This window comes from Shewanella sp. 3_MG-2023 (assembly GCF_030548765.1).
Taxonomy (GTDB): Bacteria; Pseudomonadota; Gammaproteobacteria; order Enterobacterales; family Shewanellaceae; genus Shewanella.
Genome location: NZ_JAUOSH010000001.1, coordinates 230,686 through 274,345 on the forward strand (window position 1 = coordinate 230,686; position 43,660 = coordinate 274,345).

At 42.0% G+C, this 43,660-nt stretch carries 40 protein-coding genes, 5 tRNA genes and 1 pseudogene (1 of these 46 cut by a window edge); 27 read left to right on the top strand and 19 right to left on the bottom strand.

Annotation, left to right across the window (positions count from 1 at the left end; translation table 11 throughout):
• Positions 1–553, bottom strand: partial view of a DUF2804 domain-containing protein gene (locus Q4591_RS01050; protein WP_102532193.1) — the 5' portion only. 485 nt of this gene lie to the left of the window's left edge; 553 of the gene's 1,038 nt are visible here — the first part of the coding sequence; its start codon is at positions 551–553; its stop codon lies off the left edge, out of view.
• Positions 554–775: 222 nt separating this feature from the next.
• Here Q4591_RS01050 and Q4591_RS01055 point away from each other — a divergent pair, with 222 nt between their 5' ends.
• The 4 genes from Q4591_RS01055 to Q4591_RS01070 all read left to right on the top strand — a co-directional run bounded on the left by Q4591_RS01055 (position 776) and on the right by Q4591_RS01070 (position 4,235).
• Positions 776–1,342, top strand: a complete 567-nt coding sequence (locus tag Q4591_RS01055) for a YajG family lipoprotein (RefSeq protein WP_102438903.1) — start codon at positions 776–778, stop codon at positions 1,340–1,342.
• 14 nt (positions 1,343–1,356) lie between these two features.
• The gene (locus Q4591_RS01060) at positions 1,357–1,941 is read left to right on the top strand and encodes a peptidylprolyl isomerase (protein WP_102475580.1); all 585 of its coding nucleotides are present in this window, start codon (positions 1,357–1,359) and stop codon (positions 1,939–1,941) included.
• Positions 1,942–2,232: 291 nt separating this feature from the next.
• Positions 2,233–2,571: a hypothetical protein gene (locus Q4591_RS01065; RefSeq protein WP_102475590.1), complete on the top strand. Its 339-nt coding sequence runs from the start codon at positions 2,233–2,235 to the stop codon at positions 2,569–2,571.
• A 257-nt stretch (positions 2,572–2,828) separates the two neighbouring features.
• Positions 2,829–4,235, top strand: a complete 1,407-nt coding sequence (locus Q4591_RS01070) for an MFS transporter (RefSeq protein ID WP_303458912.1) — start codon at positions 2,829–2,831, stop codon at positions 4,233–4,235.
• 120 nt (positions 4,236–4,355) lie between these two features.
• Here Q4591_RS01070 and Q4591_RS01075 read toward each other — a convergent pair whose 3' ends face one another.
• Positions 4,356–4,841 (bottom strand): YajQ family cyclic di-GMP-binding protein, encoded by a 486-nt coding sequence (locus Q4591_RS01075; RefSeq protein WP_102438909.1) that lies wholly within the window; start codon positions 4,839–4,841, stop codon positions 4,356–4,358.
• Positions 4,842–5,010: 169 nt separating this feature from the next.
• Here Q4591_RS01075 and Q4591_RS01080 point away from each other — a divergent pair, with 169 nt between their 5' ends.
• The 4 genes and pseudogenes from Q4591_RS01080 to Q4591_RS01095 form a co-directional block, all read left to right on the top strand.
• Complete coding sequence (locus tag Q4591_RS01080) at positions 5,011–5,388, top strand: VanZ family protein (protein WP_102438911.1); 378 nt, start codon at positions 5,011–5,013, stop codon at positions 5,386–5,388.
• Positions 5,389–5,405: 17 nt separating this feature from the next.
• Positions 5,406–6,446 carry a ketopantoate reductase family protein gene (locus Q4591_RS01085; RefSeq protein WP_102475582.1) on the top strand — a complete coding sequence of 347 codons (1,041 nt, stop codon included), beginning with the start codon at positions 5,406–5,408 and terminating at the stop codon, positions 6,444–6,446.
• Positions 6,447–6,471: 25 nt separating this feature from the next.
• Positions 6,472–7,173, top strand: a complete 702-nt coding sequence (locus Q4591_RS01090; protein ID WP_303458914.1) for a phosphatase PAP2 family protein — start codon at positions 6,472–6,474, stop codon at positions 7,171–7,173.
• Positions 7,174–7,241: 68 nt separating this feature from the next.
• Positions 7,242–7,412, top strand: a pseudogene (locus Q4591_RS01095) (transposase); the annotation flags it as partial.
• A 231-nt stretch (positions 7,413–7,643) separates the two neighbouring features.
• Here Q4591_RS01095 and kdsA read toward each other — a convergent pair.
• The 7 genes from kdsA to hemA form a co-directional block, all read right to left on the bottom strand.
• The gene (gene kdsA, locus Q4591_RS01100) at positions 7,644–8,492 is read right to left on the bottom strand and encodes a 3-deoxy-8-phosphooctulonate synthase (RefSeq protein ID WP_102438923.1); all 849 of its coding nucleotides are present in this window, start codon (positions 8,490–8,492) and stop codon (positions 7,644–7,646) included.
• Positions 8,493–8,554: 62 nt separating this feature from the next.
• Positions 8,555–9,808, bottom strand: coding sequence for a DUF819 domain-containing protein (locus tag Q4591_RS01105; protein ID WP_076543123.1), 1,254 nt, complete (start codon positions 9,806–9,808; stop codon positions 8,555–8,557).
• A gap of 167 nt (positions 9,809–9,975) precedes the next feature.
• Positions 9,976–10,764 carry a SirB1 family protein gene (locus Q4591_RS01110; RefSeq protein ID WP_102438925.1) on the bottom strand — a complete coding sequence of 263 codons (789 nt, stop codon included), beginning with the start codon at positions 10,762–10,764 and terminating at the stop codon, positions 9,976–9,978.
• A 9-nt stretch (positions 10,765–10,773) separates the two neighbouring features.
• Positions 10,774–11,169: a SirB2 family protein gene (locus Q4591_RS01115; protein ID WP_076543121.1), complete on the bottom strand. Its 396-nt coding sequence runs from the start codon at positions 11,167–11,169 to the stop codon at positions 10,774–10,776.
• 202 nt (positions 11,170–11,371) lie between these two features.
• A complete protein-coding gene (gene prmC, locus Q4591_RS01120) occupies positions 11,372–12,229 on the bottom strand; it encodes a peptide chain release factor N(5)-glutamine methyltransferase (protein ID WP_102438929.1) in 858 nt (285 codons plus the stop codon).
• Positions 12,230–12,238: 9 nt separating this feature from the next.
• On the bottom strand, positions 12,239–13,324 hold the full coding sequence (gene prfA, locus Q4591_RS01125; protein WP_076543119.1) for a peptide chain release factor 1: 1,086 nt from the start codon (positions 13,322–13,324) through the stop codon (positions 12,239–12,241).
• Positions 13,325–13,338: 14 nt separating this feature from the next.
• The gene (gene hemA, locus Q4591_RS01130) at positions 13,339–14,589 is read right to left on the bottom strand and encodes a glutamyl-tRNA reductase (RefSeq protein WP_102438932.1); all 1,251 of its coding nucleotides are present in this window, start codon (positions 14,587–14,589) and stop codon (positions 13,339–13,341) included.
• Positions 14,590–14,904: 315 nt separating this feature from the next.
• Between hemA and lolB the strand changes: the two genes are divergently transcribed.
• From lolB to Q4591_RS01150, 4 genes are all read left to right on the top strand, one after another.
• Positions 14,905–15,540, top strand: coding sequence for a lipoprotein insertase outer membrane protein LolB (gene lolB, locus Q4591_RS01135; RefSeq protein ID WP_241900962.1), 636 nt, complete (start codon positions 14,905–14,907; stop codon positions 15,538–15,540).
• 98 nt (positions 15,541–15,638) lie between these two features.
• Positions 15,639–16,508, top strand: coding sequence for a 4-(cytidine 5'-diphospho)-2-C-methyl-D-erythritol kinase (gene ispE / locus Q4591_RS01140; RefSeq protein ID WP_303458918.1), 870 nt, complete (start codon positions 15,639–15,641; stop codon positions 16,506–16,508).
• A 97-nt stretch (positions 16,509–16,605) separates the two neighbouring features.
• Positions 16,606–17,553 carry a ribose-phosphate pyrophosphokinase gene (locus Q4591_RS01145; protein ID WP_076543115.1) on the top strand — a complete coding sequence of 316 codons (948 nt, stop codon included), beginning with the start codon at positions 16,606–16,608 and terminating at the stop codon, positions 17,551–17,553.
• A 205-nt stretch (positions 17,554–17,758) separates the two neighbouring features.
• A complete protein-coding gene (locus Q4591_RS01150) occupies positions 17,759–18,763 on the top strand; it encodes an FAD:protein FMN transferase (protein WP_303458922.1) in 1,005 nt (334 codons plus the stop codon).
• A 122-nt stretch (positions 18,764–18,885) separates the two neighbouring features.
• Here Q4591_RS01150 and Q4591_RS01155 read toward each other — a convergent pair whose 3' ends face one another.
• The 4 genes from Q4591_RS01155 to Q4591_RS01170 all read right to left on the bottom strand — a co-directional run bounded on the left by Q4591_RS01155 (position 18,886) and on the right by Q4591_RS01170 (position 25,462).
• Positions 18,886–19,728 (bottom strand): hypothetical protein, encoded by an 843-nt coding sequence (locus tag Q4591_RS01155; RefSeq protein ID WP_303413797.1) that lies wholly within the window; start codon positions 19,726–19,728, stop codon positions 18,886–18,888.
• Between the two features lie 321 nt (positions 19,729–20,049).
• Positions 20,050–21,627, bottom strand: a complete 1,578-nt coding sequence (locus tag Q4591_RS01160; RefSeq protein WP_303458925.1) for a general secretion pathway protein GspF — start codon at positions 21,625–21,627, stop codon at positions 20,050–20,052.
• 101 nt (positions 21,628–21,728) lie between these two features.
• Complete coding sequence (locus Q4591_RS01165; RefSeq protein ID WP_303458927.1) at positions 21,729–24,173, bottom strand: LamG domain-containing protein; 2,445 nt, start codon at positions 24,171–24,173, stop codon at positions 21,729–21,731.
• A 2-nt stretch (positions 24,174–24,175) separates the two neighbouring features.
• Positions 24,176–25,462, bottom strand: a complete 1,287-nt coding sequence (locus Q4591_RS01170; RefSeq protein WP_102477103.1) for a hypothetical protein — start codon at positions 25,460–25,462, stop codon at positions 24,176–24,178.
• 253 nt (positions 25,463–25,715) lie between these two features.
• Here Q4591_RS01170 and Q4591_RS01175 point away from each other — a divergent pair, with 253 nt between their 5' ends.
• From Q4591_RS01175 to Q4591_RS01245, 15 genes are all read left to right on the top strand, one after another.
• A complete protein-coding gene (locus Q4591_RS01175; RefSeq protein WP_303458930.1) occupies positions 25,716–28,478 on the top strand; it encodes a hypothetical protein in 2,763 nt (920 codons plus the stop codon).
• Positions 28,479–28,624: 146 nt separating this feature from the next.
• Positions 28,625–29,386 (top strand): SH3 domain-containing protein, encoded by a 762-nt coding sequence (locus Q4591_RS01180; protein ID WP_102477101.1) that lies wholly within the window; start codon positions 28,625–28,627, stop codon positions 29,384–29,386.
• A gap of 65 nt (positions 29,387–29,451) precedes the next feature.
• Positions 29,452–30,108 carry an outer membrane beta-barrel domain-containing protein gene (locus tag Q4591_RS01185; protein ID WP_241901126.1) on the top strand — a complete coding sequence of 219 codons (657 nt, stop codon included), beginning with the start codon at positions 29,452–29,454 and terminating at the stop codon, positions 30,106–30,108.
• Between the two features lie 76 nt (positions 30,109–30,184).
• Complete coding sequence (locus tag Q4591_RS01190; protein WP_303458932.1) at positions 30,185–30,688, top strand: TlpA disulfide reductase family protein; 504 nt, start codon at positions 30,185–30,187, stop codon at positions 30,686–30,688.
• A gap of 7 nt (positions 30,689–30,695) precedes the next feature.
• On the top strand, positions 30,696–30,941 hold the full coding sequence (locus Q4591_RS01195) for a DUF4266 domain-containing protein (protein ID WP_102439160.1): 246 nt from the start codon (positions 30,696–30,698) through the stop codon (positions 30,939–30,941).
• Complete coding sequence (locus Q4591_RS01200) at positions 30,886–32,082, top strand: DUF3570 domain-containing protein (RefSeq protein ID WP_241901125.1); 1,197 nt, start codon at positions 30,886–30,888, stop codon at positions 32,080–32,082. The genes Q4591_RS01195 and Q4591_RS01200 overlap by 56 nt, the downstream gene beginning before the upstream one ends.
• Before the next feature lie 47 nt (positions 32,083–32,129).
• Positions 32,130–32,789, top strand: coding sequence for an AraC family transcriptional regulator (locus Q4591_RS01205; protein ID WP_198590498.1), 660 nt, complete (start codon positions 32,130–32,132; stop codon positions 32,787–32,789).
• A gap of 5 nt (positions 32,790–32,794) precedes the next feature.
• Positions 32,795–34,996, top strand: a complete 2,202-nt coding sequence (locus Q4591_RS01210) for a CDC27 family protein (protein ID WP_303458935.1) — start codon at positions 32,795–32,797, stop codon at positions 34,994–34,996.
• Positions 34,996–38,253, top strand: coding sequence for a tetratricopeptide repeat protein (locus tag Q4591_RS01215; RefSeq protein WP_303458936.1), 3,258 nt, complete (start codon positions 34,996–34,998; stop codon positions 38,251–38,253). The genes Q4591_RS01210 and Q4591_RS01215 overlap by 1 nt, the downstream gene beginning before the upstream one ends.
• The gene (locus Q4591_RS01220; protein ID WP_102477097.1) at positions 38,228–39,109 is read left to right on the top strand and encodes a tetratricopeptide repeat protein; all 882 of its coding nucleotides are present in this window, start codon (positions 38,228–38,230) and stop codon (positions 39,107–39,109) included. The genes Q4591_RS01215 and Q4591_RS01220 overlap by 26 nt, the downstream gene beginning before the upstream one ends.
• 1 nt (position 39,110) lies before the next feature.
• The gene (locus tag Q4591_RS01225; RefSeq protein WP_102477096.1) at positions 39,111–39,449 is read left to right on the top strand and encodes a hypothetical protein; all 339 of its coding nucleotides are present in this window, start codon (positions 39,111–39,113) and stop codon (positions 39,447–39,449) included.
• A gap of 123 nt (positions 39,450–39,572) precedes the next feature.
• Positions 39,573–40,226: a MotA/TolQ/ExbB proton channel family protein gene (locus tag Q4591_RS01230; protein WP_102438963.1), complete on the top strand. Its 654-nt coding sequence runs from the start codon at positions 39,573–39,575 to the stop codon at positions 40,224–40,226.
• A 5-nt stretch (positions 40,227–40,231) separates the two neighbouring features.
• A complete protein-coding gene (locus Q4591_RS01235; protein ID WP_303445583.1) occupies positions 40,232–40,780 on the top strand; it encodes a biopolymer transporter ExbD in 549 nt (182 codons plus the stop codon).
• On the top strand, positions 40,777–41,307 hold the full coding sequence (locus Q4591_RS01240; RefSeq protein WP_102528072.1) for a biopolymer transporter ExbD: 531 nt from the start codon (positions 40,777–40,779) through the stop codon (positions 41,305–41,307). The genes Q4591_RS01235 and Q4591_RS01240 overlap by 4 nt, the downstream gene beginning before the upstream one ends.
• A gap of 1 nt (position 41,308) precedes the next feature.
• Complete coding sequence (locus Q4591_RS01245; RefSeq protein WP_102532057.1) at positions 41,309–42,304, top strand: AgmX/PglI C-terminal domain-containing protein; 996 nt, start codon at positions 41,309–41,311, stop codon at positions 42,302–42,304.
• A gap of 101 nt (positions 42,305–42,405) precedes the next feature.
• Here Q4591_RS01245 and Q4591_RS01250 read toward each other — a convergent pair whose 3' ends face one another.
• The 6 genes from Q4591_RS01250 to Q4591_RS01275 all read right to left on the bottom strand — a co-directional run bounded on the left by Q4591_RS01250 (position 42,406) and on the right by Q4591_RS01275 (position 43,659).
• On the bottom strand, positions 42,406–42,888 hold the full coding sequence (locus tag Q4591_RS01250; RefSeq protein WP_102477092.1) for a GNAT family N-acetyltransferase: 483 nt from the start codon (positions 42,886–42,888) through the stop codon (positions 42,406–42,408).
• 192 nt (positions 42,889–43,080) lie between these two features.
• Positions 43,081–43,155: transfer RNA gene (locus Q4591_RS01255), tRNA-Gln, on the bottom strand.
• A gap of 56 nt (positions 43,156–43,211) precedes the next feature.
• Positions 43,212–43,296 (bottom strand) — tRNA-Leu (locus Q4591_RS01260).
• Between the two features lie 106 nt (positions 43,297–43,402).
• Positions 43,403–43,479 (bottom strand) — tRNA-Met (locus Q4591_RS01265).
• Positions 43,480–43,484: 5 nt separating this feature from the next.
• Positions 43,485–43,559 (bottom strand) — tRNA-Gln (locus Q4591_RS01270).
• A 25-nt stretch (positions 43,560–43,584) separates the two neighbouring features.
• Positions 43,585–43,659: transfer RNA gene (locus tag Q4591_RS01275), tRNA-Gln, on the bottom strand.
• Position 43,660 lies beyond the last annotated feature (1 nt).

Here is a 43,660-nt window from a genome sequence, read left to right on the forward strand (position 1 = left end):
CATTGTGTTTTTGGGTATAGGTCCAACCGTTATAGCCGGTTGGCGTGCATAAACTCATAGGCAAACTTAACATGGGCGCTGTTAATGTAAGCTCAGCCTGAATATTGTCTGCGGCGATATATAACTGCCAGACACCGTCTTTAATAACAAATTCAATCTGAGATTGGCGATGCTTAATGCGCGACTGACCATTTTTAGGTGACTGAGACAGTGACATACCCAGCGCTAACGGTTTTAAGGTTTGCGTCTGTGTTAAGCGATTTTTTTCTATGTCATAGAGGTAACAAAAGCTGCTGCCAACATAGCGAATATCGGCAATAGCCACCCCAATGATATAACGAGGGGTAGTAATATTAATAAATTGAAATTGCTTAAAATCGACATGTTTTGCAAACCATGAACTGGGCTTATCCATGTCAGTAAAGTAACTAAATTGCTTAACACCAAGATCTGCGACAATGCCATCAAAATGCCCATATATAGGTTGGCCGTCATTTTTAATTAACGATTCTGGCGCTAATGCCGAAGTGGGTTGTCGATGATGTAAAGCCATTTAGCATCCAATGAATAATATGATTAGACTCTAACCTCTATACTTTCAGGGCTAAAGTCAATGGTTTGTTACCATGGGATATCACCACTAATCTCTCATCATCATGGCGAAATAATCCAGACTAATAAATGAACCAGTGAAACTGATTAACTCAGGTTATTGGGCTGGCAAGGCAGTAAAAATCTGTTATTCTGAGGCCATCATTTTTTACCGTTTTGTGACATGAAATCATTACCTTTGTTGTTATGCAGCTCGTTATTTCTTTCAGCTTGCGCCAGTTACACCCCGACCCATATTGCGCTTAACCCCAGTGTCCCCCAACCACTGAATCAAATCGACCAATATGCCACTGTTGCGGTAAACACCATTGATGTCCGCAAAGCTAACTTTATTGTTCGCTTTAATAAAGAAGGTGAAGCAGCAGAATTAATTAGCCCAAGTGAACCTATCAGGCAGCAACTGGACAATGTATTTAAGCAAGCCATGACCAAGGCGGGCTATCAAGTTGACCCTGCAGCGACCAATTCGGCTGAATTTCAATTAGATTATTTACTGACAGATGTCACCGAGTCGACTTTCGGTTTTGAGGCAAAGACGACATTAACCATCAATGTGGTCGCTAAAAATCAAACCCAAGAATTTACTAAGATATATAACGCTAAAGGTTTATTAAAGGGCCCATTTAGCCCAGATTACGCCACCCTTGAGCTGGATATGAATAAGCTCATCGATGAACTGACCAGCAAAATTATTAATGATGCTGAACTGCACCATTTCTTACAACAATAACCCAGGAAGAAGCCATGCTTAAGTGGATGTTAGCCAGCGTACTTGCATTATCAACCATGGTTGCTCAAGCAGCCGTGGATATTCAGCCCGATACGCTTTACCCAAAAGTTGAGTTTGATACCAGCATGGGCAAGGTCGTGGTTGAGCTAGATAGAACCCGTGCGCCACTCACTGTGGATAATTTTTTGACCTATGTGGTCAAAGGCGATTATGACAATACGATTTTTCATCGCGTCATTGCCGATTTTGTGGTTCAAGGTGGCGGATTAACCTCGGAGTTTGAAGAACTTCCATCGCTAGACCCTATCGTTAATGAATCCGGTAATGGTTTATCCAATGCTATGGGCACCATTGCTATGGCTCGCGATAACGACCCCCACTCTGCCACGCGTCAGTTTTACTTCAATGTAGGCGATAATAAAAACCTCAATCCTTCCAAGCGCCGTTGGGGTTATGCGGTATTTGGCGAAGTCGTAGAAGGAATGGCAGTACTGGAAGCCATGTCATATGTTCCAACTGGCCATAATGCCCAACTCAATTGGCCTGATGTGCCCGTTAAAGAAGTGAAATTGAATAAAGCGACACTACTGAAACGATAAACCTTATAAATTTCATGGTTATAGGTGACTCATTTACGTTACGTAAATTCATCAATTATTTAAAAAAGCGGCGTTAAATATACATTTAACGCCGCTTTTTTGTAGTTTTTTACAATGCCTAGCGATGATTATCTAGTCATAAATACTGAATTTCATTTTACTTTGTAAATCCGAGTGAATGTTCAAGATAACCAACTATACTTTAGTCTATCTTGTAACAAACCTTATTGGTCAATAAATGGAATTATAAGGACGCTTCTCATGCCAATTAAGATAACAACGCCAAAGACGATGACGCCCAATGATTTTATAGAAACCAAAGCCCCTCAACTGGCGTATTATGGAAAAGCCTTCTTAGATAACCAACTAGATCACCATGAAATCAAGCTCTACATGTGGGATGTATTGGAAGAGTGGCAAGCCGTCGACTTAGATAACCCTCCTGAAACTATGACTCCAACTGATACTGAAAAAGTATTTTGGCATTTATTGCACTGTTTTCATGAATGGCCAGCAATGGTTATCCGCGGTAATCAATATTTACGTCAACAAGTTCACGATTGCTGTGATTACATTAATAGCGGTGGTGAAGTGCCTCAAGGTTGTGTTGGCATTAGACCCACTATTTAGTGGGTCTTTTTAGTTACAACACAGCTTGTTATAAGCGCTATGCTAATTACTTTTTTATTATTTGAATCATCAATATAACCAATGCTCACTCATAGCAGCGTTGAGCTTAAACTCATGGTTTAACAAACCTGAGTATTACAAATACCCTTGTTTATTGACCAAGCTCAAATTGCTGTACTATTAATAACTTGATAATAACTTGAACCATCTAGCGAGCCCGCTTAAGCTAGAGCCATTCTCCTCTTATCTGTTGTCTTATGTCAGAATTATTTAGTCGAACTCGAGAAGCGCTGTCAGTTTATTATCATAAGCGCGTGGTTATTTTATTGTTACTCGGGTTCTCGGCTGGCCTGCCGTTAATGTTAGTATTTTCAACCTTAAGCTTTTGGTTAAGAGAAGCTGGCGTTGACCGCGCCGCCATTGGTTACTTTAGTTGGATAGCCCTCACCTACGCCTTCAAATGGGCCTGGTCACCACTGGTTGACCGCATGTCTTTGCCTATTTTTACCCGATTTTTTGGCCGCCGCCGTGGCTGGATGCTATTTGCGCAGTTATGTCTGGTGGGCGCCATTGCCGGCATGTCATTTAGCGATCCCTTAGTGAATTTAGAGCGGCTTGCCATTTGCGCTTTCTTACTCGCCTTAGCCTCAGCCACCCAAGACATTGTCATTGATGCATTTCGTATTGAATCTGCTCCAGAAAAAATGCAAGCAGCCTTAGCTGCGGCATATCAAGTAGGTTATCGCGGCGCAATGATTGTCGCCACAGCAGGGGCGTTAACCATTGCCGCTTGGGTTGACCCTGGCAATGATGGCTACAATCTTGAATCATGGCAAACCGCTTACTTTGTGATGGCGTTATTAATGTCAGTGGGTATTATTACCACTCTTTGCAGTAAAGAGCCTGAAGTTGACACCAAAAGCGCTGATGAACAAGAGTTACAACTTAAACAACGCTTTGCACAAAAGTATCCGCCTAAACTTGCAGCGCCATTGGCTTGGTTGTATAGCGCCAGCGTATTGCCCTTTATCGACTTTTTTAAGCGATATGGTAAAACCGCGATACTGATTTTATTACTTATATCTTGCTACCGCATCTCAGACATTGTTATGGGAATTATGGCCAATGTGTTCTATGTCGACATGGGCTTTAGTAAAGAGGAAATTGCTTTTGTTAGTAAAGTCTATGGTTTAATCATGACCTTAGTTGGCGCAGCATTTGGCGGAGTATTATTAGTGCGTTATGGCACCATGAAGATCCTTTTCTTAGGTGCATTATTAGTGGCCATTACTAACCTGTTATTTGCTTGGCAAGCTTACATTGGCTACAACATGCCATTTTTGACCTTTGCTATTTCAGTGGATAACTTCAGCGCTGGTATTGCTACTGCGGCATTTATTGCTTACTTATCAAGCCTAACTAGTAGCGGTTACAGCGCAACTCAATATGCCCTACTCTCCTCTATCATGTTGCTATTCCCTAAGTTTATCGCTGGGTTTTCTGGGGTTTATGTTGATGCCTTTGGCTATGTAAATTTCTTTATCGCCGCCAGTTTAATTGGCTTTCCGGTATTGATTTTAATTAGTTTATTACAACGCTATAGCTCGGTTAAACATCAACAAACTGATGAGCCTATACTGTCAGCTGAGGCCGATAAAAACTAATCTATTTAATTCATCACAAGATATTCAGCATAAAAAAAGCCCAATTACATTGGGCTTTTTTATATTAAGAGGCTTATCCGCAGCACAACTTAATGCAGCAGCATTTTACGCTTCAGAAATTTAATCTCTAAAGTTATTAAATTGGAACGGCTGGCCTAAGTCAGCTTCTTTAGTTAAACGCATGACCGCTTGTAAATCATCACGCTTTTTACCTGTCACTCGAACCGAGTCACCTTGAATCGCGGCTTGCACTTTAAGCTTGCTATCTTTAATCGCTTTGACTAATTTTTTGGCGATAAGTGTTTCAATGCCTTCTTTAAACTTCACTTTTAGACTGAAGGTTTTACCGCTATGTACCGTCTTGTCATCCACATCCATGGCTGATGGGTCAACATTACGCTTACTAAGCTGAATGCGTAAAATATCCACCAACTGCTGACATTGGAAATCATCTTCGGCTTTTAAAGTCACCACATGATCTTTGTATTCGATTTCAGCATCTTTACCGCGAAAATCAAATCGTCCCGCCAATTCACGGCGAGAGTTTTCAACGGCATTACGTAATTCAACTTCGTCAACTTCTGATACGACATCCATAGATGGCATAGTCATTCTCCAATAAATTATTTAGGGTTATTTTAACACTCTAAGCCTGTAGGCAAAGCCTAGACTAAAGAGAAAACAATTAATAGTTGGAATTTAATGACTTTGAACGCTGCTTTTTTTATTATTGATTTACTCAAACGACATTGCATCCAGCTAAGATATGTACAGCATGAAAATGAAATTGTTTTTTAGCGCCGCTTTTGCTTTCGCTGTCATCATCATCAGTTACTTGGTTTTCTCTAAACCTAACTATCCAATGACGTTTTCTAATATGGATAAAGTCGGCCATACCGTCAGTTTTTTGGGCTTAACGTTTTTAGCTTATTTTGCCTTCAAGCCTAAATGGTACTGGATGGGGCTGATAATGACTGCCTATGCGGTATTAATTGAACTGATACAATCGCAGATCCCCTATCGTAGCGCCTCTATTGCTGATGTAGTTGCAGATTTAATTGGGGTGGTATTATTTTACTTATTGCTATTTGTGTTTAGAAAATATCAAGCTGCAAAGTTATTCAAAAAGGGACCGCTCAAATCTGCCCTATAGCACTCAAGAGAAACCACATGCCACAGCGCACTAACAGCGACCGCAATATCCTTAACACTACCCAAAAGCCAGTTTTTGATGTTAACGACAACCATGTTAACGATAATCATGTGTACCAGACTGATATTGCGATTATTGGGGCTGGCGCTATTGGCAGCTTGCTGTACTGCCAGTTAGCAGCAATCAAGCAGCCATTACTACTCACACGCAGTCGCTCTGTAGGCGCTACAAGCCATGATGATTGCTCTACAATCACTCTTGAAACTCTTAACGGTGACAGTTTGCATCAGCCCTGTATCCAAGCGAACATAAATCAGCTTAACAAGGCTGCGTTAGCCAATATTAAATTAGTCATTGTCTGCGTAAAGGCTTATCAAGTGACTGATGCTATTGCTTCTATATTGGCGCTTATTCCACAGAGTTGTCATATTCTGCTGCTACACAATGGTATGGGGCCACATTTAGAGGTGTTAGCCCTTCTAAAGCAACACCCTCAACTTAAACTGGGGTTATCTTTAGGCACGACATCTCAAGCGGCGTTAAAACTGGCGCCGATGCAGGTGCGCCATACGGGTAAAGGTAAAAGCATTATTGGCCATTTATCTGGCCCAGTAATGCCTTTAGCAATACAAAACCAATTACTGGCTGCTGTTGAAGATATGTCGGTAGTCGATGATATCGTCACTAGTTTGTGGCAAAAGCTGCTGGTTAATTGCGCCATTAACCCACTGACGGCATTAGCCCAATGTGCTAATGGTGAATTGGCCCAGCCGCAATTTCAGCAGCAAATCGAGGCGATAACGCAAGAGTGCATCATGGTCGCCAAAGCTGATGGGGTTAACCTTTCGCTGCTTGATTCTGTTGCCATCATCAATCAGGTAATTAAACTCACAGCCAACAACTTTTCGTCTATGCATCAAGATATTCATCACAATCGCAAAACCGAGATACTGCAAATTAACGGTTACGTGGTCGCCCGCGCAGCCCATCACGGTTTAACAGCTGCGATAAATCAAAGCATGCTAACTGAAATAACCGCGCTAGAAAGTGCGCTATAAACCCAATAGATGAAAAACCATAGCTATGAAAAAACAAGCCGCTAAACTTATGTTATTGCAGCCCAAAGCCTTATTACAGCCTCAAGCTCTGCCGTTTAGTGCTCGAGTCGGTTTATTCTACCTTGTTGCCGTTATCGCCATACTGGTAAGCGTAAGCTACATTGATCGACCTTTGGCACAGCTTTTACATGATAGTAAGCAAAGCGACTTTGGATTAACCTCAGTATTTAAACTACTGGCAAATACCCCATTAGCCTTAGAAGTATTGGCAGGCGTGCTTGTTTTAACTGGCTTATTAGGTCGTAATAACGCATTCAGTCATTTAGTTAAGCCCATTGTCTTGGTCGCTATTAGCGCCACAATGGTCCGTTTTGGGGCTAAAATTATCAGCGGCCGCACCTGGCCAGAAACTTGGATTAATAATAACCCCTCTTGGGTTGAGCATGGCGTGGAGATGTTTGCGCCATTTTCACTGTCGCAAAGCTATCATTCGTTTCCTTCAGGGCATGCGCTATTTACCTTTGCCTTCGCCAGTTTATTTTGGCAATACAGCCCAAAGCTTTACTGGTTGTGGTTAACAGCCATGGTAAGCATTTTTATCGGCCAATTAGGGCAAAACTACCATTACTTAGGTGACTTACTGGCAGGGGCGGTACTAGGAGTATTGATAAGTCAGTTGGTGAGTCATTATTGCCTTGCCCCAATTGCGGGCACAAAAAATCCATAAATAACTGTCTTTGATTAAGTCATTTTTAACCGCTTAAATGTCGATACCAAAGCTAACCACAAATTGGTATTGAGGAAAAGATTAAATCTTGTGATAAGCAGGTACAACAAGAGGCAAAAAGTAGTCAAGTTTGTTGGCGTTTAGAAAGTATTCCAGGTATCGGGCCAGTCACAGTTACCGCATTTTATGCAGCTGCTGGGGAGGGTAAAGATTTTAATAATGGCAGACACTTTTCAGCATTTTTCGTTGGGCAGCTAGGTGTTCCAAGAGAGTATTGCTGTTGATACCCTTTTGGTCTGGTGTGGGCGAAGCACCACGACCTTGATCTTATTTCAAACTAAAACACTAATAAATCAATCAATTACTCATAATAAAAGCCATTAACTTAAAGTAATAAAATTTAAAACTGACCCCACAAAAAAGCCCTGAACTTAACAATAAAGTTCAGGGCTTTTAAAAGAATCTCTTATCTACTTACTGGTATCAATCGGCTCAAACGACTTAACCAAATCATCTACCGCTTTCATTTGGGTTAAGTAGTTTTCTAATTGATTAAGCGGCAATGCACATGGGCCATCACATTTGGCATTATCAGGATCTGGATGCGCTTCAATGAACAACCCCGCTAAACCTAATGCCATACCGCTACGTGCAAGTTCGGTTGCTTGAGCGCGGCGTCCGCCTGCACTATCAGTACGACCACCTGGGCGCTGCAGTGCATGAGTTGCATCAAAGATGACTGGGTAACCAGACTGCTTCATTTCATCCATACCCAGCATATCCACTACTAGGTTGTTATAGCCAAAGCTTGAACCACGTTCACACAGAATAATGTTGTCATTACCGGCTTCATTAAACTTCTTAATGATATGACGCATTTCATGGGGCGCTAAGAATTGCGGCTTTTTCACGTTAATGATTGAACCCGTTGCTGCCATAGCAACTACTAGGTCCGTTTGACGGGCTAAAAATGCTGGCAACTGAATAATATCAACCACATCAGCCACTGGCTGGCATTGATGAATTTCATGCACATCGGTGATAATAGGTACATTAAAGGTCGACTTAATCTCTTCGAAAATCTTTAAGCCTTCTTCCATACCTGGACCACGATATGAGTTCACAGATGAGCGATTTGCTTTATCAAATGACGCTTTAAATACGTAAGGAATACCCAGTTTTTGGGTTACTTCTACGTAATGCTCTGCAATTTTCATTGCTAGATCGCGAGACTCAAGCACATTCATGCCACCAAATAAAACAAACGGTTTATCATTCGCAATTTCTAGCTCATTTAAACCAATGATTTTATGATCCATAGTCATTTCTCTTTAATCAATACCATGGGATTAGCCGCTGCTAACCCCATTAAAAAATAATGTTATACCGCAAGTATCTGCAGTAACTGGCCACACATCCAAGCCATATATGTGCCTACAGCATAGCCCAATACCGCCAACAATACGCCAACTGGCGCAAGTGCTGGATGAAACGCTGCTGCAACCACAGGGGCTGACGCTGCGCCGCCAACGTTAGCCTGACTGCCCACCGCCATATAAAACAGCGGTGCTTTAATAATTTTAGCCACGATAAGCATAAAGCTTGCGTGTACCAGCATCCAAATAATACCAATGGCGAAATACCACAGGTTTTGCTCATCAGCGAGTTTGGATACATCCATATGCAAACCAATGGTCGCAACAAGGATATATAAAAATGCCGATGCCACTTTCGAGGCGCCCGCAGCTTCTATCTGCTTTACTGGACTAAAGGATAAAGCTAAACCAATAGTAGTGGCGATAACAACCAGCCAGAAGAACTTGGAGGTTAAGCTGTAGTCTTGAGTCCAAGGGTAATTAACTTCAAAAAATGGTCCTAAAAAGTCTGCCGCAAAATGCGCTAACCCGGTAACACCAAAACCTATGGCCACAATCAGCATTAAGTCACGCAGTGAAGGTATACGGGCATTTTCTGCATGGTACTTTTCAACTTTGGCTTTAAGGGCTTCAAGGGCGGTGGTGTCTGCGCCTGTTTTAGCATCAATCTCTTTAGCACGAGATGCCATCAGCAGTAATACTGCCATCCACAGGTTAGCGACAATTACATCTACAGTCACCATCACGGAAAAGATATCGCCGCCCACTTCATAAATTTCTTTCATTGAGGCTTGGTTAGCGCCGCCGCCAATCCAACTGCCCGCAAGAGTGGTCATTCCGCGCCATACTGCATCAGGGCCATTGCCGCCTAATACGTCAGGGTTAATGGCTGAGATAATCAATAACGCAATGGGACCGCCAATCACAATGCCCACGGTGCCGGTTAAAAACATCACAATGGCTTTAGGGCCTAAACTTAAAATCGCTTTTAAATCGACACTTAAAATCAATAACACCAAACAAGCAGGTAATAAGTAACGCGAGGCAACATAATATAATTTTGAGGTGTCACCATCGACGATACCAAAGGTATTCAGTAGTGATGGTAAGAAGTAACACAGCAATAAGGCTGGGATAAACTTATAGAATTTTTGCCAAAATGGGTGTGCTGACGAACTGGTATAGAAAACAAAGCCGAGAATGACGGCAAGTAATCCCAGTGCTGTTGCGTCATTGGTTACCATGGGTGTGGTGGTCATGAAAAAGCTCCCTTGCAAATGCATTTCATAGTGAATTTATTATTGTTATGAATGTACTTTAAAGTACTTATTATTTTAAATTGGCGAAGTTACTGACAGATTAACTGCTTTGCGATAAACAATTCAGGCTCATAAATGAGCCTGAATTTGAATATTATATTAACCACTTAGTGATAAGTCTGTGGTTGTTGACTTAACTCTTTCAGCTGGATTTTGACAATTTCCGTCACCGGGTCGTGTGGACTGCTGTCGATAAAGTGCTGTAAATCTGAAATGGCCACTTTAATGCACCCCAGTTGCTGGGCAATAAAAGCGCGCTCTCGATTTAAGCTCACATCATCAGGATGCCACTGCAGCAATAAATTGCAGCATTCCATCGCTTGTTCAAATTTCTGGGTTACGATGCAACCCGCTTTTAGCTCATGTAACATACGAGTTATTAAGCGTTTTAGGCTGGCTGTTTTTAAGTACTTAGGCTTAAGCATGGCCGAATTACCTAACTCACCACGCACCAGTATATGCAATTGGTGGCGGCTTAATTGCTGCCCCGTTAGCGGATCGATATAAATGACATTATCATTTATATGGCTTCTCACTACGGTGTGCCCCGGTAATAATACCGCTTCTAAGCTAATATCAAGCTGCTTAGCCAGTAAAATTAATACCGTGGCTAAGGTGGTGCTGTTACCTTGACGGGTCATAATGCAGCGACCAAGATCGGCAGCATCAACACTAAAGTAATCATCACGCACACAAAAGCCTAAATCATCATAAAACCAGTGCAATAAACCTTCAAAGCGCTGTTGCTGATCTTCGACATATAAGCTCATCACTGAGCCGGCAATTTCATACCAAGCCCAAAGCGCTTTCTTCTCTTGAGAAAAGCCAAGATGTTGTGTTATTTCAAATGCAGTTTCAGGGATCTTAACTGCATCTTTCATTTGATGTTTTGCCATTAAACTCTATTAACCCATTAATACAACTTGTTTAAAATGAGCCAGCCTGGCAGCTAATACGAGCCATCCGATAGCACCTAAAAAGGCGAAGATTTTGAATAAATTGTTACGGTTACCTTTAAGTGCCATAACGCCCAATCCAATGTAGGCTAAAACTGCAATTAATTTTTCAGTCATCCACTCATCGACAAATGGATATTGTTTGATCATGAAGCACAAGATTAGCCCTGATAACAATAAGAAGGTATCAATGACATGAGGGGCAACTTTAACAAACTTTTTATCCATGATTGGCGACTTGCGCATGTGTAGTACAAAGCGAGTGACAAAAAAGACCACACTTAAAAAGATGAAGGTTAAGTGCGTGTGTTTAACAGCTGGATATAAACTGTAAAAGGTTTCCATTATTGTTTTTCTCTTTGAGCTACCGATAAAATGGCCGCTAGTTTACTCGATCTGGCGGCTTATTAGCAATGTTGTGAAAATCGCCCCATTAGGCCAGTCACTACATGAGTAAATCAGCAACTAACTCAGTATTAACTGGGCAATTAACGCGATGGATCACTGCCAATGATTAACGAACGAAAAAATGGCGGTTGCAAGTGGCTTAAACCTTGTTCCATTGACCTAAGGTGCAACGGTCATTACTGCCAAAGTCTCGCACGGTTGCGACATTGTCATAACCAAGTTCAATGAGCTTTTGTCTTACGACCAGCGCCTGTTCAAAGCCGTGCTCCAGCAGTAAATAGCCACCTTCAGATAAGTAAGCCCGCGCATAGGTTGCGATATGAAATAAATCAGCAAAACCTGCGTCACCTGCGGTCAATGCACTTGATGGTTCAAAGCGCACATCACCCATGGCTAAATGCTCATCGGCTTCGTCAATATAAGGAGGGTTTGAGACAATTAATTGAAATTGCCGGCCTTCAATTGCACTAAACCAATCTGATTGTAAAATTTCAACTTGAGTGAGATTTAAGTTTTGCCGGTTGGCTTTAGCAAGTTCTACCGCATCAGTGACTTTATCAACGGCTGTGACTTGCCATTGTGGTCGCTCAGATGCCAATGACAATGCTATCGCGCCTGTTCCCGTACCTAAATCCAGTACCTTAGCCGTTTCCGCTACAGGCAAATTTAACGCGGTTTCTACTAAAATTTCAGTATCAGGACGCGGGATCAAGGTGGTGGCGTTAACAATAAATGGCAATGACCAAAATTCACGTTCACCAATAATATGTGCCACAGGCACACCTTGCTGGCGCTTTTCGACCATGGCTTTATAAGCTTTGAATTGATCTGTGGTGAGGACTTTTTCAGGCCAAGTATAAATGAAGCTACGCTGCTTATTGATGCAATGCAGAAGCAAGGCTTCTGCATCGATATTGGCCGATTCAGATGAATCAACCAATAAACTGTAAGCCCATTGCAAAGACTCCGCAATGGTAGAGAAAGAAGACTGTGACAAGGTTACTCCTTAGTCGTCAGCTAATGCAGCAAGCAAGTCCGCTTGTTCCTCTTGCATTAATGGCTCAATAATAGCGTTTAAGTCGCCTTCCATGATTTCATTTAAGCGGTATAGCGTTAAATTAATTCGGTGCTCACTCATACGACCTTGTGGGAAGTTGTAAGTTCGAATACGTTCAGAACGGTCACCACTTGCCACTAGATTACGGCGGGTTGATTCTTCTTCGCTACGACGCTTTTCATCTTCAACCGCTTGTAAGCGCGCTGAAAGCACACTCATGGCTTGGGCACGGTTTTTATGTTGCGAGCGTTGATCCTGACATTCCACCACAATACCTGACGGTACGTGAGTAATACGAATGGCTGAATCGGTTTTGTTGACGTGCTGACCACCTGCGCCAGATGCGCGGAAGGTATCGACTTTTAAATCTGCTGGATTAATTGAAATCTGCTCTGCTTCTGGCACTTCTGGTAATACAACCACGGTAACGGCTGAGGTATGTACACGACCTTGGGATTCAGTTTCTGGTACACGTTGAACACGGTGTCCGCCAGATTCAAATTTCAATTTACCGTAAACGCCTTCACCAGTTACGTGAACGATTAATTCTTTAAAGCCACCATGCTCACCTTCGTTGGCGTTCATGATTTCCATTTGCCACTTATTCGACTCACAAAAACGTGAATACATGCGGAATAAGTCACCCGCGAATATAGCGGCTTCATCACCACCGGCGCCGGCACGGATTTCTACGAAGGCATTACGGTCGTCATTTGGATCTTTTGGAAGCAATAAGATTTGTAATTCATCTTCAAGTTCTGCAATGGCTTTTTTGGCTGCTTTAATTTCTTCTTGAGCCATTTCACGCATTTCTGCGTCATCTTCAGTAAGCATTTCTTGCGCTGACTCAAGATCGGCTTGAGCCTCTTGAAACGCTTTAAAGCTTTTTACAATATCTTCTAACTGAGAATATTCTTTTGATAAGCCGCGAAAGCGGTCTTGATCCGCAATAACTTGTGCATCACTCAGTAATGCCAATACTTCTTCATTACGTTCAAGCAAGCCTTCCAGCTTGCGAATAACCGACTCTTTCATTTAGCTTTATTACCTTAATTTTTATCCAAACCAAGCGTGACACGTAATTGGCCTAAGGTATTCAAGTCCCCTTGACGACTAGCAGAAGTTAACGCTTGTGTCGGTGCATGGATTAAGCGATTGGTTAGCCTATTGGCTAGCTCTAAAATCACTTGTTCATTGTCACCACCTTGAGTTAATTTGTTCAAGGCGCGCTCTACTAATTCATCTTTAATTGCCAAACTTTGGCTTCGGTATTCTCGAATACTGTCTACAGACTCTAACGAACGCACCCATTCCATAAAGATATGAGATTGTTCATCGGCAATTACTTCTGCCTGCTCGGCGGCTTCTTTACGTGAAGCCATGTTCTGTTCAATGATGCTGTGTAAATCGTCCACAGTATAAAGGAAAGCATCGTCTAATTCGCCAACTTCTGCTTCTATATCACGAGGAACTGCAATATCAACCAATAGCATGGGTTGATGACGACGTTGTTTCAGTGCCTTTTCGACCATGCCCTTACCTAATATAGGCAATGGACTGGCGGTAGAGGATATCACGATATCGGCTTTAGGTAGATAGTCTGGTATTTGTTGCAGCGTAATTGCCGTTGCATCAAACTCTTCACACATCGCCTGTGCACGCTCAACCGTTCGGTTAGCCACCACAATACCGGCAACCTCATTGTCTTTTAAATGCTTGGCAACTAATTCAATGGTTTCTCCAGCGCCAATCAATAATACATTGGTGGTACTTAGTGATGAGAAAATATGTTTGGCCATGCTGACAGCGGCAAACGCCACTGACACCGCGGCGGCGCCAATTTCGGTTTCAGTACGCACTTTTTTAGCCACTGAAAAGGTGTTTTGAAACAAACGGTCAATAGTAACTGCCGTTGTGCCTGCCTCTTTAGCTTTCGCAAAGGCTTGTTTAACTTGCCCAAGAATTTGTGGCTCACCTAATACTAGAGAATCTAGACCTGAAGACACGCGCATTAAGTGTTTAACGCATTCCTGATCCTCATAGCTATAAATACAAGGCATGAGATCATCATGACTAAGATTGTGATAATCCTCTAGCCATTCGATGATGTCTTCTTTAGTGCCGTTGTTGCAATAAAGTTCTGTACGGTTACAGGTTGACACGATCACGGATTCACCCGAGCTAGTTCGACTAGCTAGACTCTTCATCGCATCGTGAATCTTATCCGGTGAAAAGGCGACTTTCTCTCGAAGATCGACCGTGGCGGTTTTATGATTTATTCCGATTGCTACTAGGCTCATGTGACTCGTTTTAAGTTCTTCGCAGGATCATTAATTAGGTCATTCTACTTAATTGGTAAAACTAAAAACACAATTGGCTTAACAAAACGGAATAATTATCTATTTTTTTTCTAATAATTCTATCTTGTTAACAAAATCATCCATCATTTGACAAAATACACCAAGAAAAACAGGGCTATGTATATCTACATTAGCTAATATTGTCTAGTATAGGAGTAATAATTAATCAAATCAGTTTTATTTATAAAAGCATTTTTACAATCAGCTTATTGCCCAGTATCATGCCTTATCGCTTTTTTATCCCAGTGAGTCCCTTTGCGAATTTTAACAACTTACCTAAAACACTTACTGTTAATGAGCTGTTTATTGTTAACGGCTTGTTCTATTCGTCCGCCGCACACGCTTTCAGAAACACAGGTAAAGCACCCCAGTGACGCCCAAGCATGGGAATTACAAGGTAAACTGGCTTTTCGTTCTAGCAGCGATAAATTTAGCACCAACTTATTTTGGTTGCACGATCAAAGCAGCCAATATGATCGCGATGAATTGACCCTTACCACCATGATTGGCACAACTGTATTGTCACTTAAGTCTGAAAATGGCCTAGCCAGTTTAGACATTCAAGATAAAACTTACACAGACAACAACCCTGAGCGGCTAATCTACCGCGTCAGCGGCATGACCATTCCCATTAATAAATTACCGCTTTGGATCACAGGTCAAGTCGCCCCTGATGATGAAGTGCTAGAATATAATCCAGATGGCAGCATCAAACGTTTTAGCAGTGCTGATAATGGCGGGGATTGGCTGGTAAGCTTTATGAGTTATCAGCAACAAAGCGGTGCTAAGCTGCCCAGATTACTGCAAATCAATCGCGCTGATGTACAAATAAAAATACAGATAAATCAATGGCAAGCTCTAACAACCAATCTAGCACAAACCAATAACTAATCGATATTGGTTTATCGGCTATTGATGATGCGCTGTTATATAAGTACTTATATAGGCACTTCGACTCAAAATGACAAAACCACTTGAATGGCTTTTACATGACAACAAATAAAGACAATTTGGCAATCTCCACTGAATGGCCAGCTCCTGCAAAGCTCAATTTATTTTTGCATATTACCGGCCAACGAGCCGATGGTTACCACGAACTGCAAACCCTGTTTCAGTTTATTGACCAATGTGACTATTTAGATTTTCAGACGACTGAGTCGAAACAAATAAGCTTGCATTCAGAATTATCAAAAGTTGTCGCAGAAAAAGATAACTTAATTCTAAAGGCCGCAAAATCTTTACAAGAATATTGCAATTATCAGGGCGGCGCACAAATTTGGTTACGTAAAAACTTGCCTATGGGTGGCGGTTTAGGTGGTGGTTCATCTGATGCGGCCACCACATTAGTGGCATTAAATAAGTTGTGGGGGCTTGATTTACCCCATGCAACCCTAGTAAAAATCGGCCTAGAACTTGGCGCGGATGTCCCTGTTTTTATTAATGGTTTTGCTGCTTTCGCTGAAGGTGTTGGTGAACAGCTTATTGCAGTGCAACCAGCAGAGTTGTACTACCTAGTCATAGTGCCTGAAGTCCATGTGTCAACCCAAGCAATTTTCCAAGCGCCAGACTTAACTCGCGATACACCTAAATTAGCAATCGATACTTTAATGCAGCAAAATTGGTCAAATGATTGCCAAAAACTTGTCACAGAAAAGCACCCCCAAGTTGCCAATGCCTTAAGCTGGCTGGTAGAATATGCGCCGTCAAGAATGACCGGAACTGGCGCATGCGTCTTCGGTGAATTCGAACAGCAACAATCGGCGCTAGACGCGTTGGCACACCTGCCAACGACCATGAGCGGCTTTGTTGCTAAAGGCTTAAACCTGTCACCTTTGATGACACGCTTAAACCAAGATTAACAAATACCTTCTAGAAATGTTTTTTGCTTATTGATGACAACATCCTTAAGTCACATTTTTAGCCACTAACTTAAAGCCAACACCTGAGGTTCATAAAGTGCCCGATATCAAGCTCTTTGCTGGTAACGCTACCCCTAAACTAGCCAAAAAAATAGCCGACCGTTTATTTTGCAAACTTGGCGATGCAGTAGTAGGCCGTTTCAGCGACGGTGAAATCAGTGTTCAAATCAATGAGAACGTACGTGGTGCTGATGTATTCATCATCCAATCGACTTGTGCACCGACCAACGACAACCTAATGGAACTTATCGTTATGGTTGATGCGCTTCGCCGTGCATCTGCTGGTCGTATTACCGCAGTAATTCCATACTTCGGTTACGCTCGTCAAGATCGTCGTGTTCGTAGTGCTCGTGTACCTATTACTGCTAAAGTTGTTGCAGACTTCTTATCAAGTGTTGGGGTTGACCGCGTATTAACTTGCGATCTTCACGCTGAGCAAATTCAAGGTTTCTTTGATGTGCCTGTTGATAACGTTTTCGGTAGCCCAGTACTGCTAGAAGATATGTTAGGCAAGCAACTTGATAACCCAGTTGTTGTTTCTCCAGACATTGGTGGTGTAGTACGTGCTCGCGCTGTAGCTAAACTACTTGATGATTCTGACTTAGCAATTATCGATAAGCGTCGCCCACAAGCGAACGTAGCTCAAGTAATGCATATCATTGGTGATGTTCAAGGCCGTGACTGTATTATTGTTGATGACATGATCGATACTGGTGGTACTTTATGTAAAGCGGCAGAAGCGTTAAAAGAACATGGTGCTAACCGTGTATTCGCTTATGCAACTCACCCGGTATTTTCTGGCAATGCTGCGAAAAATATCGCTGAATCAGTTATCGATGAAGTTATCGTTACCGATACTGTGCCATTAAGCCCTGAGATCGCTAAACTTGAAAAGGTAACTCAGCTAACAATGTCAGCAGTACTTGCTGAAGCGATCCGTCGTGTTAGCAATGAAGAGTCTATTTCTGCGATGTTCCGTCACTAATCAATTATTTGAATTAGTCGCTGACTTAAGCTATCTGGCTTAGGTCTTTGAGTTAGGTCTTCGACTTAGCACCGACATCGAAAAAGCGCACTCAATCGAGTGCGTTTTTTATTGGCTGTTATTTGGCATAAATCAATCTAGATTAATAACCCATAACTCAGTACCCTATTGGCTATAAAAATAATTCAACAATAAGTCATTACCCATGTTTAAGCCTTTCTCATTAATCTCACTGTGTTTTGTTGGCCTAATCTTATCCACTCAAGTCACTGCGCAGTGGCATCAAAAGAGCTTTGAAGTCATGGGGACCCAAGCTCATGTTGAATTTTGGCTTTCAGAAGCAGAGAAGAATACAGAGTCAAATGAAAAGCAAACTGCAGATAACCTCATCATCGCTGTCGAACAAGAAATGCATCGCATCGACCGATTAATGAGTCCTTATAAAGCAGACAGCGAATTAAGCAAAATCAACCAACTGGCAGGGAAAGAGGCAGTTGTCATTAATCAAGAACTGTTTGATTTGCTGCTTGATTCACACAAGATTGCTGAGCTGACAAACGGTACATTTGATATCACTTACGCCTCAATTGGTTATCAATACGATTACCGCCAAGGACAAAAGCCAGCGAAACCCGAGATAAACCAAGCCCTCGAAGCTATAGATTACCGCGCAGTAACCTTAGACAAATCACAATCTAGTGTTCGTTTTAAAAACCAAGATGTACGGATTGATTTAGGCGGAATAGCTAAAGGACATGCCGTTAAGCAATGCTTAGCCATTTTACAAGCTGCAGGTATTAAGCACGCCTTAGTCAGCGCAGGTGGTGATACAGGACTGCTCGGTGACAGACGCGGCCGCCCATGGTTTGTCGGTATTAAGCACCCTAGAGCCGCTGAAAAAACAGCGGTGCAATTACCACTGGTTAACGAGTCAATTTCAACATCAGGTGATTACGAGCGTTACTTCATCGAAGATGGCGTGCGCTACCACCACATCATTAATCCTAAAACCGGCGACTCGGCCAGAAAAGTGGTCAGCGTATCCATCATTGGTAAAAACTCAACTTACGTTGATGCCCTATCAACAGCCGTATTTGTAAAAGGCTTACAAGAAGGCATGGCGCTAATTAACCAACTACCAGAATATGAAGCGATTATTATTGATAATCAACAGACGTTACATGTATCAGAGGGACTGCAACAGGACTAGATAAGTAATGGATTAATGGTAGGTGCTGGGGGAGCGTTATAAGGATCCACTTATTTTCTCTCACCCAACATATTTTCAGCACCTACTTATTTTATTTTCTTATTCAAAAAATATCAGTCAGGTTATTTGCGACTTAATAGATCTTTTGTTACAACGAGAACCGTCGACTGCACCATTACACCATTATTTTCATGAGAGACAACCACATAATCATCAAGCTCATTTAGCAAAACAACTTTCAAAGGTTTTTCAGAATAAGGGAATTTTAGATATACATATTTACGTAATTTCTTATCAGAATAATCTTTATGATTACCAAATAAATCAAAAGAAGCTGAGTTAATTAATTTTTCAAGAGCAAATTGGGAGTAGTTAATCAGATTGGACGCATTATCCGATGACCAGCTATTCTCACCTGATATAGGGAGTGATTTGCCATTAAAAAAATAATAATCTTTAGTCGATTGAATATCCGATATTGGATCAATAATTCTAACTGTAAGTCTAAATTCAATTTGAGCTAAATTATCAGAATCTAAGATAAGCTTAGCTGATGGTAACAGAATTAAATTTGGTGACTCTGTATCATTTACAATCTTAAGTTCTCTATCAAAAACCTGATTTTGGATAATATCTGTTAATACTTCATCAAACTTTACACTCAATGTTTCATTTTCATTGTCAAATGAAACTGAATTACTTAATTGATCGACTAAGATTCCCAATATACCAAAATGGTTTGATAAATTACTTCTACCAGAAAGAAATACTTGGCTATCAGCTACTAAATAATCACCAGCGGGTATTTCCGTGGTTGTAGATATAGTAGCCGAAGAAGATTGGATTTTTACAGAGCCAGAATATTCAGGGACAATAATAGGCTCATAATGTGTCGCACAGCCAGAAATCCAAAGAAAACAAATAAAGGCAAAAAACCTTTTTATAAACGTATAAATAATATTCATAATAACCTAATATTTGTATTGTGCGCATGCACATTTAATAAACCAAATACTTAAACTTTACTAAAGCAAAGCTATTGATTAGTAAGCACTCTATCAGAGTCCTGTTGGATAAACGAGTATCTATATTTGGAACTGATCAATTGTGATGAAGGTCTATATCATTGCTTCATCTACAAAGTTCTTTTGGATTAAGATTTTAAACCTAGAAAATACCGAATTAGTTGGCAGTTAAACAACCATCACAATGATTAAAAAACAAAAAAGCTCAGAGAATACCTCTGAGCTTTTCAATTTAACCAGCAAAATAAACCGATATTTTAATCAAACTATCGGTTGAAACGCTGTTAGCGAGTCTAACATCGCACTGTTGCCCAAACCTTGTCTTGGTGCCACCATATTGAACTGGCCTTGTTCACCATGCAGTGCCATGTAGTTAAGCAACACCGTATCCACCAGCAAGTTCACGTTATTTGCCGATGGCGCCGATGCGGTATCCACTGAGGCATCAGAGCGCATAAAGCCGATTTGTTGGTTTTGCGCCATTTGATCAGCACTTGCGCCCATCAATTGTGGCTTACCCGCTGGGTTATACACCAAGAAGAAAGATGCACCTGTAGATGAGTTATCTCCCGTCCATTCGCCCTTGCCTCGTCCTTCCATTGAGTCATCGATGCGGCCATTACTGGCAACCGAGCCATCACTGAATACATACATCATCAAAGGTTGATTGCGACGAGCGGCATATTCCAAACATGCGCCCATACAACGCCCTGCGCGTAAATCTCGTAACTCACCGGTACCACGCTCACCAGTGTGATAGTCAAAACCACCCATAGTGACAGTGCCAGCACCAGAGAATCCATTAACCACCAGTTTCATAATAGAAGCGGTTTTTTGGAACTCTGATTCTGAATCAAATTCATTAATGGTAAAAATACCGCTTGGGCCCACAATGTCAGGATCTAACACAGGGTTAAGTGTCGAAGGATCACCAAAACGATCGGCTAAATCAGCACTTTTCACATAACCACAATTGACTAAGTCTTTAATCACATCATCACGAGTTACTTTAGTGTTCACCGAAGCCATTTTCTGGGCGCTAATGCGCTGGATGCTTTCCATTACGGTTACGGCATCGCGCTGAGATAACAAGTTAAACAAATCACCCACATCCACAAGCCCAGTCACATCAGACGGTCGATCGATTTTAGTTGGTCGCATGCTCAAATCGACAAAATTAGCCGCTGCCATTGAGTTGCCACCAGAGTCAGTGCTGCGCGAGCCAATGAGTGGCATCAGCGAGCCGTTAGCACCAGCCGCCGCAATAGCATACATAGGATTATGTGGGTTATTACCTGTATCGTTATCAGAACGACAAGGGATCACCGCACCATTAATCCGTGATGCGGTATCGGCTGAAACCTTTTCCAATATGCCACGTAAAAACGCTGAATCAGAGTGGAACGCGAGCCCTAAATCAGTGTTAATAAAATCAGACATACCAACATCAGGGTTTGCAATCGATGGTGCCATATCACCAGGTAAACCCAGCTTGTTATAGCCAGCTGTCGATAAGAAATCTTGCTGACCACCTGCGCCACCAACCAGCACATTTGAGCCAGCAATATTGGCGCCGCCCGCTAAATCGAAACTAATAAACGGAATTTTACCCGCCCCTTGTACGCTAATACCGCATGAGTCTCGCAGTGCTTCTAGGTCAGAAGACAACGCAGCATTGGCTTGGTTTGGGTTAGCAAACATGCTCATTAATGATAAACCCGCGACCGCTTGGCCACCTTTTGCCAGGCCCGTTGAGATAAACTCACGCCGAGTCATGGGTTTACGATGATCGGAAAACAATAAAGGACTGTCAGGGTGAAGATGAGTACGTTTAGTCATGTTGAAGTCCTTTTAAACTCTTTTTTGCCGCCGCTTGATTGTCGATATTCAATATTGGAAACGTGGTGATCTGTGTGGGTATTTTTATCATCATTACGCTCCTATTGAATCAACATCACAGCACTTGCCAACACTGCTGCACATGAGGCTTTAGCAATAGTTTGGGTTCGCTCTGCATTACAGTTTGTGCCACACACAGACAAATTACTGACTAGTGAATCCAGCTCGTTATAAACCACGTTAGCATCAGGCTGACTCGATAAATTCAGCGGCATAAGTTGACCAATTAACGGGTTGAGCAAGTTAGGTCTTTCTGCGCTGCTTAATGCCACGTTTGGCTCTTGCGTGAAGTCAATATCAGGGAACCAAGCGCTGCGTAAGCTATCGTCATCAATGGCGACATCGCAATAGGCAATTGCCAGTTGCGTCACCCCCATTTGCTGTGCAGAAATAAAGGTATCGATATTTTCGACACTCGGCAGTTGGCTTTTTACTAGCCCATAGGTATCAAACACTTTGGTTGTTTGCTGAGGTACACCAGTTAACTCACTCATTGAGTGGTTAATTTCAGCAAAGTTTCTTAAGCCTATTTGCGCGGTTTCGGTATTTGCTGGTAACTCATCAGGTGTGATTATCACGCCAGGCACAACCACATTTTCATGTTCACCGATTTGCTCAAAAGTGAGGAAAAACTCATCCTGACTGGCACCTTTTTCGAGACCAATAATAGTGCCTAATGCAGACAGCGACATAGGTTCAGCTAACGCCTGACCGCTTTCAATGGCTAAATCGACGTTGGAATAAGCTTGTCCTTGGGCACTTTCTTTACCATTAATCCCGATACGAACTGAACGCATATCAAATGCTTCAGCCACTGGCGTACCATCGATATTCACCAATGAAGCGCCAGTAAATAAATAGCTGTAATTATCAAATTGGCTGACTTCAAACATCACATAGGTATTGGGTAAATCAATTAAATGACTTACCGAGAACAGCAAGAAGAATTTCTCACCTACACCAACATCATAGTTCTGGCTGATTTGTTCTTGCTCTAGGACGCGGTTATAAATCGCCAACAAACGAATATCACCCTGCCAGACATGTTGGTTTGAAGCCTCTCGTCCTAAAATCAACGCAAAGCTGTCATCCCAAGATGCCAACGGCGCAATATCTTCATCAGCCACTTCAATTAAGTTGCCATTGACGTAAATTTTTCGCCCTTCTGTAGCGTTATAAGTTAATACCACATGCTGCAGTGTCGCTTGCAACACTTCATCGGCATTTGGCGTACTTAAGGCTGGTTCGCCATTGGTGCTTGAAGCTTCAGTGCGCAGCATAAAGTCATAGTTATATTGGCTCTGGCCTAATGTGAAGTTACGTGCATCATCACCTGCTGAATAAGTGACGATTCTTGCAGGCCCTTCTTGGGTGACATTATTTGGTGTTACCCAAGCTTCAACTGAAAACTCACCAGTAGAGGTGATTAAATCATGGAGTTTCTTACTGTTGGCGGTACTGGCCTGCGCTTTACCATTAGTAAAAGATAAGCCCCAACTGCCGAGCCATTCAACATCACCCGTCAGCGATAAATTCGCTTCTGGCGCGATACCAGAGGTATCGTATGCAGTAGAACCCTCGCCAGTTTTGAACTGGTATAAGGCAATGACATCCGTTTCAAATCGACCACCACTTGAAGCGGTAATACCATCCGTTAACCGTAGTGATTTAGACACCACCATTTCTGGTGAAATTTCATCGACAGCAATTGCATCACTCATCGCTGTCACTGCAGCAAGCATTTCATTGCTATTTTCTTGGCAATTTGTCCAACAGTTATGAAACTCACTACCTAAACGAACCACTAATCTAGACTGAGATGGCTCATCGATGTTGATGACATTTTTAGCCGACTCGTAAGCTTGAGTTATATCGTTACTTGCAAAGAAAGGTGACTGAGCAAAAGTCGCTCCTTCGTTATGACAATCAACGCAGTACTGACTAACAATGGGGTAAACATGTTGGCTAAATAGCGCACTGTCATCTGGGAAACTTTTGCTTGAACCTGGCTCTCGAATGACTGGCGCAGTTAACTCAATTGTATTGGCGCTACTGACCCGTTCATCTGACCACAATTTGATCCACGAAGTCATGGTTTCACCACAGGCACTATCGCTGTCTAGCCAACAATTATGGCCACCAGCCACTTTTTCAACTAAGCGAGATGAAGCTGGATCAGTTAAATCAACCAGCGGATTAGTCGCAGCATACGCGTCGTTAACGTCTTCTCGACTGGCAAAATATGGCGCTTGATTACCTTCAGTATGACAGGCTCCACAGCGATTTTGAGTTGAGATATTGTCCCACAATGAGACTTTATATTTTTGAATGTCTTCAGTGGCAGGTGCAGGACCGGTATACACGCCAGAGTCTGGTTCTTGCTGTTGAGGCGGATTACTTTCTACGTCACCGCCGCCACATGCCGTGAGGGTTAAACATAAACTCAGCACCGAGAGGCTAGATAAGGTTTTTTGAGATAATTTCACCGTTACTCTCCCATGCAGTAGTTGCCAACTTCAGCGAATACACGCTTAAGTTGATATGAGTTTTGTTGAAAAGACTCAGTGGTCGCCGCAATTTGGTTAATATCCTCATTGGACTCTGCATCTCGTAAGCACACGGTTTTAAATACTTTCTTTACTTGGCATTGAGCGAAAGCTTGGCTATTAGCAAACTCCTCACCTAATGACTTAGCACCAAAGCCTTTACCTTCAAGGGTTTCATCCCAGCCAAGCTTTTGGTTAACCCCCTCACGCCAATAGTTATGCCATTCATCATCTTCAGTGACATAACCGTAAGGGAAACTGGTCGAGTTAATATGGTATTTACCTTGCACCCTGGTGCCTGTATCGGGATCAACTTGGCCACTTTGGTTGTAAGCAATAGCCCCATTATCACCAACCGGATCGGCTTCAAGGTTAAAATCATATTGATAAAATGCAAACGCTTGAGCTAATGGATCCATGCCACTGTGGCAACCTAAACAGTTATTGATAAATAAGCGACTATCGCCACCAGGGCTGCGGCTAACATCTTGGCGGATTCTATCGGGTGAACGGGTATTATCTTTTAGGGGCTCTAAATCAGTGCACAAATGATTCATTAAGGTAAAACGCACCATGGCTCTGTTTGTACCTAAATAAAAGAATGCTTTGGCAGCCGCTCTACTGGTTAGAACGCCTGCTGTAGCATCACTTGGCAAACCATTTAAGCTAGACTGACTGGTTCGCTCCAAGCCATCTTTTAAATCAATAAACTGATCTTCTAATGATTGGTAATGTTGGTTATTACTGGTGCTATAGGCTGGTAAATTAAGGCTGTTCTTCCCCACATACACCATATCGGCTTGCAGTACCTGCCTGAAATCAACGTCATCTCGTACCGCACCAATTACAGTTGCACTGTAATCATTTAGTGGTGCAAAACTGTCTTGATCGATATTAGTCCAGGGGGTGGCGAACAATTTTAAAGTCGTGGAATAAAAAGCTGGGGTTTCCATTGCTAAATAAGCCGCTTCTATCGGTTTACTATCGTCGAGTAATTGCGCTATATCATTGAGGGTTTGTTCAGATGCGGGAACACCGGCGATACGATCATGTAACTGCTTTGCTTGCTCTAACGTCCCAGCATGAGACAAAGGAGCAAAAACAATTATTGAACCTAGTGTTAATTTATGCAAAAAGGCTCGGGTTTTATTCAGTCTTAATTGCGTTCTTAGCACATTGAATTTATTTGAAAATCGTTGACTTTTCACCGTACAAAGTTGCCTCTTCATACTGTCTCCTTGTCGTTATTTCAGCCAACAAACGCCTTAAGCGGCAGAGTTATAAAAACGCAGACAATGATAAGTATTTCGGGAATCATAAAGCTTGTTGTTTTTATTTTTGTTAACTTTATTTTTACTTGGCAAAATAATTTTTATTAAAAAGTATTGAAACACTGAGACTAGGCGGCAATAATGTCAAGAGTTATTACATTTTAACTATGTAACGATAACAATAATAACAATTATATATTAAGGGTAATAAATGAAGCCATTTTTCGGCTTAAAGGGATTAGGCCGTAAAACTTTTGACAATAAAGTTTTAGGCTATAAAGCTTCTAGTTATCAAGCATTAATGGCGTTTCTTCTTGTTAGCGGTTGTAACACGGATACCGCGCTTAAGGATGAACAGCCTGATCCTGTTTTAGTTGAATACCCTGTGGTTTACATTCAGCGCGATCTCATTACCCAGCCCAGTGATGACAACCCAGAATCCGCTAGTTTTCAAAGTAGAAACCCAAGCCAATTTAATCCTGGCGCACAATTATTTGTAAAACGAAATGCGTTTACTGACTCACCCGTTACCAATATCACCGCCGAACTTTTTGCCGATTTAATCACCGAAGATCCTGACACTATCCAACGCATAGATATTCGTGATTTATCAGTCTCTGATGATGGTCAACAATTTTTAGTCTCTATTCGCGCGCCAGAAATTGCTGATGCCGACGAAGATGAACAACCAAGTTGGAATATATGGCGTTACCAATTATCTGACCAATCACTGACCCGATTAATAGACAGTGATACGACTGCCGAACAAGGTGATGACTTGATGGCATCCTTTCTCCCTGATGGACGGATTATATTTGCCTCAACCCGCCAGCGCTTATCACGAGCCATTTTACTCGATGAAGGTAAACCGCAATACACCGCTCTCGACGAAAGCCGCGATAACGAAACGTTCAACATCCATTTAATGAACGATGATGGTAGCGGTATTGAGCAACTGACCTTCAATCTTAGTCATGATTTCTACCCACTGGTATTGCAAGATGGACAAATCCTCTATAGCCGTTGGGATGACATGGGTGGCGACCATGGTATTAACCTCTACAAAATGAATCCAGATGGCACCGAGAATGAATTAATGTTCGGCTGGCATTCTCATCAGATGACTCTCGATGAGCAAGATGAACAAATTGAGTTTGTTAAACCGCAGCAATTACCAAATGGCAATATACTAATGCTGCTGTCATCACAGGATGAAATGAGTTATCAAAAAAGGCCTGTGACAATCAATATCGATGAGTATATTGATAACCAGCAAGCCACTGCGGTATCGGGCGAAACCGACAACACAACTAACAATGCCATAAGCGATTTACCGCTCAGTTTTGATTTTAAATTTAACTTCGCAGACGCGCTATCTCCTTCTGGGCGCTTAACTCATTTATATCCATTACCTGATAACAGCCAACGTTATTTATTGAGTTGGGATCTTTGTCGGGTTGTTGTTGAAGAACAAATCCGTGCATGTGGTCAATTAACTGATGAACAGTTACTGGATCAAACCTTAACACTTGCCGATCCCTTATATGAGCTTTGGCTACTTAACGATGCCGACGGTACTCAGCAGTTAGTCGCCAATAGCGAAGAAGGTAAAGTGATTACTGAAGCGTTAGTGATGCAGCCTTCATCGCAACCTAAAGCCTTTATCGCCGATCAAGTGGTTGGTAATGAACTTGATCCACAGTTGCACCAAGAACTCGCTGCGGCAATTCACATTCGCAGCGTATATGATTTTGATGGTCAAGACAGCAGCAGTAATCAAGGCGGTATTAGTCGATTAAGCGATCCTTCATTAACCCCAGCCAGTGAATTACCAGCGCGCTTTTTAAAAGTCGTCCGCGGCGTACCTATGCCACCTGATGAAGTTCGAGATATTGCCAATACCGATTTTGGCCGCAGCCGAAATCAATTAATGCGCGAAGTTATTGGCTACACCCCAATTCAGCCAGACGGCTCAGTGAAAATTAAAGTCCCTGCAAATGTGCCATTGGCCATCAGTGTCTTAGATAGCAACGGCCAACGCATTGGTGGTCGCCACAGCCAATGGATAAGTTTACAAGCCGGTGAAACCCTGCAATGTATGGGTTGTCACACGGCTAACAGCCAATTACCTCATGGCCGTTATGATGCCCAAGCAGACAGCATTAACACAGGGGCGATTGGTGGCTCTGCATACCCTAATGCCAGCAGCAATATTATTCCAATACAAGGTCAAACCATGGCGCAGGCCGATGCTATGGTCAATGGCATTGCAGAGCTATCGGCGAGCCTACGTTACGATGATATTTGGACTAATCCAGCTATCTCAGCGCCAAACCCGAGTATGAATCTGAGTTATGAAAACTTAACAACCCCTGCACCAAATGGCAGTGAATGTTTTAATAATTGGACCCCATATTGCCGCATTCAAATCAACTATGAAGAACATATTCAGCCCCTTTGGGATTTACCTCGTTTAGCCATAGACGAAGACACCTTAGAGGTCCTTGCGGATAACACTTGCACCGTGTGCCATAGCAATGTCGATGATAATAACCTTGCCCAGGTGCCAGCTGGTCAGCTTGAATTGATTGCAGCTCCATCAATAGATCAAATCGCTCACCTAACGAGTTATCGTGAGTTATTTTTTAATGATGTCGAACAAGAAGAAGTGGATGGGATCGTTATCGACAAACTAGTCGAAGTGCTAGATGCCGATGGTAACGTGGTTTATCAACTGGATGCCGATGGTGAATTGATACTCGATGCCGAAGGTAATCCAATTCCTGTATTAACCACAGTGAATGTACCAGCAATTATCTCGACTAATGGTGCCAGAGCCAGTAGCAGGTTTTTTAATACCATGAATGATGAAACCCATCAAAATATGCTGACAGCCGACGAACTTAAATTATTAAGCGAATGGATAGATATTGGGGCTCAGTATTACAACACCCCTTTTTACGCTCAAGATTAGTCGAAAAGACTTTTGATAACAGCCGCCATAATAAGAGCAACCTTGGTAAGAGACGGCTTGATAAGAAAAACCTTGATAACAACAAAGTTAAAAGCCAAATAAAAACAACAATAAACAAGGACTGATGATGTTACAAAAAGGAAACTATGTTTAATTTCGCCTGCCCATTCAAATTCATGTTGGCAGGTACATTACTCTGTTTAACGTTATTGAACTCCAACCTTGCTCACGCTGAATCCTCGGCGGCGCAGTTAACCATTGATGTTCCCTTTGTTGAGCTTCATTCAGGCCCAAGTGCAGGCTATCCCGTCGTACATGTTGTTGAGCAACATGAACAGGTCAGTGTACTACTCAAACGAACATCTTGGCTCAAAGTCCGTGATAAGCGTGGCATTGAAGGTTGGTTTCATGAAGATGACTTACGCGGACTCAGCCAACATGGTGAAGCGGTTAACCAGCATGTCATTGGCACTGAAGCCTTTATGCAAAGAGACTGGGAATCGGGCGTAATGTATGGCGACCTTGAAGGCGCTAACTTTTATAACGTGCACTTAGGCTATGTTTTCACCCCTGTTTTTAGTGCTGAAATATCTGCAGGTAAAGCCTTAGGTAGCATTTCTGATAGTGACTTATTTGAAGCCATGCTTTACAGCCATCCTTTTCCTGAATTTACCTTGGTCCCTTACATTGGCATAGGTGGCGGCATTATCAACACTAAGCCTCACAGTGTTATCGCGGATTCTGAATCACGTCAAAGCACCTTAATGAGTGCAGCGGCTGGGGTTAAATACCATCTCGCACGTAACTTTATCTTACGCGCCGAATATAAACTCTCGTTGGCCTTAACCGACAGAGATGAAAATGAACAACTTCAATCTTGGAAAGTCGGCTTTAGCGTCTTTTTCTAATGGGCATGGGAATAATGAAGGCAATGATGAAAACAGCGATAACAACAAAAATAAGCATTAATACCATGGTAAAAAACGCAATTAAATCTTGTTTAACCCTAAGTATCGTCACTTTAGGCATGGGCTATAGCGCCATTGCACTTTCAGCTGAAGCTAGCCAATCAAATACCGTCGGAGTTAAAGCCGATGTTGAGCGCCGCGAAGTACTCGATGATGTATTGGATACCGAAAATTTCGAGGTCGGTATTCAAGGTGGCTTGATGTCAATTGAGGACTTTGAAAATAGCCCTTGGATTAGTGCACATCTGGGGTATCACATTAGTGAACACTTTTATGTCAAAGGCAGATATGCAGTCGCTGAAGGCGGATATACCAGTTTTGAGAAGCTTGCTAATACCGCGCCTTTACTGACAGATGAAGAGCGCGAAATGACCTACTACGGCCTCAATATTGGTTATAACCTTCTGCCTGGTGAAATATTTTTCAGTGAAGATTTAGTCTTTAACAGTGTGTTCTCCATTGAAGTCGGTGGTGGTAACACTGAGTTTGCCGGTGATGAACAATTTACGGTGAACTTAACCGCTAACTACCGTGTTTTTCTCAATGACTGGGTTGCATGGGATCTGGCGATGAGTGACTACATCTTTGACACTCAAATAACAGGCTCATCAAAAACGACGCACAATTTAACCTTTTCTACCGGTATTGCTGTTTATTTTTAATCTATAGCCGTTGGTCACAACCTAGCTCGAAAAAGAGTTAAACAAAAATTAAATAGTAAGAAAAAAAGGATTATCAATGATGTTATTTAAGCGTGGGTTCATTGCCCTGTTTACCCTATTTACTTTAAGTGTATCGATTCAAGCCAATGCGTTATCAGAAGGCGATATGGCACCAGATTTCACCTTAAAAAACATGCAAGGTGAGAACCTTAAACTCTCTGAGCAGCGCGGCAATATCATCCTGATTAACTTCTGGGCATCTTGGTGTGGACCTTGTAGAAAAGAGATGCCAGTACTGCAAAAGCTTGAAGACAAATATCGAGATTTAGGCGTTGCCGTTTGGGGCGTCAATGTTGAGCAAGAAAACCAAGCAGGTAAAGACTTTCTAGCCGATCTTAATTTAAGTTTTGACATCTTTTTTGACGAAACAAACAGCCTATCTGAGACCTACGATGTAAAAGCCATGCCAACGACTGTGATTGTCGATCGCGACGGCAAAGTGCGATATGTGTTCTTAGGTTATCAAGAAGGTTACGAGAAAAAATACGCCGCTGCGATTAAAAAGCTGATCAGAGAGTAACCCTATGATGAATCCAATCAAAAAAATGCTCATGCTCATAACGGCCCTGTCGTCACTATTCATAATATCGGGCTGCTCAAGTTTAGACATAGAACCTTGGGTAAAACCTTATGAACGCCAAAACCTTGCCGATCCTATTATGCGATTTGGTAGGCACCCCATTGCCAATATGCACGTAGCGCATGTATTGGAGGCCCGTGAGTCTGCTCGCGGAGCAGAAGGAACTGGAGGCGGTGGCTGTGGTTGTAACTAAGATGCTCAAGTGCTTATTAAAGACAGCCACACTGACAGGATTAATTCTCTGCTCGCCACTCAGCCTAGCAGCAGTGCTAGAGCCTGATCGCGCTGATGTGCTTTATCACAGCTATGAAGGCGGCGGGATGAAAATTGACGGTCCTTCGGTATTGCTTCGAAAAAAGACCTCAGAATCATTGGCGTTTACTGGCTACTACTACCTCGATAGCATTTCTTCGGCCTCTGTAGATGTGCTCAGTACAGCAAGTCCATATAGCGAAAAGCGCCATGAAGGCCAAATTGGGGTCGAATACCTCAACGATAAGACCTTAATGACCTTTAATGCCCGCCAGAGTGATGAAGACGATTACCTCGCACAATCCTTTAGTGTTAATGTATCTCAAGATACCTTTGGCGATTTAACCAATTTAAGTCTTGGTGTGTCATATGGTGATAATGAAATACGCCGCAATGGCGATGACCAATTTGAAGAACAAAGCCAGCAGTACCGTATTCGCGCAGGCATAAGTCAAATTTTAACTCGCAACTTAACCGCGCAACTTAACTTTGAAGCCATTGCTGACGAAGGTTACCTCAATAACCCATACCGTACGGTACGCTACATAGATACAACTAACCCATCCGGTGTTGGCTATCAGTCAGAAATCTATCCAGAGACTCGTAACTCGTTTTCAACCAAATTATCGGCAAGCTACTTTCTGCCCTATCGCGCGGCGTTATTTTTTCATTATCGCTACTTCAACGACAGCTGGGAAATTGATGCTAATGATGTCGAACTCGGATACCGCCACCCTATTGGTGACTTCTTAGAACTTGAATTTAAAGTGCGTTACTACCAGCAAACTCAAGCTGAATTTTATAGTGACTTATTCCCTTATCAAGATGCACAAAACTACCTAGCCCGCGATAAAGAGTTAAGTGACTTTAATGACTTAACCTTAGGCCTAGGTGTCACTTATTTAATGCCTGAAAGCTTATCTTTTGGAGATACTCGTTCAGAAGCCAGTATTCAATGGGACTACATCACCTTCGACTACAACAACTTTAGAGATCCCACTGCTGATGGTGGCGTAGGTAACGAACCGTTTTACAATTTTTCAGCTAACGTCATCCGCGCTTTTTATAGCGTTTACTTTTAATCATTTTGCGTAATGTTAGCGATTTAGCCCATTTTCAAGGTAGGAATATGAACAACACAGATCAAGGTACTGGACAAGGTACAGCGCAGGGTAACACTGTTAAGTCATCTACAAATTTTAAAATATGGCTCACTTTGGGGCTATTTATAACCGTGTTCTGGAGCGCGATGCAGCCAAGTGCCGCGTTAGCCAATACTAATAGTGACGCGAGTGCTAATGCAATGACTAATGGTAATGGTAATGGTAGCGCTGATAGTCAGAGTCAGGTAGCAAGCGATCTTGAAAACATCAAAAGCCAAGTCATTAAATTAAATCGTGATTTATTCATTCTTGAAGAAGACTTATTGTTCCCCGCAAGCACTCAAATAGCTGTATTTGTGTCAGTGGATATTGGACGTTTTTTTACCCTAGACAGTGTCGAGCTAAAAATTAATCAGCAAAATGTAGCCGGTTTTTTATATACCCAACGCCAACGTCGTGCACTGGAAAAAGGCGGCATTCAAAAAGTCTATATGGGAAATTTGAAAATGGGACAGCATCAGCTTACCGCTATTTTTACCGGTGTTGATGCAGAAGGTCGCACCGTACAAAGAGCAGTGACTCATCAATTTGAAAAGACAGATGAAACCGTGATGGTGGAATTGAAACTTGAAGATAATGAATCCAGTTATCGTGCAGATGTGAAAGTTGAAGAGTGGGTTTTATAACGGTTATGCCAGTTAATATGAACCAAGCTTTCCCTGACTTTAGCCGCTATGCAGTAGCAACGCCTCAGCTAAAAGCGATATTACTGCTTATCGTTAGCGGCTGTTTTTCAACTGCAGCTATCAGTGCTGATATGCCCACCGATGTCTCAACTGATGAACTAAATAAGCAACCAACTGAAGTTGCTAATGCAACGACTGCAACTAATTTAACCCTTGCTCAGCAAGCTAACCTGCGCAATAAACTTTATCGCCAAGCCTTATACTTTTATTTTGAAGGTGATTACAACGCCGCATTAAGCCAAGTTAGCCTAAACAGACAGCGCTTTGATGCTGATACCGCAAAAAGCCATTTGTTTGAAGCTGGCTTACAGGTATCCATCGGTTTACATCATCAAGCTACAGAGACGTTGGCCACGTTCGAGCAAGCATTAATTCAACAACAAGCAGACGATAAGTTGGCAGGTATTGAGCCACCAACCGAAGATAAACAAGGCAATAAAACTGCCACCTCTGCTGATGAGCTAAAGCTTATCGCGCTACTACAGTTGTCAGAACAACAAATAGAGCAAGGTAAACACAGTGCTGCCCAGCAAACCCTCGCTAATATCACTCAACTGCCTGCTTCATATGCTGAGCAATATCAGATCCTACATCAATTGGCATATTGGCCTGCATCTGTGACTCCTTCAGCGAAAATACTTGATGAGTCAGCCGCGGGATCAAACCAAGCAGATACTGAATTAACTGCAAAGTCAGCATTATCTGCTTACGTCATGCTTAACCAAGCACTGCAATTGATGCAAGCAAAGGATTATCAACGCGCAGAAACACTGCTGGTACGCATTAAAAACATAAACTTAGCAGCAACTGAAACGAATTTCTGGCAAAGCTTATTTACCGAAAAGAGTCCACAACAACGAGCTCAAGTTTCTAGTAAAAATGTTAATAAAGAAATCACTGACATAAGCATAATGACAGCTGATGAATTAAAGGCAGACAAACAAATCCAGCAGCAAGCCATTAATGATTATGCTCAATTATTGTTAGCCCAACTGTATGTTAAACAAGGTCTATACCAAGCAGCATTCGATCAATTACAAGATTTTCCTGAGCACAGTCCTTACACTGAGTCTGCACTATTTCTATTTGCCTTCTCAGCTCAGCAGATCAAGCGATATGACACTTCACTGGCATTGCTTGATTTATTAAAACGTGACTATCAATACTCCCAGCTCGGTTGGCAATCAGCATTACTCATTTCTGCTCAAATCAAACAGCAAAACACACTTTCTGAGAGCCTATATAGCTATCAACAAGCCGAGCAACTCTATGTTGAACAATTAGCTGACTTAGCACGCTTTCATACCGATATTAAGCAAACAGAATTAACGCCATTATTGTTCAACAGTAATGTAAACGCTCAAACGGGAGCTAATAGTCAATGGCTGCAAAAAGCCTTAGAAAATCCAGAGCTGAAACACGATATCGATACCTTATCTGAGTTATCACTGTTAACGAGCAGTATTGACCGTCAGCAGCAAAAAAATGCCTGGATAAAAGAGAGCTTAACACTCAATAAACAGCGTCAAGCTCGCATCATCGAACAGCAAAGCCAAACCCAGTATCCTGAATTGATTCAGCAGTTAACCAATCAAAAGCAGCTGTTAGCACAAATGATTACTGAGGCTGAAGCACAAGAAAACGCGGATATTTTTGCCAATGACGCAGAGCAAGCATGGCTTAAACGCGTCAATGAAAGTGAAAACGTTATCAAGGCTATTAGTGGTCAGCGCAGCACTGAAGAGTATCAACAAAGACTAAACCGCGTTAAAGCAGTCCTTAACTGGGAGTTGCAACAGCAATTTCCTCAAAGGTTATGGCAACATAAAAAATTACTTAAACAAGTCGACCAACAACTCGTACTGGTAAGTCTGCAGCAACAACGCTTTGCTCAGTTAGCCAATTCTCAGCAACAAACCACTGCGTTTGAGCAGCGCCAAGCTCAAGCAGAAACGAGACTGGTTACAACAATTCAAAATATCGCAGCACTTGAATCCTCAACCAAAGCTCAAATTCAACAAAAAATCTCAGCCTTTGTTTCTGAGCAACAAATTCAGCTTGAACAGTTATTACTGGCCTCTCGCCATGAAATGGCGGCTGTATTAGAGCAAATGTCCCAACCTGTTATAAATGGGGAGAAATTATAATGACCCCATCAAAACCAACGCTATCTCTACTCGTTAGCTGCATGATCATTGCTGGCGTCAGCGGTTGTAAAAGCACCCTAGATACTCAAGCTAATAACAATCCCAAAAGAGCGACATTAACTGATTTAGCCAAACAACAACCCCAAGTTTCATTGGACTCACTTGCTCTGACAAAAGCGCAGCGAAGCCAAAAACTTGCGCAAATTTATCAGCAATTACTGACATTAGAACCCAACCCAGAAGTCAGAACACACGTTGAATATCGTCTGGTTCAAATTAAGACTGAAAATCTTGAAGAGCAAATGTTTGGTGAGCTTGAAACCACAGTTCTTGATGAAGATACAGGGGTTAACCCGTTAGCTGCAGAGCAAAAAGCTTTGCAACAATTCAAGCAAAACGATCAACAGCTAGTAAAATTAATCGCTGAGTATCAAACACTATTACAGCGCTACCCTAATCGCGCTGATAACGAGCATCTGCAGTATCAACTGGCAAAAGCGCTAGATTTGCAAGGCCAGCTAGATGAAAGCTTAATCGAGATGGAATCGTTATTATCCCGCTACCCTAACACTCAATATTTAGCGGAGCTTAACTTTAGGCGCGGCGAAATCTATTACAACTTGCAAGATTACCCTGCTGCGATAAGCGCTTATAAACAGGTTCAATCAGCTGATAACAATGATAAATATTTACTCAACAGCATTTATATGTCTGGCTGGTCACTGTTTAAACTGAATCGCTTACCTGAGGCTGATAGTACCTTTTTAGCCGTGTTCGATACGATTTTAGCTAACCATAAACCAAAGCAAAATGAGTTAACCGCAACGGATTTCAGTTTTGCCAGTTTGAGCAGTCGCGAGCAAAACCTAGCAATTGATGCGCAGCGAGTTTTAAGTATTTCACTCAGTCAGCAGCAACAATCCGTATCCTTAGTTGCACTGGTGACATCAAAACAAGACACGCGTTACTTACCTATTTATCAACATGTTCTATTTGATAACTTAGCAAAATTCTTACTGAAACAAGAGCTGCAACATGATGCAGAGCTGGCCTATCAAGCCTATATCGATTTGGCACAAGATAACATTTGGTCTGCTCGTTACTCATTGGCTTTACTTGAGCTTTATCAGCGCCAAGGTAAATTTGCTTCAATGCATAAACTCAAAAATGATTATATTAACCAGTACGGGTTAAATAGCACTTTTTGGAGTCAAGCAAGTGCAAAGCATCAACAAGAGTTACTGCCTCATTTACTGGCATTTAGTGATGAGCATAGCCGCAGAGTTTACGCCAACGCGCAAAATCAGCCTGCAGGCATTGGCCGAGTAAGCGCTTTTAAAGCGGCTGCAAATGCATTAAGTACTTACTTACAACTCGCAAAATTGCCACAGGCAAGCAGCTTACTCAGCAAAGATATTCACACTGATGAATACCTGTTTGCTGATGCTAATTTTGAAGCCAAGCAATTTAGACAAGCACTTAACAGTTATAAAACTATCGCTTATGGTGAAATCAGTTCTATTGATGATTCGGTTCAAGCAGACCAGCCAAACCAACAAGCTGATCACTTAAGCCAACCAAATAAGCAGCTAAACCAAGAGCAGATAGCCCTCAAAAAGCAGGCTGCTTATGCAACCACAATCACAATTCGAGAAATCCTAACGCCGCTGCAAAATCAAGCTAATGCAAATTTGGATAGCACTCAGGTCGTTGTCCAAGAGAGGGTCGCCTTAGATAAACAGTTTATCGCCAACTATCCAGATGATAAACGCGCTCTAGAGCTTGCAACTCACGGCGCCCAATATTCATTTGCATCGAAAAATTACCTGGATTTAGCCCAGTTCAGCGAATTTGTATTAGTGACTCACGGTGTCATTAATCAACCCTCTGAGAAAAGTGCAGAACAAATAGCGGTAGTAGCGCGACAAACACCTGATGAATTAGCCAGTGTACAAAAACCTCAGGCTTATATCGCCCTAGATAAATCAAGTGTTATCAATCCAGTAGAGCACGGTAAACAGCTGCCTAAAACTCAATTAAAACAAGTACAACTTGTGACTCAGTTATATGCTCACGGGTTATATCAGCAAAGCCAATATGCCCTTGCTGAGCAATCTTATAATCTGGCGTTAAAATATTTAAGTGTCAGTCAAACACCGACAGCGCAGCAAGCGACATCACGAGTTGAAATGCGCGATTTATTAGCATCAAGCATTTACTTCCAAGCACAGGCTAACAAGAACGACAATCCGCAACTTGCTGTTGTCGATTTATTACGGATTAGCAAAGCTGTGCCTGAATCAAAATATGCAGTCAGTGGCGAGTTTGAAGCGGCGAATATCTTGCTTTCGCAACAGCAATGGCAACAAGCTATTACGGTATTGGTGCCATTTCAAAAGCGTTACCCTAAACATCAATTCAGTGCATCAATCCCAGCAAAACTTGCTCAGTCATATGAAGCATTAGAACAATGGGAATTGGCTGCTGAGCAACTGTTGATTATTGTTGCCAATGAACCCAAAGGAGCGCTAAAGCGTGAGGCGCAATATACTGCTGCGGAGTACTACCTCAAAGCAGGCGAAACCGAAAAAGCCCGCTTAACCTATCGAACATACGCTAAAGATTACCCTGAGCCTTTTGATGTAGCACAAGAAGTACGCCTTAAAATGAGCGAGTTTTATCAAGTTTCTAACGAGCCCAACAAGGAATATTACTGGTATCGCCAGATATTAACCTTCCACGCCAAGCAGCAAGCTAAAGCGAATACCTTTGCTGGGCGAGAAATTGAAATTGCCTCTATTGCAGCTTCTGAATTAGCCCAAGCACACCAGCAAACATTTATCGCGATTAAGCTAACCGCGCCATTAAATAAAACCTTGAAGCGTAAACAAGACGCGATGAAACAAGCTATTGGTTATTACCAGCAAGTGTTGGACTTTCAACGAGCACAATATGTGCCGCAAGCAACCTTTAACTTAGCTGAAATGTATCGCCAGTTAGCGGCTGATGTTATGGACTCTGAGCGCCCTAGTGACCTAGATGAATTAGCGCTGGAAGAGTACGAAATATTGCTTGAAGAGCTCGCCTATCCATTTGAGGAAAAGGCTATTGAAATTCATATCAGTAACACTGAGCGAGCTTGGCAAAATATCTATGACCAATGGATTGGCAAAAGTTTCACAACCTTAACTGAACTGTCACCTGCGTTATATAACAAACAGGAGGTGACACATGATGTCGTTGAATCAATTCACTAAACCTTTAAGTAAGAGAGTAAACAGTCGGGTGAATAATAAAGTGAATAACACACTTTCCTCAGCTCATGTCACCATCAAGTTATTAATGGGTTTCAGCCTAATGATCTTGTCTGCATGCTCAACGATGACTAATGATCAAGCGAGTGAAAACGCCGAAGCTAACGGTATTGATGCCCTAGATAGCAGTATGGTGGATATGGTTAACACAGATGATGGCAATGCTAGCTCTGTGGCAAATGGCTCTGTAGGGAACAGCTCGAACAAGCAAACGGCAAGTAATGGCGCTTTAAATGACATAACAGCCAACAATTACAACTTATATGCTGAGCAAGCACAGCAACGTTTAGCCAATGTACCCAGTACGGTGTTAACTCAGTATCAAGATGCGCTTGCTCTGATGAAACAACAGCAATTTGATCAAGCTGATGTATTATTCGATCAAGTACTCTTGGCGCAGCCAACCCTATCAGGTGCATTAGTAAACAAAGCCTTAATCGCCATTAATAAAAGTGACTTTAGTCAGGCTGAATCTTTGTTAAATCAAGCCATTGCCGTTAACCATAAAAACCCTTACGCCTTTCAGTTGAAGGCCCTTGTAGCAAGAAAGCAAGGTCAATTTGAACAGGCAGAAAAAGATTATTTAACCGCATTATCTATTTGGCCTAATTATCCAGAAGCACAAGTTAACCTGGCTATTTTGCTCGAGCTATACCGAGGAAAACTATTAGATTCGAGACGTTATTATCAATCCTATTTATTGCTAAAACCTGATGATGTTCAAGCCCAGCGATGGTTGGCTGGCGTTGAAATAAAAATTCAGCGCGCTGGGCTCAATTTGCAAGAAGGAGAAGGATAAGATGGTTAGTTCATTAACCCCGATGACAACATACCGTGTAAACGCAGCGGTTATTGCTGTTATGACACTCTTGCTGCTATCAGTCATTAGCATTGGCCAGCTTAATGCCGCTGAAACCGTCAGCACAGCAAACAAACCCGTATTAATTGAAAGTAAAGTGACCGGCACGCAAGAGCAACCCAAAGTGCTTTACATCATGCCTTGGCAAGGAATTACCAACCCTGTAGCAATACAAGATAACAATATGCAAATCATCTTGCCGCAATTCAAACCGATTAACCCTAAAAAGTTCCAACAAGAGGTACGTGATTTCAGTGTGAATACTTCATCAAAACAATAAAGGGTGTATTCACCAAGATAAAAGTTTAACCCAAAGCAGTAACAAAAAAGCAGTAACAAAAAATAACTACATTTAGGACGAGTCAAAAACAACTTCGTTCGACTCTATAAAAAGGAAAATATCATGAGTTTTACCGACCATATTATTGCATTTTTACAAAATGGTGGCCCGTTCATATACCCTATCGCCCTAGTATTAGTCGTCGGTTTGGCCATCACTATCGAACGCTGGTTATATCTCAGTTCAGCTCATCGCACTAACCAAAAAGCATTCTCGTTAATCAAAGAAGCACTTAAAAGCGGTGATGTCGCGACAATCAGTCAACATGCGCAAAATAATAAAGCCCCTGTATTTGATGTATTGCAATCTGGTATCGTCAGAATTTCACAAGCTAATCGCCGTGAAGATGTGGAATACGCCATGGAAGAAACCATCATGGAGTACATGTTGAGACTTGAAAAGCGCACGCCATTTATTGCTACCTTAGCCAATATTGCTACGTTACTTGGTCTACTGGGTACCATTATGGGGCTGATTGCAGCGTTCTCTGCGGTAGCCAGTGCAGATCCAGCTGAAAAAGCTAACCTGCTGTCTTCCAGTATTTCTGTTGCAATGAACACCACTGCATTTGGTCTTATTACCGCTATTCCGCTAATTCTATTTCACTCAACACTGCAAACTAAAACTGCGACTATTGTTGATTCAATTGAAATGGCTGGCATTAAATTACTTAATTCACTGTCATTTTCTAAGCAAGCGGATTCGGACCGAGGCTAATAATTATGAGACGCCGTCGTCGCCCTAATACCGAAGATGCAGAACTCGATATCACTTCATTTATGAATTTGATGATCGTGCTCGTGCCTGTGTTATTACTGAGTTTGGTATTTTCACAAGTACGGATACTAAATCTGCAATTGCCTGTTATGTCAGAATCTCAACAAGCTGAAGATGATCAAGAACCTAAAGTATTGGAACTGGTCATTACTCAGCAAAGTCTTGAGCTCAACTACCCTGCGGGCATATTACTTAAACGTTTTGAAACAACAGAACAAGGTTATGATTTCAAGGCTTTGTCTGTGTACTTACAAGACCTTAAACTGACTTTTCAACAACAAGAAATCGATAAAAATGACATAGTGCTTTTGCTTGAATCTAATATCGATTATCAGACCATTGTGACTGCAATGGATACCGTGCGTTCATACAAAGCAGTGGTTGCGGCTAATCTAGTCGATGCTGAACTGTTTCCGCTTATCTCATTAGGCGATGCACCTGAAGAATCACTTGCTGAAACACAAGTAAGTGAAACCACAGGAGGCAAATCATGAAGCAATCACCCAGAGCTAAACGACTTGCTAAGCACCATAAGCGCTTTAAATCAGGTGGCAAACTTAACTTAGTTGCCTTGATGGATATCTTTACGATTTTGGTATTCTTCTTGATTGTGAATCAATCTGAAGTACGCGTTCTACAAAATATCGAAAAGATAAAGTTACCTGTCTCTATTGCTGAAGAACTGCCAGTTGAAAACCTGGTTATCACAGTACTTAAAGATACAGTGCTTATCCAAGAGCGAGCTGTTTGGCAAAATAGTGCTGATAAGCCTAACTTCAGTGAACAAGAAAACCTTGAGTTTATCGAAGCGATGACTACTGAGCTTACATACCAAGCGAGTAAACGTACTGAGTTAACAGAGTCAGAACAGGAAAAAGGCCGTGCCGTCACCATTATTGGCGATAGCAGCACACCTTATATGGCGTTAAAGCAAATTATGGCTGCTTGTGCTGAAACGGGATATAGAAATATGTCATTAGCCGTGGAACGCCAAGCCAGTAAAACGGCTGAGGAGAGTTAGCATGACAGCAGCAAGCTTATCCCATTCGTTTAATGGCAGTAGCCCAAATGGTAATAGCTTTAACGACATAGGTGATTTATTTAAGCCCAGTAAACAAGATAGGTTATTTAAACAGATCTTAGTGTTACTACTGGTCATTTACGCTGTGTTCGGCATCGGTGTGCCTTTACTTGAGCAAGTTGAAGTGCCAAGAGAAGTTAAAGAGCAATTACCACCGCAGTTAGCGAAAATAATGCTTAAAGAAAAACAACTTCCAGTGCCTGAAAAGCCAGAAGTTATTCCTGAACCTGAGCCAGAACTTGAAAAAGAACCGGAAAAGGTTGAAGAGAAGCCTATCGATAAACCTGTTGAAAAGCCAATAGTACAGCCGACAATGACCCGTGAGGCCGCAAAAGAAAAAGCACAAACTTCAGGGCTAGCAGCCATGAAAGATGAGCTTTTTTCAATGCGTGAAGCGTTTGATATCAAGCCGGCATCTCAAAGTGCCCTTGAACAAACGCAGGCGCAAGAAGTGAAAGTCAAACGTAAGATGTTAGCAGCTTCGGCCAATACCCAAAGTGAGAGTTTAACCACCTCTACCGTCAATCAAACCGTTGTGTCAGATGCTTTAAGCACTAAAAACACCCAACAAATTAGGTTGGCAGAAGAGGAGGTGTTAGCTACTCAAGGGGCAATTGCCGAGGAAGAGCAACTGGCTTCTGCGGGAAGCCAACGTTCAGAGGCAGCATTACGCCGCACACTTGAGGCGAACAAAGCACGTTTATATGCCTTGTATAATCGAGCTCTGCGTAAAGACCCTTTCCTCAAAGGTAAAGTCATGTTTGAGATTGAGATCCTGCCTAATGGCAGCATTAGTCGGGTTGATATTCAATCAAGCCAGCTTAACAATGCCAAATTAGAGCGCCAACTAAAGGTTGTGTTACGTTCAATCACCTTCCCAGCAGAAGATGTTGCAACAATGACAACCATTTGGGCGATCGACTTCTTACCCAGCTAGACAGAAGTAAGCGATAAATGATTAATTAATTTTTATCAGTTAACAATACGGCCAATTGGCCGTATTTTTTTATTTGCTTAAGGCTTAGAAAGTAAAACAGATTAAAGCACTTGCTTCATAATCTTAGCATCAGGGCCATAACTTGCGTTAGCCGCCTGCTCATGATCAATCTCAAAGCCCATTTTTTGCCAAAAAGGGACTGAGCCTTGTATTGCCACAAGTTGTATTTGTGAGTAATTGTATTGCTTAGCAATTAATTTTAACTGCTCAACCATTTGCTTACCGACTCCTGAGCCTTTTAATAGAGCAGATACCGCTAAATCATGTAGAAACAATTTATTACCCTCCTTTTTCTCAGAAAGTGTCTGATAGAGCTTAGGAGGCGTTTCATTAGCCCAAACATGAGCCAATAGATAAGCCATTACCTTTTGCTCTTCATTTTGATAGACAAAACAGCAGTGAGCAGAATGCTGCCATTTATCCCGAAGGACTTCGAGCGGCTCTGGTTCAATATCCACATACACTTGCGATTGGAGTTTATAGATTTCAGGCCACATTGACTCTGTAATTGGATTAATTGGCATTTCGGGCAGACTCTGAATGTAATAATTTAGAAAGTATTAATTTGGAACGTATGACTTATCCATCATACAAAAATAATCATATGCCTCAATCGATAAGTGATAATGGATAAATATAAGAAGATAAATCATAAATTTCAGCCAACAAAAAGCCCGTCATAAGACGGGCTCTTGCTTTAACCGTGAGGCTAAATTTGGCTGGGATACCAGGATTCGAACCTGGGGATGCCGAGATCAAAACCCGGTGCCTTACCACTTGGCGATATCCCAAAATTGGTTATGTATAACTTTTCATAAAGGAAGGTTTACATATTGAAAAAATTTGATGGTACGGGAAGAGAGACTTGAACTCTCACACCTTACGGCACCAGAACCTAAATCTGGCGTGTCTACCAATTCCACCACTCCCGCATCAAATCTTTCTCAGAATATACACTAATTATATATAGTGTAAACTCTGTTGTTGCTCTTTTCTAACTAAGTAGCATAGCGTTACCCACTAATCTACCTTTAAACATGGTAGCAATGGCGGGACTTGAACCTGCGACCCCAGCATTATGAATGCTGTGCTCTAACCAGCTGAGCTACATTGCCTAAGATGGCTGGGATACCAGGATTCGAACCTGGGGATGCCGAGATCAAAACCCGGTGCCTTACCACTTGGCGATATCCCAATAATCTTGTCTACTTACTTTAAAATGGCTGGGATACCAGGATTCGAACCTGGGGATGCCGAGATCAAAACCCGGTGCCTTACCACTTGGCGATATCCCAA

Excerpts from the sequence above, each read along its gene's own strand:
- Q4591_RS01055 (WP_102438903.1), top strand. The coding sequence starts at position 776 with ATGAAATCATTACCTTTGTTGTTATGCAGCTCGTTATTTCTTTCAGCT.
- Q4591_RS01060 (WP_102475580.1), top strand. The coding sequence starts at position 1,357 with ATGCTTAAGTGGATGTTAGCCAGCGTACTTGCATTATCAACCATGGTT.
- Q4591_RS01065 (WP_102475590.1), top strand. The coding sequence starts at position 2,233 with ATGACGCCCAATGATTTTATAGAAACCAAAGCCCCTCAACTGGCGTAT.
- Q4591_RS01070 (WP_303458912.1), top strand. The coding sequence starts at position 2,829 with ATGTCAGAATTATTTAGTCGAACTCGAGAAGCGCTGTCAGTTTATTAT.
- Q4591_RS01075 (WP_102438909.1), bottom strand. The coding sequence starts at position 4,841 with ATGCCATCTATGGATGTCGTATCAGAAGTTGACGAAGTTGAATTACGT.
- Q4591_RS01080 (WP_102438911.1), top strand. The coding sequence starts at position 5,011 with ATGAAAATGAAATTGTTTTTTAGCGCCGCTTTTGCTTTCGCTGTCATC.
- Q4591_RS01085 (WP_102475582.1), top strand. The coding sequence starts at position 5,406 with ATGCCACAGCGCACTAACAGCGACCGCAATATCCTTAACACTACCCAA.
- Q4591_RS01090 (WP_303458914.1), top strand. The coding sequence starts at position 6,472 with ATGAAAAAACAAGCCGCTAAACTTATGTTATTGCAGCCCAAAGCCTTA.
- kdsA (WP_102438923.1), bottom strand. The coding sequence starts at position 8,492 with ATGGATCATAAAATCATTGGTTTAAATGAGCTAGAAATTGCGAATGAT.
- Q4591_RS01105 (WP_076543123.1), bottom strand. The coding sequence starts at position 9,808 with ATGACCACCACACCCATGGTAACCAATGACGCAACAGCACTGGGATTA.
- Q4591_RS01110 (WP_102438925.1), bottom strand. The coding sequence starts at position 10,764 with ATGGCAAAACATCAAATGAAAGATGCAGTTAAGATCCCTGAAACTGCA.
- Q4591_RS01115 (WP_076543121.1), bottom strand. The coding sequence starts at position 11,169 with ATGGAAACCTTTTACAGTTTATATCCAGCTGTTAAACACACGCACTTA.
- prfA (WP_076543119.1), bottom strand. The coding sequence starts at position 13,324 with ATGAAAGAGTCGGTTATTCGCAAGCTGGAAGGCTTGCTTGAACGTAAT.
- hemA (WP_102438932.1), bottom strand. The coding sequence starts at position 14,589 with ATGAGCCTAGTAGCAATCGGAATAAATCATAAAACCGCCACGGTCGAT.
- ispE (WP_303458918.1), top strand. The coding sequence starts at position 15,639 with ATGACAACAAATAAAGACAATTTGGCAATCTCCACTGAATGGCCAGCT.
- Q4591_RS01150 (WP_303458922.1), top strand. The coding sequence starts at position 17,759 with ATGTTTAAGCCTTTCTCATTAATCTCACTGTGTTTTGTTGGCCTAATC.
- Q4591_RS01155 (WP_303413797.1), bottom strand. The coding sequence starts at position 19,728 with ATGAATATTATTTATACGTTTATAAAAAGGTTTTTTGCCTTTATTTGT.
- Q4591_RS01160 (WP_303458925.1), bottom strand. The coding sequence starts at position 21,627 with ATGACTAAACGTACTCATCTTCACCCTGACAGTCCTTTATTGTTTTCC.
- Q4591_RS01170 (WP_102477103.1), bottom strand. The coding sequence starts at position 25,462 with ATGAAGAGGCAACTTTGTACGGTGAAAAGTCAACGATTTTCAAATAAA.
- Q4591_RS01175 (WP_303458930.1), top strand. The coding sequence starts at position 25,716 with ATGAAGCCATTTTTCGGCTTAAAGGGATTAGGCCGTAAAACTTTTGAC.
- Q4591_RS01180 (WP_102477101.1), top strand. The coding sequence starts at position 28,625 with ATGTTTAATTTCGCCTGCCCATTCAAATTCATGTTGGCAGGTACATTA.
- Q4591_RS01185 (WP_241901126.1), top strand. The coding sequence starts at position 29,452 with ATGGTAAAAAACGCAATTAAATCTTGTTTAACCCTAAGTATCGTCACT.
- Q4591_RS01190 (WP_303458932.1), top strand. The coding sequence starts at position 30,185 with ATGATGTTATTTAAGCGTGGGTTCATTGCCCTGTTTACCCTATTTACT.
- Q4591_RS01195 (WP_102439160.1), top strand. The coding sequence starts at position 30,696 with ATGAATCCAATCAAAAAAATGCTCATGCTCATAACGGCCCTGTCGTCA.
- Q4591_RS01205 (WP_198590498.1), top strand. The coding sequence starts at position 32,130 with ATGAACAACACAGATCAAGGTACTGGACAAGGTACAGCGCAGGGTAAC.
- Q4591_RS01210 (WP_303458935.1), top strand. The coding sequence starts at position 32,795 with ATGCCAGTTAATATGAACCAAGCTTTCCCTGACTTTAGCCGCTATGCA.
- Q4591_RS01215 (WP_303458936.1), top strand. The coding sequence starts at position 34,996 with ATGACCCCATCAAAACCAACGCTATCTCTACTCGTTAGCTGCATGATC.
- Q4591_RS01220 (WP_102477097.1), top strand. The coding sequence starts at position 38,228 with ATGATGTCGTTGAATCAATTCACTAAACCTTTAAGTAAGAGAGTAAAC.
- Q4591_RS01225 (WP_102477096.1), top strand. The coding sequence starts at position 39,111 with ATGGTTAGTTCATTAACCCCGATGACAACATACCGTGTAAACGCAGCG.
- Q4591_RS01230 (WP_102438963.1), top strand. The coding sequence starts at position 39,573 with ATGAGTTTTACCGACCATATTATTGCATTTTTACAAAATGGTGGCCCG.
- Q4591_RS01235 (WP_303445583.1), top strand. The coding sequence starts at position 40,232 with ATGAGACGCCGTCGTCGCCCTAATACCGAAGATGCAGAACTCGATATC.
- Q4591_RS01240 (WP_102528072.1), top strand. The coding sequence starts at position 40,777 with ATGAAGCAATCACCCAGAGCTAAACGACTTGCTAAGCACCATAAGCGC.
- Q4591_RS01245 (WP_102532057.1), top strand. The coding sequence starts at position 41,309 with ATGACAGCAGCAAGCTTATCCCATTCGTTTAATGGCAGTAGCCCAAAT.
- Q4591_RS01250 (WP_102477092.1), bottom strand. The coding sequence starts at position 42,888 with ATGCCAATTAATCCAATTACAGAGTCAATGTGGCCTGAAATCTATAAA.